Origin of the sequence: Paraburkholderia sp. RAU6.4a (genome assembly GCF_050435625.1) — a bacterium.
Taxonomy (GTDB): Bacteria; Pseudomonadota; Gammaproteobacteria; order Burkholderiales; family Burkholderiaceae; genus Paraburkholderia; species Paraburkholderia tuberum.
The window spans coordinates 3,670,255-3,726,864 of sequence record NZ_JBNDKQ010000002.1 but is presented as its reverse complement, the minus strand read 5'-3'; the positions used below and the strand labels follow the sequence as shown (position 1 = coordinate 3,726,864).

The following is a 56,610-nucleotide window of genomic DNA, read 5'->3' as shown; positions in this document are numbered from 1 at the left end:
AGGAACCCATGCACGGCCTGCGCCTGTGCCGCCGATGCGCTCTTGCCGGTGCCAATTGCCCACACCGGCTCATACGCGACGACGAGGCGAGCCGCTTCCTGAGCCGACAGCTTCGCGAGCACCTCGTCGAGCTGACCGCCGACGACCTGCTCGGTGCAATCCGCTTCGCGTTCTTCGAGCGTTTCGCCGACGCACACGATCGGCGTCAAACCCGCCTCGAGCACACGCTGCGCTTTCACCGCGACCAGTTCGGCGCTTTCGCGGTGATACGCGCGGCGCTCCGAGTGCCCGACGATCGCAAACGTGGCGCCGAAGTCCGTCACCATCGGCGCAGCCACTTCGCCGGTATAGGCGCCATGCGTGAACGCGGACACGTCCTGCACGCCCCACACGACCGGGCTGCCTTCGAGCAGCGACTGAGTCTGCCCGAGATAGAGGCTCGGCACGCACACACCGACGCGCACGTCGGCCGGCAATTCACTGGCGCCCTGTGCCACTGCCTGCAGCAACGCGGCGTTCGCGGCGAGCCGCCCATGCATCTTCCAGTTACCGACTACCAGTTTGGCTCGTTGTTGATTCGACATCGTCTCGTATTGTCCTGTCTTGCCAGTCCGGGCTGCTGCCGGCGGACTTCGCTCGCGCCTCGCTGCAGTTCGTTCCTGCGCTCGCGGCCCGCCCGTCGGATTGATCCGGCGCGCGCAAAACGCGCAATTTTACTGCGTGGGGTGGATCGGGTCAAACCGATGACGTCAAGCCTCCTGACCCCACGTCAACACGATCTTGCCGACGTGCGTGCCGCTTTCCATCAGCGCATGCGCGTCGGCAGCCTGGGCGGCCGGAAACACGCGATGCACGACCGGCTTGATGCGCCCAGCTTCGAGATGCGGCCACACGCGCTCCTTCAGTTGCGCGGCGATCTGCGCCTTGAACTCGATCGGCCGTGGTCGCAGCGTCGAACCGGTCACCGTCAGACGGCGACGCAACACTTCGTTCAGGTTCAGCTCCGCCTTCGCGCCGCCGAGCAGCGCAATTAGTACGATACGGCCACCGTCGGCGAGAGCCGACAATTCGCGCGGCACGTAGCTGCCTGCCACCATGTCGAGGATCACGTCGACGCCACGATCGTTGGTCAGCGACTTGATGACTTCGACGAAATCTTCAGTCCTGTAGTTGATCGCGCGTTCGGCGCCGAGCGCTTCGCACGCGCGGCACTTTTCGTCCGAGCCCGCGGTCGCGAACACACGGAAGCCGAGCGCGTGCGCAATCTGGATCGCCGTCACGCCGATGCCGCTCGAACCACCCTGCACGAGCAGCGTTTCATTCGCACCGCCCTCGCCCTGGCCGAGCTGCGCGCGATTGAAGACGTTGCTCCACACCGTGAAAAAAGTCTCGGGCAGCGAAGCCGCTTCGATATCCGACAACCCCGTCGGCACCGGCAGGCATTGCAGCAGCGGCGCGGCCGCAAATTCCGCGTAGCCGCCGCCCGCGAGCAGCGCGCACACGCGATCGCCGATCTTCAGACCAAACGGGTTGTTCTTCGCGTCGATCGTGCCGCCGACGATCTCGCCCGCCACCTCCAGCCCCGGCAGATCCGACGCTCCCGGCGGCGGCGCATAGCCGCCCTTGCGCTGAAACACGTCCGGACGATTGATTCCGGATGCCGCCACCTTGATCAGCACCTCGCCAGCCTTGAGCTGCGGCGTCGGACGCTCCGCCAGCTTGAGGACTTCCGGCGCACCGAATTCAGTGATTTCGATCGCTTTCATCTGCGTCAACTCCAAGATTGGATTGCGTTACCTACCCGTTGCCGCCGTCTGCCGTAGCGCACCGCTGCGATTCGAATGCGCAACGCAATCCATCCTGCATGAAAAACGGCCGGCGCGCATGACACGGCCGGCCGTTTGTCCGCTACCGCCTTACTGCGGCGTCGGCTCGCCTTGCGGCGCGTCGTTCAGCAATGCCTTCGCCGACAGACGCACACGACCCTTCTCGTCCGTCTGGATGACCTTGACCTTCACCTGCTGGCCATCCTTCAGATAGTCGTTGATGTCCTTGATGCGCTCGTTCGCGATCTCGGAGATATGCAGCAGACCATCCTTACCCGGCAGGATGTTCACGATCGCGCCGAAGTCGAGCAGCTTGAGCACGGTGCCTTCGTACACCTGGCCCACTTCGACTTCCATCGTGATCGCTTCGATACGACGCTTCGCTTCGGCCATGCCTTCGCTGTTCGTGCTCGCGATCGTGACGACGCCGTCATCCGAAATGTCGATCGTCGTGCCGGTTTCTTCGGTGAGCGCGCGGATCACCGAGCCGCCCTTGCCGATCACGTCGCGAATCTTTTCCGGGTTGATCTTGATCGTGATCATGCGCGGTGCGAACTCCGACAGTTGGGTGTTCGCGCCGGCCACGGCCGAGGTCATCTTGCCGAGGATGTGCATGCGGCCTTCCTTCGCCTGCGCGAGCGCGACCTGCATGATTTCCTTCGTGATGCCCTGAATCTTGATGTCCATCTGCAGCGCGGTCACGCCTTGTTCCGTACCCGCGACCTTGAAGTCCATGTCGCCGAGGTGATCTTCGTCGCCGAGAATGTCGGTCAGCACCGCGAAGCGATTACCTTCGAGGATCAGGCCCATCGCGATACCGGCGACGTGCGCCTTCATCGGCACGCCGGCGTCCATCAGCGCGAGGCAACCGCCGCACACCGAAGCCATCGACGACGATCCGTTCGACTCGGTGATTTCCGACACGACGCGGATCGAGTAGCCGAACTCGTCGGCGCTCGGCAGGCACGCGACGAGCGCGCGCTTGGCGAGACGGCCGTGACCGATTTCACGGCGCTTCGGCGAACCGACGCGGCCCGTTTCGCCCGTCGCGAACGGAGGCATGTTGTAGTGGAGCATGAAGCGTTCGCGGTACTCGCCTTCGAGCGCGTCGATGTTTTGCTCGTCGCCCTTCGTGCCGAGCGTCGCGACCACCATCGCCTGCGTCTCGCCGCGCGTGAACAGCGCCGAGCCGTGGGTACGCGGCAGCACGCCGGTGCGGATTTCGATCGGGCGCACGGTGCGCGTGTCGCGGCCGTCGATACGCGGCTCGCCGTTCAGGATCTGCGTACGGACGATCTTCGCTTCGATGTCGAACAGCACGTTGCCGACCGACGCCTTGTCGGCCGCCACGGTGCCCGCTGCCGCCGCTTCTTCCTCGAGCTTCGCCGAGGTCGCCGCGTAGACTTCCTTCAGCTTGGTCGAGCGAGCCTGCTTGTCGCGGATCTGGTACGCGGCGAGCAGTTCGGCTTGCGCAAATTCGGTCACGCGTGCGATCAGCGCTTCGTTCTTCGCGGCCGGCTGCCAGTCCCACTCGGGCTTGCCGCCTTCGCGGACGAGTTCGTGGATCGCGTCGATCGCGGTCTGCATCTGTTCATGACCGAACACGACGGCGCCGAGCATCACTTCTTCGCTCAATTGCTGCGCTTCCGATTCGACCATCAGCACCGCGCGTTCCGTGCCGGCGACGACGAGGTCGAGTGCCGATTCCTTCATCTGCGGACGCGTCGGGTTCAGCACGTATTCGTTGTTGATGTAGGCCACGCGCGCCGCGCCGACCGGGCCGTTGAACGGCAGACCGGACACCGCGAGCGCCGCCGAGGCGCCGATCAGCGCAGGGATGTCGGCGGGGATTTCCGGATTCAGCGACAGCACGTGAATCACGACCTGCACTTCGTTGTAGAAGCCTTCCGGGAAGAGCGGACGCAGCGGACGGTCGATCAGGCGCGAGATCAGCGTCTCGCCTTCCGACGGACGGCCTTCGCGACGAAAGAAGCCACCCGGGATCTTGCCGGCGGCGTAAGTCTTTTCGATGTAATCGACGGTGAGGGGGAAGAAGTCCTGGCCCGGCTTCGCGGTCTTCGCGCCGACCACGGTGGCGAGCACCACGGTATCTTCGACGTCGACGATCACCGCGCCGCCCGCCTGGCGAGCGATTTCACCGGTTTCGAGGCGAACGTTGTGCTGCCCCCACTTAAACTCTTTGACGATCTTATTGAACATAGTCATTGCTTTTCCTCATCGTAATGCCGCGCGGACCGGAGCGGCGCGGCAACGCCAAGCCGGCGCCGCATGGGAAGAGTCGTGCTATGCCATTCCAGAGAGCCACGTGCTGCGACTGCGCGCGAACCGCTGGAATGACACAAAACTCCGCCCTGAAGCCCGGCCTTGTTTCCTGTTACTGCTTCTTCTACTGCTGTTCTGCTACTGCTACTGCGCTTGCCCGTAGACGCCGCGCGAACCGGCATACGCCGCGGATCACAGGCGGTGCGCGTTACACGAAGCGCGCCGCGCAAAAACAAAATGCCTGTATCAGCGAAACTGACACAGGCATCTTGCTGAACGACTGGCCGATTACTTACGCAGACCCAGCTTCTCGATCAGGCTGCGGTAACGATCCGCGTCCTTACCCTTCAGGTAGTCGAGCAACTTGCGACGGCGGCTCACCATGCGCAGCAGACCGCGGCGGCTGTGGTGATCCTTCGTGTGCTCCTTGAAGTGGGAGGTCAGTTCGTTGATACGGGTCGTGAGCAGCGCGACCTGAACTTCGGGGGAGCCGGTGTCGTTGGCTGCGCGTGCGAATTGCGCGACGACTTCGGACTTCTTGCTTGCTTCAACTGCGGACATGTCAATTTCCTTGATAACTGGACAGGCGGTCACGGAAGAAAGGCCGTGCCGTGGGATACCCGTTTCACAATTTACTGAGTCCCGTTCGTGGCTGAATTAACTGAATCAGAACCCAGCCCAACAACGGGACGCGTATTGTAGCACAGCCGATTCCGGCCGCGAACCCCGGGCCAGCAAGGCGGATTGAGTGTCGCTCGCGGGCGCTCAGGGGCGCCGCATCCGGCAGACCGTCGGCAATAGGGTGCGTTCGGCTGGTATCGCCAGCACCGTGCGAAAGCCATAGCCCGACCCTTCGTTATCGAAATGCACGCCGGGTGTGCCGGCTTTGTCCATCTGCATCACGTAGAGGGGCTGGATCAGCTGATGGTCATCGGCGCGCATCCACGATGCGTGAATACCGTTGTCGAAGCGGATGCCCTCGAGCGCTTTCGCGACCGCCGTCGGAGCGGCGCTGCCGGCGCGGCTCATCGCGGCGGCGAGCGTTTCGATCATCAGTGGCATACGCAGCACCGGATAGTCGTCCCGGGCGGCCGGAAAGCGCGCGCGGAACGCCGCGTACCACGCGTCGGAGGCCGCGCCACCGACATTCGGATGCCACTCGGCCACCGCGATCACGTGACCCACGCCTGCGTCGCCAAGCGCGGCCGGCGCGCCGAGGCTGTTGCCGTAGAACGTGTAGAACTTCGTGTCGAGGCCCTGCTCGCGCGCCGCCTTCACGAGCAGCGTCAGGTCGTTGCCCCAGTTGCCGGTGATCACGGCGTCCGCGCCGCTCGCGCGGATCTTCGCGATGTACGGCGCGAAATCCTTCACGCGGCCGATCGGGTGAAATTCGTCGCCGACCACCGCGATGTCGGGACGCTTCGCCGCTAGCGTCGAACGCGCGAGGCTGCTCACGTCGTGTCCGAAGCTGTAATCCTGGTTCAGCAGGTACACCTTTTTCACCGCCTTGTCGCGCTCGATCACCTCGGCGAGCGCGGCCATCCGCATGCCGGCGTGCGCGTCGAAGCGGAAGTGCCAGAAGCTGCAGTCCGCGTTGGTGAGCGCGGGGTCGTCGGCGGAGTAGTTGAGGAACAGTTCGCGGTTGTCCGGCTCGCGGCTGTTCTGCTTCTCGATCGCGCCGATCAGCGCCGCGGCGACCGCCGAGCTATTGCCCTGCAGGATGTAGCCGATATGGCGATCCGCGGCCGCGCGCAATTGCGTCAGCGCTTCCTCCGTGCTGCCCTTGCTGTCGAGCACGACGAGTTCGAACGGATGCGCGCCGTCCGCGAGTTCCACGCCGCCGTGCGCGTTGACCTGCTCGACACCGAAACGCAGATTGCGCTCGACCGCCGCGCCCGCGTTCGCGAACGGGCCGGACATGCCTTCGATCAGCGCGAGCTGGATTGGCGTGCCGGTGAGTTTGCCGGCCGGCAGGCTGGCGGACTTGCTTGCGTGATTATCGGCCGGGCTTGCCGCCAGCGTGGCCGCGCGGCTCCCCGGCTTGCCGGCGGGCGGAACGGTCCCCTGCGCGGACGCCTGACTCGCGCCCGTCGAGGCCGGATTCGCCGCCTCAGCCACGCCAACTCCCGCCACTGCCATCGAAATCGCCGTCAGCGCAACCGCCGCCGCCCCTCGCCACATCGCCGTCATGGTCGTCCGCTCTGAATCTTCGAAGCGCGGATCATAGGATGACGCGCACGGAATAGGCAAGCCGGCGCATCCGTTACCGTTTGGTGGCGACGTACGTTCAAGCAACGCCGTTCTTTCGCCACAGCGCGTGTCAAAATGGTGCGTTTCGATGATAAGAACCGCTATTCAAACGCCATCGGAGGAATACATGCCGAACCGCCACCACCCCACGGCGGCTGCTATCACAGCCCCGGCCGGCGCCAGTCTGCGCCGCGCCGCGCTCGTTTGCCTGAGCGTGCTCGCGCTCGCCGGCTGCGCCCAGCCGTGGCAGCAGTATCAACAGGGAGCGGACGCATCGACGGTCATCGCGCGTCTCGGTCCGCCGCGCGAAACCTATGATCTGCCCGACGGCGGCAAGCGTCTGATGTGGCCGACCCAACCGATGGGCGAAACCACCACCGCCGCCGACATCAACGCAGCCGGCAAGATCATCAACATGCGCCAGGTGCTGCAACCCAACGAGTTCTACCGCGCCGAGATCGGCAAATGGACACGCGGCGACGTGCTGGTGAACTTCGGCCGCCCGGTCGAAACGTCGTACTTCCCGCTGATGAGGCGCGAAGTCTGGACCTATCGCTATCTCGAAGACAACGTCTGGTACATGATGTACAACTTCTACTTCGATGACCAGGGCATCTTGCGCCTCACGCAGAAGACCCCCGACCCGCTGCACGACCCCGACCGCCGCAACCTGTTCTGAGCACTGAGCACCCTCTTCGGAAGAAGCACCAAATCTCAAAAAAGCCGCCTTCGATAGGCGGCTTTTTTATTGTTTAAGCATAAAACAGAATTTTATCCTGTTTACGTCCACAATTTTGCGAAAGAAAGGTTATTGTAAACGCCGTTCGGGCACCGGCTCGCAATCACGTGCAGACGCGGTTTCGGTCCGGTGCCAGGTCAATTGCCTCTCATACGGAGTTGCTACGATGAACCGACCCAAACACCTGCTGGTCGCCAACGTCGCGTGGGCCCATGAAACCGCGACGCGTAATCCGGCATTTTTTCGCGACCTGATGCGCGGACAGAATCCACACATTCTTTGGATCGGCTGCGCGGACAGCCGCGTGCCCGCCGAAACGATCACGCATTGCGAGCCCGGCGATCTGTTCGTCCATCGCAACATCGCCAACCTGTTTCATCCCAGCGACGACAACGTCGCGAGCGTCCTTGAATACGCGGTGCGGGTGCTCAAGGTCGGTCATGTGATCGTCTGCGGCCACTATGGCTGCGGCGGCGTGCGCGCCGCGCTGCTGCCGCCGGACCCCGCGCTGCCCCATGTGAACCGCCGTATCGCGCCGCTCTGCGCGCTCGCCAAAACGCATCACTCGGAGCTGGACGGCGCGGCGACCGAGCCGGATCGCGTCAATCGCCTCGCCGAGCTGAACGTGCTCGAACAGGTGCGGCAGCTACGGGCGAGCCCGATCGTGCACGAGGCTGAGCCGGCGCCGCTCGTGCACGGCTGGATCTTTGCGCTCGACGACGGGCGCATCAAGGTTCTCACCTCCGGCTATACCGCCGACGACGCGATGACCTGCACGACCGCGGCGCACAGCGCGGCCTAGCGAAGTGCGTCGCCCGTCCCATTCGAACCGCGGACGGAGCCGACAGCGGAATCGTCATCGGGCCATACCTGTTCGTCGCCCATCGTCCCACCTCTCGCTCTTCGACACCATGGATAATCAAACCTCTTTCTCCGCGCTCCAGAGCGACGTGCTCGCCGGAACGGCCGTTTTTCTGGTGGCCCTGCCGCTTTGCCTCGGCATTGCTCACGCATCGGGCGTCGACCCGTTTGCCGGACTGGTGTCCGGCATCATTGGCGGGCTCGTGGTTGCCGCGCTGAGCGGCTCGCGTCTGAGCGTGAGCGGCCCGGCCGCGGGCCTCGTCGTGATCGTCGTCGACGGCATCGCACGGCTTGGCGGCTTTTCCGCTTTCCTGCTGGCCGTACTGCTGTCGGGCGTCATCCAGTTCGGCTTCGGCATGCTCAAGGCCGGCCGGTTCGCCGCCTACGTGCCGTCGCCGGTGATCAAGGGGATGCTCGCGGCCATCGGCGTGCTGTTGATCCTCAAGCAGCTCCCCGTTGCGCTGGGGCTGTCCGGCACCGCCGACTCCGTCCACTCGGCGGCGGCGGTCGCAACGCCGCTCGGCCCAATCTCACCGACCGCCGTGCTGATCACACTGCTGTCGCTCGCGATCCTCGCCGGCTGGGAAACGCGCGCGCTGCGCCGCTTCGCCGTCGTGCGCATCATGCCCGCGCCGCTCGCGGTGGTGCTGCTCGGCATCGGCGCGACGCTCGCCCTCAATCTCGTCGCGCCATCGTTGGCACCGCCCGCCGAAGGGCGGGTCGCGTTGCCGTCGCTGGAATCGTTCGCGGCACTGCAGGCCGTGCTCGCGTCGGCCGACTTCGGCCCACGGTTCGCCCAGCTCGTCAATCCCGACATATGGCGCGTTGCGATCACGATCGCCATCCTCGCAAGTCTCGAAACGCTACTGAGCCTCGAAGCGGTCGAACAGATCGATCCGGAGCGCCGCCGCGCGCCTCCCGATCGCGAGCTGAAGGCGCAGGGCGTGGGCAATCTGATCGCGGGTGCGATCGGCGGCCTGCCGATCACCGCGGTGATCGTGCGTAGCTCCGCGAACGTCCATGCCGGCGCAAAAAGCCGACTCTCGGCGATCGTTCACGGCGTGTTGCTTCTCGTCAGCGTGTTCGCGCTCACGAGCGTGATCAACCTGATCCCGCTCGCCTGCCTTGCCGCGATCCTGATCTTCACCGGGTTCAAACTCGCCAAGCCGTCGTTGTTCGCCGGGCTCGCGCGGCAGGGATTCGCGCCGTTCGCACCATTTATCGTCACAGTCGTCGGTGTGCTCGTCACCGATCTGCTGATCGGTATCGTGCTCGGCATCCTGTGCAGCATGCTGTTTGCGCTGTACGCAAACCTGCGCGGCCCGATCGTGCTCGCGCAGCATGGCGATCACTACCTGCTGTCGTTTCGCAAGGACGTGTCGTTTCTCGGTAAGGTGCCGCTCAAGCACTATCTGCAGCAGATTCCGGATGGCGCCACCGTTATCGTCGATGCGACACGCGCCGATTTCGTCGACCACGACGTGCGCGAACTGCTGGACGGGTTCGTCGCCGATGCGCCTCGCCGTGGGATTACCGTCGACGTCAGATTTCAAGTCCGCGAGCAGGCCCGCGCAACGCGCGGCTGGTCGCTGCGGCGCACGACGGCGGAGTAGTTTCGTCATATCGCGCCGCCGCAGCTGCGCGATGACGGCAGAAAAAAGCCCCGTGTGCCGAGCACCACGGGGCTTCTCCTCCGATCCACACAAGCGATCGCGCACTACCGGCGCGCCATGCTCGCGCTACTCCGAGCGCTGCGGATTCACCTTGTCCGCATTCGAATAGAGCTTGTTGAGCGCCGAAAAATATGCCTTCGCGGATGCCGCGACGATATCCGGATCAGTGCCCGTGCCGTTGACGATGCGCCCGCTCTTCGACAACCGCACGGTCACTTCGCCCTGCGCCTGCGTGCCGGTCGTGATCGCGTTGACCGAGTACAGCAGCAGTTCGGAGCCGCTGCCCACTTCCGTTTCGATCGCGTTGAGGGTGGCGTCGACCGGTCCGTTGCCGCGCGCTTCGCCGGTGATCTCTTTACCCTCTACCGAGAACACGACCTTCGCGTGCGGCTGCTCGCCGGTTTCGGAATGCTGCGACATCGACAGAAACTTGTAGTGCTCCTTCTCGTGCGCTTCCGCCGATTCCTCGTTGACGATGGCGATGATGTCTTCGTCGAAGATCTCCGCCTTGCGATCGGCGAGTTCCTTGAAGCGCGCGAACGCGGTGTTCAGTTCGGCTTCGCTGTCGAGCGCGATGCCAAGCTCCTGCAGACGCTGTTTGAACGCATTGCGGCCCGACAGCTTGCCGAGCACGATCTTGTTCGCGGCCCAACCCACGTCTTCCGCGCGCATGATTTCGTAGGTATCGCGCGCCTTCAGCACGCCATCCTGATGGATGCCCGACGCGTGCGCGAAAGCGTTCGCGCCGACCACGGCCTTGTTCGGCTGCACGACGAAGCCAGTGATCTGCGACACGAGCTTCGAGGCCGGCACGATCTGAGTCGTGTCGAGGCCGACGTCGAGTCCGAAGTAATCCTTGCGGGTCTTCACCGCCATTACGATTTCTTCGAGCGACGTATTGCCCGCACGCTCGCCGAGCCCGTTGATCGTGCATTCGACCTGGCGCGCGCCGCCAATCTGCACGCCGGCGAGCGAATTCGCGACCGCCATGCCGAGGTCATTGTGGCAATGCACGGAGAACACCGCCTTGTGCGAGTTGGGAATGCGCTCGCGCAGCGTCTTCACGAGTTGGCCATAGAGCTCCGGCACGCCGTAGCCGACGGTGTCCGCGATGTTGATCGTGGTCGCGCCTTCGGCGATCACCGCTTCCAGCACACGGCACAGGAAGTCCAAATCCGAGCGGCTGCCGTCTTCCGGCGAGAATTCGACGTCGTCGGTGAACTTGCGCGCGAAACGCACCGCAAGCTTGGCCTGCTCGAATACCTGCTCGGGCGTCATCCGCAGCTTCTTCTCCATGTGCAGTGGCGACGTTGCGATGAACGTGTGGATGCGGAAATGATCGGCCGGCTTCAGTGCGTCGGCGGCCTTCTGTATGTCCTTGTCGTTCGCGCGCGCAAGCGAGCAGATCGTGCTGTCCTTCACGAGGCCGGCGATCGTATGGATCGCGTCGAAGTCGCCGTTCGAGCTGGCCGCGAAGCCCGCTTCGATCACGTCGACTTTCATCCGTTCGAGTTGCCTGGCGATGCGGATCTTCTCTTCCTTCGTCATCGACGCGCCGGGCGATTGCTCGCCGTCACGCAGCGTGGTGTCGAAAATGATCAGTTTGTCGGACATGTCGGGCCTCCTCGGGAGTCGTTCAGATGTGAGACTTGGTTTTGGAATGGGACGATGAGCGCCGCCGCTGGCAAGGTAGGGCGATCACGATGATCGCGGCCGGTGCGGACGGAACGCAAAAACGCATAAGGGCGTGAACGAAGCATGATGGCGCGGCGCAGCGAACGGCCTCGCCGACCCGGCAAAATCGGCCACGCCCACGCACTGATCCGACGACTATAGCGGCATTCCAGCCACCGCGCAATGCGCGCCGGGGCGGCCTGCGGCGCTGTCCGAAGCGACCGCGTCACGGCACCAACCAACGAAAAACGGCAGCCTGCAGGCTGCCGTTTTTCGTACGCCGCTGCGATGCAGCGCGGTTCAAATCTTCAACGGTCGTGCGATATCGAACGCGCCGGATTGGCCCGGCCGCGCACCGCCTGATACGCCCAGAACACGTAGCCGGATAGACCGTACAGCACGAACAGACCGAACAGCATCAACGGCGGATCGGACGACACGAGCACGAAGGCGACCACCACCAGCAGGATCACGCCGAACGGCACGCGATGCCGTACGTCGAGCGCCTTGCCGCTATAGAACGGCGCGTTCGACACCATCGTCACGCCCGCGTAGATGGTCAGCACGAAGGCGACCCACGGCAGCCAGACGAGCTTCAGCGGCACGCGGTTGTCGGTGGCGAGCCACACGAAACCGGCGATCAGTGCCGCCGCGGCCGGGCTCGGCATGCCCTGGAAAAAACGCTTGTCGACCACGCCGATATTCGTGTTGAAACGCGCGAGCCGTAGCGCCGCGCCGGAACAATAGACGAACGCCGCGAGCCAGCCCCACCGGCCGAGGTCCTTCAGGATCCATTCGTACATCACGAGCGCGGGCGCAACACCGAACGACACCATGTCCGACAGGCTGTCGAACTGCTCGCCGAACGCGCTTTGCGTATGCGTCATGCGCGCGACGCGACCGTCCATGCCATCGAGCACCATCGCGACGAAGATCGCGATCGCCGCGATCTCGAAGCGCACGTTCATCGCCTGCACGACGGCGAAGAAGCCGCAGAACAGCGCGGCCGTGGTGAATGCGTTCGGCAGCAGGTAGATGCCGCGTTTTCTGAGGAACTGCTGACGCTGCGCGCGCCGGCTGTCGGTGACCGGCGACTCCGTGACCACCGGCGGCTTGTTGCGACGAAACGGCCGCGGCAGCGGTCCACTGCTGCGGGGTCGACGCGGTTTGAATGCGGCCATTCGGACAACCTCCTGTATGCCGCTTTACAGCTCGGCGAGGATCGTGGACGACGCCGACACCTTCTCGCCGATCGACACGCGCGGACGGCTGCCCACCGGCAAATACACGTCGACGCGCGAACCGAAGCGGATGAATCCGTAACGCTGGCCGCGGGTCAGCGGCTCGCCTGCACGGACGTAGCAAAGAATCCGCCGCGCGATCAGCCCGGCAATCTGCACCGACGTGACCGTCTGGCCGCCGGCCATTTCGATCACGACCGCGTTGCGCTCGTTTTCGAGCGAGGCTTTATCGACCGCCGCGTTCAGATAGGCGCCAGGAAAGTATTCGACTTTCGAGATCGCACCGTCGACGGGCGAGCGCTGCGAGTGCACGTTGAATACGTTCATGAACACGCTGATCTTCAGCGCTTCGCGATTCGCATAAGGATCATGCGCGGTTTCTACCGCGACGATACGACCGTCGGCAGGACACAGCACCGCGTTGGCCTGCGTCGGAATCGGACGCGCCGGGTCGCGGAAAAACTGCACGATGAAGATCAGGATCAGCCAGAAGAGCCACGCAAAGCCGAACCCCCCGAAGGCGTGAACCAGTAAAGCAACGACGGCCGCGATGGCGATGAACGGCCAGCCTTCTCGCGCGATGATCGGATGAGGGTAATTCATGGATGGCTTCTGTGTTTTTGTAAAACCGTAGGATAGCAAAAGCCGCCCAGGGTTCAGCACCCTTGGACGGCTTTTTGACTGGTCCGGCCGCCGCACCGAAGCGCCGCGCCGAACCTCGTTACGTCGAGACGCTTAGTTCTTCGACTGGTCGACGAGCTTGTTCTTCGCGATCCACGGCATCATCGCGCGCAGCTTCGAGCCAACCTGCTCGATCTGGTGCTCGGCCGTCAGACGGCGACGCGATTGCAGCGTCGGTGCGCCAGCCTTGTTCTCGATGATGAAGCTCTTCGCGTATTCGCCGGTCTGGATGTCGGTCAGCACGGCCTTCATCGCCTTCTTCGTTTCAGCGGTCACGATGCGCGGCCCCGTCACGTACTCGCCGTACTCGGCGTTGTTCGAGATCGAGTAGTTCATGTTCGCGATGCCGCCTTCGTAGATCAGGTCGACGATCAGCTTCAGTTCGTGCAGGCACTCGAAGTACGCCATTTCCGGCGCGTAACCCGCTTCGACCAGCGTTTCGAAGCCGGCCTTGATCAGGTCGACGGTACCGCCGCACAGCACAGCCTGCTCGCCGAACAGGTCGGTTTCGGTTTCTTCGCGGAAGTTCGTTTCGATGATGCCGGCCCGGCCGCCGCCGTTAGCCGCTGCGTACGACAGCGCGATGTCGCGCGCCGCGCCCGACTTGTCCTGCGCAACCGCGATCAGGTGCGGCACGCCGCCACCTTGGGAGTAGGTGCCGCGAACCGTGTGGCCCGGCGCCTTCGGCGCGATCATGATGACGTCGAGGTCGGCACGCGGGATCACCTGGCCGTAGTGAACGTTGAAGCCGTGCGCGAACGCGAGCGCTGCGCCCTGCTTGATGTTCGCGTGGACTTCCTTCGCGTACACGTCGGCGATCTGCTCGTCCGGCAGCAGCATCATGACGACGTCCGCGCCCTTCACCGCTTCCGCGACTTCCTTGACTTGCAGGCCGGCGTTTTCAGCCTTGCTCCACGATGCGCCGCCCTTGCGCAGACCGACCGTGATGTTCACGCCGCTTTCCTTCAGGTTCAGCGCGTGCGCATGGCCTTGCGAGCCATAGCCGATGATGGTGACCTGCTTGCCCTTGATGAGGGAGAGATCGGCGTCCTTGTCGTAGAAAACTTTCATGTCGGTTCCTTGGCTAGATTCGATGATTCAGAGAAATTCAGGTACTGCGAATGTTGTTATTGCCAGCCGGGCGATACCGCGTTGCCCGGCCTTGCGAAACGCGACGTCAGACCTTCAGAATGCGCTCGCCGCGACCGATGCCCGAGCTGCCCGTGCGGACCGTCTCGAGAATCGCCGTGGAATCGAGCCCCTCGATGAAGGCGTCGAGCTTGTCGCTCGCCCCCGTCAATTCGATCGTGTAGGTCTTTTCGGTGACGTCGATGATGCGGCCGCGGAAAATGTCCGCCATCCGCTTCATCTCCTCACGTTCCTTGCCGACCGCCCTCACCTTGATCAGCATCAGCTCGCGTTCGATGTGGGCGCCCTCGGTAAGGTCGACCACTTTCACCACCTCGATCAGGCGGTTCAGATGCTTCGTGATCTGTTCGATCACGTCGTCCGAGCCAACGGAGACGATGGTCATGCGCGACAGCGAACGGTCTTCGGTCGGAGCCACCGTCAAGGTTTCAATGTTGTAGCCGCGTGCGGAGAACAGACCCACCACGCGCGACAGCGCGCCTGGTTCGTTTTCCAGCAGGACGGAAATGATGTGTCTCATGTTTCGCTTCTTCCAGATGATGTGTCGATGTCTGCGAGCGGAGCGGCGCCGCTTCGTCTGCCCTCGCCTTTTTTGAAGGCGCGCATCACGAAGCCGGCGCTGGAGTTATCCAGACGCCCCGTCGTTAAAGATCTTCCGAACCCATGAGCATCTCGGTGATGCCCTTGCCGGCCTGAACCATCGGCCAGACGTTTTCGGTCGGATCGGTCTGGAAGTCGAGAAACACCGTGCGATCCTTCAGGCGCAGCGCTTCCTTCAGCGCCGGTTCCACATCGGCCGTGCGCTCGATGCGCATGCCCACGTGTCCGTACGCTTCGGCGAGCTTCACGAAGTCCGGCAGCGCATCCATGTACGAATGCGAATAGCGTTTGCTGTATTCGATCTGCTGCCACTGGCGCACCATGCCCAGATAGCGGTTATTCAGCGAAATAATCTTGATCGGCAGGTCGTACTGCTTGCAGGTCGACAGCTCCTGGATGCACATCTGGATCGAGCCTTCGCCCGTGATGCACAGCACGTCGTCGTCCGGATGGGCCATCTTCACGCCCATCGCGGCCGGTAAGCCGAAGCCCATCGTGCCGAGGCCACCGGAATTGATCCAGCGACGCGGCTTGTTGAACTTGTAGAACTGCGCGGCCCACATCTGGTGCTGGCCCACGTCGGAGCACACGAACGCGTTGCCGTCGGTCAGCTCCCACGCCTTTTCGACCACGTACTGCGGCTTGATGATGTCGCTCTTGCGGTCGAACTTCAGGCAATCTTTCGCGCGCCAGCCTTCGATGTCCTTCCACCAGTCGGCGAGCGCCGCTGCGTCGGGCCCATGCTCGGCCGTCTGCAACTGCTCGATCAGTTCCTTCAGCACTTCCTTCACGTCGCCGACGATCGGAATGTCGACCTTGACGCGCTTGGAAATGGAAGAGGGATCGATGTCGATATGGATGATCTTGCGCGGCCGCGACGCGAAGTGGCTCGGATCGCCGATCACGCGGTCGTCGAAGCGCGCGCCGATCGCGATCAGCACGTCGCAGTGCTGCATCGCCATATTGGCTTCGTACGTGCCGTGCATGCCGAGCATGCCGAGGAATTTCTTGTCGCTCGAGCGGTAGCCGCCCAGACCCATTAGCGTATTGGTGACCGGATAGCCGAGCAGATCGGCGAACTGGTTCAATTCACGCGACGCATCCGCGAGCACGATGCCGCCGCCGGTGTAGATATACGGACGCTTCGCCGACAGCAGCAGCGACACCGCCTTGCGGATCTGACCGGAGTGGCCCTTCGTGACCGGGTTGTATGAGCGCAGCGAAACGCTCTTGATCGGCTCGTATTGGCACGGCGTCTTCGACACGTCCTTCGGAATGTCGATCAGCACTGGGCCGGGACGGCCGGTACGGGCGATGTAGAAAGCTTTCTTGACCGTGGCGGCGAGATCGCGCACGTCCTTCACGAGGAAGTTGTGCTTTACGCAGGGACGCGTGATGCCGACCGTGTCGCATTCCTGGAATGCATCCTGACCGATCGCGGCAGTCGGCACCTGGCCGCTGATCACGACCAACGGGATCGAATCCATATAGGCGGTCGCGATGCCGGTCACTGCGTTGGTGACGCCGGGGCCGGAGGTCACGAGACACACGCCGACCTTGCCGGTGGAGCGCGCGTAGGCGTCCGCGGCATGCACGGCGGCCTGCTCGTGGCGCACGAGCACATGCTGGAACTTGTCCTGCTTGTACAGCTCGTCGTAAATGTAGAGTACCGAGCCGCCGGGATAGCCCCAGATGAACTCGACGTCTTCGTCGGCCAGTGCCTTCATGAGCACGGTGGCGCCGATAGAGTCTGCTTCGTGATGGGGGGTCGTATCCGACGTGGAGAATTCCGCGCTGGGCATATTCATTGATTCACCTTTCGAATTTTCGGCAAAAAATTGATCGGGTGCTCTCTGCCGGGCTTGTGGCTCGGGTTCAAGCGGCGCGTCCAGTTGACAGGAGGGCTTCTTGGGCCACACCTCAATTGAGACAACTCACTTATGTTGCGAACCAGCGACGATAGCTTCTGACGCGCTCGCGGTCAAGAAAATATTGCCATTTGGCTCGCGCGTAAGAGCGCGCGATCGGACGGAATGTCGACCGTCATGCAAATGCAAGCTTGAGCAGGTTTCACCCTATCGGAGCAAAAGTTTGTTAGCATCCGCGAGTTTTACGACATTTTTCGACCGATTACGCGCACGCTTGCTGCGCCGACCCCAACCGGATGGCATCAGACAAGGAACTCGCCGATTTTCTGGCGGGCGTCGAAAGGCGCGCATTCAAGCAGACGGTCTACGCCGTGCGGGACGACGACGCGTCCCTCGACATCGTGCAAGACGCGATGATCAAGCTCGCCGAGAAATACGGCGACCGTCCGGCGGCCGAGCTACCGCTGCTGTTTCAGCGTATTCTGCAGAATGCGACGCACGACTATTTCCGCCGTGCCAAAGTACGCAACACTTGGGTTAGTCTATTCTCGTCGCTCGGCAATGCCGACGACGACGAGTTCGATCCGCTGGAAACCCTCGAGGCCGAGGCGGGTTCGGCTGGCGCCGAGAGCAACGAACAGAAGCTCGAACGAGAGCAGGTCCTGCAGTCGATCGACAACGAGATCCAGAAATTACCGGCACGTCAACGGGAGGCGTTTCTCATGCGTTATTGGGAGGATATGGATGTCGCCGAGACTGCCGCCGCAATGGGCTGCTCCGAAGGCAGCGTGAAAACGCACTGCTCCCGGGCCACTCACACGCTGGCGCAAGCGCTCAAGGCGAAAGGAATCACGCTATGAGCTCCCTTGAAAACACAGAACTCGAGTTTGCGCGTCAACTGCGCCGCGCGCTTGACGAAAACACCGCCAGCCTCCCTCCCGCCACCGTCGACCGGCTCGCTGCCGCGCGTCGTGCCGCGTTGGCGCGCAAAAAGCCCGAAGCCGTCAGCGCGCCGGTGTTCGTGCCTGCGTTCGCCGGCATGCCGGCCGGGATAGCGGGGCTACCGCAGGGAGGCTTCGAGCCGCGCCGCCGCTGGCCGCTGCGCCGCTTCGCGCTCGCGTGGCCGCTGGCCGCGCTGGTCGTGAGCCTGATCGGCATCGCGTACTGGGAAGATCACCAGCGCACCGCCGAACTTGCCGACATCGATGCCGCCATGCTAAGCGACGACCTGCCGCTCAATGCCTATCTCGACCACGGCTTCAACGCGTATCTTTCACGCGCCCACTGAGCGGGAGATTCCTCGGGTGAGTTACAAGCGCGGCCTGGCCGTTGTTTTCGGATGCGCGATCGCGGCCCTGGTGTCGTTTGTCGCGACCTATCCGCGCTTTCACCCGAGCCCATCGTCGGCGGGCAATCCGTCGCCCGGCGTCAACGTCGCCGCGCCCGCGCCCGCCCCCGCACTTTCCGTCGAATTGCCCGGCCTGCCGGGCAGCAATAGCCCCCTCGCGTGGTCACGCCTGAGCGCCGCCGACCACGCCGCGCTGGCCCCATTCGCATCGCAATGGGATTCGTTTAGCGACGAACGCAAGCGAAAGTGGATCAAGATTGCGTCGCGATACGCAAAGATGTCGCCGGATGCGCAAAAGCGTCTGCATGAGCGCATGAGTGAATGGGTGCGCATGACGCCCGATCAGCGCCGCGTCGCGCGCGAAAACTACCAGGTTTCGAAGGAGTTACCGCGCGAAGCGCGCCAGAAGGCGTGGAAAGCGTACCAACAACTGCCCGAAGAAACGAAGGAGCGGCTCGCCGCGAGCGAACGCAAGCGTCGCCCCAGCGTCGTCAGCGCGCCGCCATCGGCTCGCAACGAGATCAAGGGCATCGACCGGTTCGTGAATGCGCGCGAGCACGGCGCCAGTGCTGCCGCGGCGGCGAGCGCCGCGCCGGCTGCCTCCGCGCCGGCCGCGGCCTCGCTGCCGGCAACGCCTGCGATTCCGGCGGCGGGCAGCTTCGTACCGGCGACGCCGGTGCCCGTGTCGCCTGCCGAAGCGCCGGCAATCTTCCACGGCTCCTGATTCCGACCCCGAACCCATTACGTGTCCCAGCCGCTCGCCACCCCCACCCTGCCTGCCGCCGCACCCGGCGGCACGGCGCCCACCGTCCGGCGACGGCTCGCGGCACTGCTCTACGAAGCGGTCATTCTGTTCGGCGTCGTGTTTGTCGCCGGCTATCTGTTCAGCACGCTGACGCAGCAGCGTAACGGGCTCGCGCATCACAACCTGCTCGCCGGCTGGATCGGCCTCGTGGTCGGCGTGTACTTCGTCTGGTTCTGGACGCACGGCGGCCAGACGCTGCCGATGAAAACCTGGCGATTACGGGTTGTCGGCGCTGATGGCGCGCCGGTTTCGGTTGGGCGGGCGATTGCGCGGTATGTGTTCGCCTGGTTGTGGTTTTTGCCGCCGCTGGCGTTGCATCCACTTCTTGGGTTGCGGGTGCCGCAGACGCTTGTTATTGCGGGCGTCTGGTTCGTGGTGTGGGCCGCGAGTGGGCGTTTTGATCCGCAGCGGCAGTTTTTGCATGATCGGCTCGCGGGGACGCGGGTGGTAGCGGTTGGGCGCTAGCGCGCGTGGGCGATGGGCCGAATGCGGTGTTGGCCTTTCCTTGCTTTGTTATCGGTGTATTGGCGTTGCCCCTTGCAGGGCGGGGCTTTTTCCGTTGTTCTGGCTTCGTTGGCCTTTCCTTGCTGACTTATCGGTCTATTAGCGTTGCCCCTGTGCGGGGGGGCACCTACTTTCTTTGCTGCTGCAAAGAAAGTAGGCAAAGAAGACAGCTCAAACCGCCAACTCTTAAGTGGGTCCCTCGGTCCGCGTGAGGTAGTGGTGCATCTGGAATCCGTGCTCCCGCACATTCCGCGCTAGTGACAAGGCAGTCATTCTTCCGGCGGCGCTACGCGCACCGAAACCCCGTTCAAAACCCACTGGTGGTTTCGGCGCATCGCCGAGGCGCAGCCGAGGGTCCCCGCTGCGCGGGCAAAACCATTGGTTTCCCAGGCAGACCCGTCCGCGACGCACGTAGTGCGGAGTGGGAGGGATGACGGCTTTGTCACGAACGGCGGAATGTGCGGGGGCCCGGATTCCAGATGCACCACTACCCCTTCCAAGCCAGGGGACCCGCTTAAAAGTTTGCGGTTTTAGCTGTCTTCTTTGCCTACTTTCTTTGCAGCAGCAAAGAAAGTAGGTGCCGCCCCGCACAGGGGCAACGCTAATAGACCGATAAGACAGCAAGGAAAGGCCAACCAAGCCAGAACAACGAAAAAACAGGCCCCGCCAAGGCCCCTCCGTAATAAGAACTTCTCATGACTGTCACGCCGCAGTCACGCGCACCCGGCCCAATACGGGCACCGCCACTCGACGCGTGAGCCATGGACCCCAATACGTCCGCGACTTCCCTGTTTCGTCAAACCGGACCGAGCGTCGACCCCGTCGCGTTCCGGCCCGCTCCGGGTTCTACTCAACACGGCCTGCCGCTGCCCGCGACGCCATCACTCGATGCCCGCGCCGATCATCCCGATGACGGCCACGACGATCCGCATCGCTATCGCACGATCTGGCTCTCGGATATCCATCTCGGCTCGAGCGGCTGCCAGGCGGGATATCTGCTCGACTTCCTACGCCACAACGAATCGGAGTACCTGTACCTCGTCGGCGACATCATCGACGGCTGGCAGTTGAAGAAAGGCTGGTACTGGCCGCAGGCGCACAACGACGTCGTGCAGAAAGTGCTGCGCAAAGCGCGCAAAGGCACCCAGGTCATCTACGTGCCCGGCAATCACGACGAAGCCGCGCGCCAGTTCTGCGACCTCGCGTTCGGCGACATCCACGTACGCGGCGAAGCGTTCCACACGACGCTCGCCGGCAAGCGGCTGTGGATCGTGCACGGCGATCTGTTCGACGGCGTGATCCAGCACGCGAAATGGCTCGCCTATCTCGGCGACACGCTGTACACGATGATCCTCGTGCTGAACCGCTGGTTCAACCGCATTCGCAGCAAGCTCGGATTTCCGTACTGGTCGCTGTCGCAATACCTGAAGCATCAGGTCAAGAACGCGGTCAACTTCATCTCGTCGTTCGAACGCGTAATGACCGACGAAGCGCGTCGCCGCGGCTGCGACGGCGTCGTCTGCGGCCACATCCACAAGGCCGAGATGCGCGAGATCGATGGCGTGCTCTATTGCAACGATGGCGATTGGGTCGAGAGTCTGTCCGCGCTCGTCGAGACTTATGAAGGCGAGCTCAAGGTGATCTTCTGGACTGCGCTGCGCGCGCCCCAGGCGGGCACGCAAAAAGCCCGCGCCACTGCCTGAGCACTTCCACTCTCCACTTCCACAGGGCCCGCAGCGATGAACAACGCGATGAAGATCATGATCGTCACCGACGCATGGGAGCCGCAGGTCAACGGTGTCGTACGCACGCTGAAAAACACCCGGCGCGAACTCACCGCGCTCGGCCATCAGGTCGATCTGCTGACGCCGCTCGAATTCCGCACCATCCCGTGCCCGACTTACCCGGAGATACGCCTGTCGTTGCTGCCGCGCCGCCGGCTGCGCGAGCGCATCGACCGTTTCGCGCCCGACGCGTTGCACATCGCGACCGAAGGTCCGCTGGGCATGGCCGCGCGCGCGTATGCGCTCGAACACAAGCTGCCGTTCACGACCGCGTATCACACGCGCTTTCCCGAGTACGTGCAGGCGCGCTTTCGCATCCCGCTCGCGGCGACCTACAGGTTTCTGCACTGGTTCCACAAGCCGTCGCTCGCGGTAATGGCGCCGACCCCCGTCGTCAAGCAGGACCTCGAGAAGTTCGGCTTCACGAACGTCGTGCTGTGGACGCGCGGCGTCGATCTCGAAATCTTCCGCCCGATGGACTCGAAGGTGCTCAACACCGCGCGGCCGATCTTCCTGTACGTGGGACGCGTGGCGGTCGAGAAGAACGTCGAGGCATTCCTGCAGCTCGACCTGCCCGGCTCGAAGTGGGTCGCGGGCGAAGGTCCGGCGCTCGCCGAACTGAAGTCGCGCTATCCGCAGGTCAACTATCTGGGCGTGCTGTCGCAGGCCGAACTCGCGAAGGTCTACGCGGCCGCCGACGTCTTCGTGTTTCCGAGCCGCACCGACACGTTCGGACTCGTGCTGCTCGAAGCGCTCGCATGCGGCACGCCGGTGGCCGCTTATCCGGTCACCGGCCCGATCGACGTGCTCGGCGACGGCGGCGCCGGTGCAATGCACGAGGATCTGCGCGAAGCGTGTCTGGAGGCACTGAAGATCGATCGGTCGCATGCGCGCGCATGGGCCGAGCGCTTCTCGTGGGCAGCGGCGTCCGCACAATTCGCCGCGCATCTGAAGCCGCTGCGCGACACGGCGTATCGTGAGGAAAGCGCCGCTGCGTGATGCGGCGCGCGGAGCCATCCATGCGAAGCAGTCGATCCAGCGCCGAAGGCGCATCGAACGGCGCACTGCGCGCCGTCGAGTCCACCCGCGACACCACCAGCATCGAACCGTTCGACGACGTACGCGAGCCGGGTATGACCGGGCATGCGGATACCGTGCATCGGGTGAACGGCGCGAGGACCACGACCGGCGGCGCCAGCGTCGCGGGTGGCGTGCAACCTGACGCCACCCAGGACACGACTCGCGACTCAAGCCACGACGCCCCCAACGAACCGCTCAGCCCCGACGACCCGCTCGCCCCGCTGCCCTTCAACCCCTACAAAGGCAACCGCGGCCTCACGCGCGCATGGCACGCGATGAAAAACTCGCTGGCCGGTTTTCGCGTTGCGATTCGCGAGGAAAGCGCGTTTCGTCAGGAACTCACGTTGGCCGCGATCCTGATTCCGTGCGGCCTCGTGGTGCCCGTCGATCCCGTGTCGCGCGTGTTGCTGCTCGGCTCGGTGCTGCTCGTGCTGATCGTCGAGCTGCTCAATTCGAGCGTCGAAGCGGCAATCGACCGGATCTCGCTCGAACGTCACGAGTTGTCGCGCCGCGCGAAGGATCTCGGCAGTGCGGCCGTGATGGTCGCGCTCGGCATGTGTGTGATGACGTGGGGAGTCATCGTCGGGCCGCTGGTCGTCGGCTGGGTTCGCGCGTGGCTTTGAGGTTCGATGCGGGTTGAAGCGCACGCTTCGCCACGCCCCACAGGATGAAAATCCGCGCAGGCGGTTGGGTATTAGAACGCTCGGTTTATAATCGTTTGACGGTCTCACAGGAAAGCGCTCGCGCAAACGGATCCGCGCCTCGCCTCATCCTGCCCTTTCGGGGGGCCCGCCGCGTGTCGGCGGGTTCGGGAGAGCTCAATATACCAACCGCATCCGGGTGGAACACGCAGCAGCGGCACGCCGCCACGCGCCCAGCCCGGCATAACCAGGGCCGGACGACATGGAAGCCAAACCTCCCCGCCGCACGCGCGAACGGATTCTCGAACTGTCGTTGAAGCTGTTCAACGAAATCGGCGAGCCGAACGTCACGACGACGACGATCGCCGAGGAAATGGAAATCAGCCCAGGCAACCTGTACTACCACTTCCGCAACAAAGACGACATCATCAACAGCATCTTCAGCCAGTTCGAGCAGGAGATCGAGAAGCGTCTGCGTTTCCCCGACGACCATCGCGCGACCATCGACGAGATGTGGTCGTATCTGCAGTACATGGTCGATTTCACGTGGCGCTACCGCTTCCTGTACCGCGACCTGAACGACCTCCTCGCGCGCAACCGCACGCTCGAGACGCACTTCAAGCAGATCATCAGCCATAAGGTGCGCTTCGCGAGCCAGTTCTGCGAACAGCTCGTCGCCGACGGCGAAATGGTCGCGACACCGCAGGAAATGCAGGTGATCGCGACCAACGTCGGCGTGATCGGCACGTACTGGCTGTCATATCAGTTCGTGATGAATCCGCGCAAATACAACGAGCAGGAAGCGATCCGCGAAGAGCTGCATCAGGTCAGCGTGCAGATCGTCTCGCTGATGGCGCCCTACCTGCGCGGCCGTTCGCGGCAGCTGTTCGACGATCTCGTATCGGGCAGGCTGCCCAAGCGCGAGTTCTACGACTACCTGCCGCCGCGTGAAGGCGCCGCGCCTCGCAACGAATCGAAGGACAGTTGAGCATGAAGTCGGTGTGTGTCTATTGCGGCTCCTCGATGGGAGCCAAACCGTTGTATGCGCAGGCGGCGCGCGTGTTCGGCCGTGCGCTGGTCGAGGCCGATCTCGCGCTCGTCTATGGCGGCGGCAAGGTGGGGCTGATGGGCGTGATCGCCGATACCGTGATGGCCGAAGGCGGCCGCGCGATCGGCGTGATTCCCGAGCTGCTCGTCAGCAAGGAAGTGGGGCATAACGGCCTGACCGAACTGCACGTGGTGCCCGACATGCATCATCGCAAGAAGATGATGGCCGAGCTGTCCGATGCGTTCGTCGCGATGCCCGGCGGCGCGGGCACGCTCGAGGAGCTGTTCGAGGTCTTCACGTGGGCGCAGCTCGGCTACCACGGCAAACCGGTTGCACTCCTGAACACCGACGGCTTCTACGCGCCGCTGATCGACCTGCTTCAGCACACGGTCGACGAAGGCTTCATGCGCAAGACCTATCTCGACATGCTGCAGATCGACGCCGATCCGCTCGCGTTGATCGGTAAGCTGCAACGCTACGCGCCGCCCGCGCGCGACAAATGGGCGGCGGTCCAAAGCGACGCGATCTGAATCCCGGGTCCACCGAACCCGAGCGAAGCGCGCCGCGCACGCACCACCCCAACGACGAGGTTGCGATGACGAAAGCTGTTCTGATCACCGGCGGCAGCCGCGGCATTGGCCGTGCCACCGCGCGTCTGCTTGGCGCGCGCGGCTGGTGCGTCGGCGTGAACTACGTGCGTGACCTCGCCGCCGCGCAGCAGACGGTCGCAGAGGTCGAACACGCGGGCGGCCGCGCGGTGCCGATCGCCGGCGATGTCGCGAACGAAGCCGACGTGACCGGCATGTTCGATACGCTGCAGCAATCCTTCGGCCGCATCGATGCGCTCGTCAACAACGCGGGCATCGTCGCGCCGTCGAGTCAGCTCGCCGATATGGACTTCGCGCGTCTGAAACGCATGTTCGACGTCAACGTGCTCGGCGCCTATCTGTGCGCACGGGAAGCGGCACGGCGCATGTCGACCCAGCGCGGCGGCGCGGGCGGCGCGATCGTCAATGTTTCGTCGGCGGCGGCGCGGCTCGGTTCGCCGAACGAATACGTCGACTATGCGGGGTCGAAAGGCGCAATCGACACGATGACGCTCGGCCTCGCGAAAGAACTCGGCCCGCAGGGCGTGCGCGTGAACGCGGTGCGTCCGGGCCTGATCGACACCGAGATCCATGCGAGCGGCGGCAAGCCCGAGCGCGCCGCGCAACTGGGCGCGACCACGCCGCTCGGCCGCCCCGGCCGCGCCGAAGAAGTCGCCGAGGCCATCGTGTGGCTGCTCAGCGACGCGTCGTCGTACGTGACGGGCGCGCTGTTCGACGTCGCCGGCGGCCGCTGAGCGAACGCCGCACGCAACGCGGCGCAAGCCTTAAACGCTTGGCACGGGCCACTACGGCCGCGCCTTTCCAGCCCGCTCCCCCTCTCCTCTTTCCCCACGAACCCTGGTCGATTTCTCATGAAACCGGCACAGCCGCGCATCGAATGCGCGCGTGTTCGTTCGCGTGTAATCTTCAGTAATAATGCGGCGCTACAATCGATCAGATCGTATGCATCCGCAGGCGACGTAAGCAAAGCATAAGTACGAGGCCAACGCCGCCGCGTACGCTGACCAGAGACTTCCATGCAACACAAGCAGTCCACGCGCTGGCGCGCGCACAGTGCCAACGCGACAGCCCCGACCTCGGCCGCTGCAGCAGGCGGCACGCACGAGGCTTCGCTTTCCGCCAGCACCGCGCACCCGTTTGCCGGCGCGCAGACCCAGCCGGCGGCCGGGGACCCCGCGGCTTCGGCCGCAGCGGTATACAGCGCCGACACCGCCCATCCATCGGGCTCCGCCGTTTCTGCCGACCGCGCAACGCGCGGCCTGCAGCGTTGGCGCGCGCTCGCGGCGATCCGCCCGCTGCTGTGGCTGGTCACGCTGGCGATCCTGTGCGCGTGGCTCGCCCCCGGCATTCTCGGCCACGAACCGTGGAAGCAGGACGAAACCTACACATTCGGCATCGTCCAGCACATGCTCGATACCGGCGACCTCGTCGTGCCGACCAATGCCGGCCAGCCCTTCGTCGAAAAGCCGCCGATCTACGATTGGGTCGCCACGGGCCTCGCGTGGATGTTCGGCCGCTATCTGCCGCTGCACGATGCGGCACGGCTCGCGAGTGCGCTGTTCGCGGGCCTGACGGTGTATTACACCGCGCGGGTCGCGCGTCGCGCGGTCGCTGCGTCGAGCTGGTTCGACCTGCGCGTGATCGGCACGCTCGCGCTGTTCGGCGGCACACTCGTCGTCGTCAAGCACGTGCACGACATGATGACCGACGTCGCGCTGATGGCCGGCGCCGCGCTCGGCTTTTGCGGACTGTTCGAACTCGTACTCGTGCATCTGCGTGACGACCCGCGCGCCGCGTCGTATTTACCGATGCACTCGCAAGCCGCCCGGCAGACCGAACCGCTCGATGCCCGCGAGCGGCGTCACGCGATCATCAGCGGCGCGACGATGTTCGGCGCGGGCGTCGGCGTGTCGCTGCTCGCCAAGGGGCTGTTCGTACCGCTCGTGTTCGGCGCCACCACCTGCGCGGCGCTGCTGCTCTATCCCGCATGCCGCAGCCGCGGCTTCGCCGGCGCGCTCGTCCTCGCCGCGCTCGTCTGCGCGCCGTTCGCGCTGATCTGGCCGATCTGCTTCTACCTGCGCTCAGCGGCACTCTTCAAGGTGTGGTTGTGGGATAACAACGTCGGGCGTTTCTTCGGTTTTTCGGTCGCCGAGCTCGGCTCCGAAAACGAGAGCCACCTGTTCGTACTGCGCACCGTGCTGAGCGTCGGCTTTCCGGTCGTACCGCTCGCGCTGGCCGCGCTCGCCGGTGGCGCATGGCGGCGCTGGCGCGATCCGCGCGTCGCGTTGCCGGTGCTGTTCGCGGGTATCGGTTTCGCGGTGCTGCAAAGCTCGGCGACGGTTCGCGAGCTATACATCCTGCCGTTCATCGCGCCGCTCGCGCTGGTCGCGATGCAGGGCGTCGAACGTTTGCCGGCGCGCCTGCATACCGGCTGGGATATGACTAGCCGAGTGCTGTTCGGCAGCACGGCCGCGCTCGTGTGGATCGTCTGGTCGATCATGACGACCCCCGCGAACACGCATGCGTCGCTGCATCTGCTCGGCCGCTGGCTGCCGCTCGACTGGGTGCTGCCGATTTCGCCCGCGCTGATCGTCGGCGCGCTGCTGCTGACGATCGGCTGGCTGTGGCTGCTGCCGTCGTTCAAGTACGCGGGCAAATGGCGCGGCGCGCTTAGCTGGTGCGCGGGCGCGATGCTCGTCTGGGGGCTCGTCAGCACGCTGTTGCTGCCCGTGGCTCGACTACGCGAAAAGCTACCGCTCGGTGTTCCGGGACCTCGGCGCGAAGATGGATATCGAATGGAACGACGGCGACTGCATGGCAAGCTCCGGACTCGGCGAATCCGAAGCGCCGATGCTCTTCTACTACACGGGCATCGTGCATCAGCCGAGCGAAGATCCGCGCACGACCGCCTGCACCTGGCTGATCGAGGAAAGCCGCCGCGACAACGCGCGGCCGCCGGCCGGCGAATGGCGGCTGTTCTGGTCCGGTGCGCGACCGGGCGATTCGGATGAGCTGTTGCGCGTCTTCGTGCGCACGCCGATGGCGGGCAAGCTGCACGGCGACGAGTAGAGCCGCGCAACGCGTCGCGCCGGCCGAGTGTCTCGCGCGCGCGTCTGCGTCGATTCAGAACGACGAACCGGGCTCGCGCAGGAACGCGATCTCCTCGTCGCTCGATTCACGTCCGAGCAACCCGTTGCGATGTGGAAAGCGGCCAAATCGTTCAATCGCTTTCGCGTGGCGCAGCGCGTACTGATAGTAGCCGTCACCGCCCGGCTCCGCCGCAAGCTGTTTGAACAGACGCAGCGACTCCTGCTGGCTCGCGAGCGTTTCATCGTGCTCGAACGGCAGATACGCGAACGCGCGATGCTGCACGTCCGGCAACAGCCGATCGGCGCCGCTCGCGATGATCCGTTGCGCGGTTTGCAGCGCCTTGCCGTCGGTCGAGAAGGCGCGCGGCGTATTGCGATGGCAGTTGCGCGAAAACTGGTCCAGCACGATGACGAGCGCCAACGCACCCAACGGCGTGCTCTGCCATGCGTCGAGCTGACCCGCGTTCGCTGCATCGATCAGGTTACCGAAACGTTCGCGCAGCGTCGTATCGACGGCGTCATCGCGCTTGAACCAGAGCTTGCGCTCCGTGCCGTGCTCCGGCGTGCCCGGCGCGCCGAACCAGCAGTCGAGAACCTCGCGCGCCCGCGGCGCGAGCGCCGCATAGTCGGCTTCGACCGAATACGGTGCCGAGGTGGCGTGCGGCGGCGTGTCAGCCATTGCGGTTGCGCATCCAGTCGGCGGTTTCGAAGAACGAGCCGAGCAGGCGCTCGCGCAGCGGTTCCGGCAAGCCGACATCCTCCATCGCCCATGCCATGCACCTCAACCACTGATCACGCTCGCTCGACGCGATCACGAACGGCAGATGCCGCGCGCGCAGACGGGGATGGCCAAAGCGGCCGATGTAATGATCGGGACCGCCGAGCCAGCCGCACAAAAACCAGAATAGCTTGTCGCGCGACCCCTCGAGCGACCCCGGATGCAGCGCGCGAATCCCGGCGAAATCCGCCTCGAGATCCATCAGGTCGTAAAACCGGTCGACCAGGTCGCGCACGCGCGACTCGCCGCCCACCAGTTCGAAGGCCGTCGGCTTGTCCGAGGACACTTCGTCGTTCAAATCGCTCATACCCTGCTCAACAGCAAAAAGACATCACCAGGAAAACTCACGCGTCGCGCAGCGACTGCAGCGCCGGCCGCGCCAACACATGCCGCAAACTCAGCCACCCGCCGACACCGGCACACGCGATGCCGGCCGCAATGCCCACCGGCAGCAGCCACGGATCGAAGTCCAGATAAAACTCGAACACGTGCGTGGCCAGCATCGAGCCGACGATCTGCGCGCCGAGCGCCGCCATCAGGCCGGCAAGCGCGCCGACCGCGACGAATTCGGACACCTGCACCGACCGCACCTGACGATGCGATGCGCCCAGCGCACGCAGCAGCGCGGATTCTCGCATACGCTCGTCGCGCGTGCCGGCGAGCGCCGCGTACAGCACCAGCACGCCGGCCGCGAGCGTGAACGCAAACAGGAATTGCACCGCGCCGATCACCTGCTGCAACACGCGCTGCACCTGCGCGAGGATCGGGCCTGTATCGATCGCGGTCAGATTCGGATACGCGGCGATCAGGCCATCGATCGTCGACTGTTTCTCCACCGGCAGATGGAAGCTCGTGATGAAAGTCGCCGGAAAATCCTGCAACGAAACCGGCGGCATCAGCACGAAGAAGTTGACCTTGAAAGAACCCCAGTCGAGCTTGCGCACGCTCGTCACCGGCGCCTCGACAGTCAGCCCCGTCACGTCGAAGCGCAGCACGTCGCCGGGCTTCACGTTGATCAGCTTCGCGAGACCCTGCTCGATCGAGATCTGCGGCTTCGTCGTCTCGCCGAACCAGGTTCCCGCGGCGATCCGGTTGTCGTCGGGCAGTTGCGTCGTGTAGGACAGGTTGAACTCGCGGTCGACCAGTCGCCGCGCATCCTCGCCCTTGAACGAATCCGGATCGACCGCCTTACCGTTGATCGCGACGAGCCGCCCGCGCACCATTGGCGACAGCGCCGCGCCGGCGATGCCGTGCGCGTCCAGATACTGCGTGACCGCGTCGCGCTGATCGGGCTGGATGTCGATGATGAACTCGTTGGGCGCATCGGGCGGGGTCGATTTGCGCCAGCCCTGCACGAGGTCGTCGCGCGTCATCGCGATCAGCAGCAGGCACATCAGGCCAATGCCGAGCGCGGTGATCTGTAGCGCGCTGGTACTGCTGCGCCGCTCGAGCGACGCCAGCGCATAGCGCCAGCCGATGCCCGCATTGACGCGCTCGCTGCGCACCACGCGCGCCGCGCCCCACAACGCGAGCCGCGCGATGCCGGCGAACACCAGCAGCCCGCCCGCGAATCCACCCGCGACGATGCCCCCGAGCTTCAATTCCCCCGCGGCGAGTATCAGCAGCCCCGCGAACAGCACGATGCCGAGCGCGTAGGCGGCCCACGCAGTGCGTCCCTCCTCGCCCCATTCACGCCGCAGCACGCGCACCGGCGGCACGCGCGTGAGCGGCAACAGCGGCGGCAGCGCGAAGCCGAGCAGCAGCACGAGGCCGGCCGCGATGCCTTCGAGCGCGGGCCACAGCGTCGGCTGCGGCAGCACCACGTCGATCAGGCCGCCGAGCCACGTCAGCAGCGCGAGATGCCCGAGATAACCGAGCGCCACGCCGAGCACGCCGCCGAGTACGCCCAGCCCGACGAATTCGAGCGTGAACAGCGCGCGCAGCGCGGCCTGGCTCACGCCGAGACAGCGCATCGCCGCGCAGCCGTCGAGATGCCGGCGCATATAGCGGTGCGCGGCCATCGCGATCGCGACGGCCGCGAGCAGCGCGGTCAACAGCGACACGAGCGTCAGGAAATGGCCCGCGCGATCGAGCGTCTGACGCACCTGCGGCTGGCCGTCCTGCAGCGACTCGAGCGCGACGCCGCGCAGCTTGCCGCCGTCGACGTGCTCATGCGCAAACTGCGCGAAGCGCGCGACCGCGTCGTCTGAACCGGCGACCAGCAGCCGGTACGTGACGCGGCTGCCATAGGTGATCAGGCCCGTCGACGGTACGTCAGCGGCATTCAGCATCAGGCGCGGTGAAAAGTTGACGAACGAAAAGCCGCGATCGAGCTCGCGCGTGATCAGCGCGCCGACCGTGAAGTTGCGATTGCCGAGCTTCACCGCATCGCCGATCTTCAGCTTCAGCGCGTCGAGCAACTGCTGGTCGACCCACACGGTGCCCGGCGCCGGAATCGACGTCGCCGGATGATCGGCCGCACCCGGCGCCGCCGCGATGCGCAACGCGCCGCGCAACGGATAGCCGGGCGACACCGCCTTGACGGCGGCGAGCCGCGACGCCGGCTGCGCGCCGGTCGAATTGATCATGCTGGGAAAGATCGCCGTGGTGGCGGCGCGCAGGCCCAGGGCGTGCGCCTCGGCGGCGAATTGCGGATCGACCGGATGATCGGCGCGCACGATGAAGTCGGCGGCGATCATGCGCCGCGCATCGCGCTCGAGCCCCTGATGCAGCCGATCGCCCAGAAACCCGACGCTCGACAACGCCGCGACCGCCAGCACGAGCGCGAGCAGCAACATCGTCAGTTCGCCCGCGCGCCAGTCGCGCGCTGTCATCCGCATGGCCTGGCGCAACAGATCGATGCCGCCAAGCGGCCGCGCCGGTCTCGTGTCGGCGCGCGTTCTTGAACCCGCCTTGGATCCTGGTAGTGCTTCGCTCAATCGTGCCTGCTCCTCGCAAATCGCGACACCATGTGCGTGGCCATGCCGCGAAAACCGCCCTGCACGCCACGCCACAATCGCGGCAATGCCCACGCCGCGAGCAGCAGGAAGCCTACCATCAAGACCAGAAACACGAGCGGCACGAACAGCGCAAGCAGTACGCCGCCGACCACGAGGCCGTCCTCGGCGGTCGACGTGACGAGGTTCGACACCGGCTCCGGCGACAGGTTGATCAGCGCGCGCGTGCCCGCCTTCGCGAGATGCGCGGTGCCGGCGAGCGTGCCGCCCGCGAGCGCGGCAACGCTCAGCAGCGTCGGATCGGCGTGGCCGAGCGCGCCGGCGGCCAGCACGGCGCCGGCCGGAATGCGGATGAAGGTGTGGATCGCATCCCACAGCGAATCGAACGCGGGGATCTTGTCGGCGAGGAATTCGGCCAGCGTCAGCACGGCCGCCGCACCGATCACCCATGGCGATGACAGCGCGGACAATGTGTTCGGCAAGTGAATCAGGCCAAGACGTTCGAACACGCCGGCCAGGAGGACCGTCAGATAGAGGCGCAGACCGCTGCCCCATGAAAGGCCCGCTGCAAGTGAAAGTGATTCAAGCATGGCCGCCTCCACGCGCTCAGTGCGTGCCAGGCGCCGCGGCGGGAACGAGCGGGCGTTCCGCGCCGAAGCCATCAGGCTCGCCAAGGTGGCCGCGCCAGCCAGGCCGCGGGCAATTTCAAGGTCGTTTCTGTCTCATTATAGCTACGATAATTCGCAGAACGCAGAGCGGCGAAGCCTTCGCTGTGGCTTGCAGGCAATGGCGGCCGCGCCCCGAGCGCAGGTGGCCGCCCGGTCAGTGCCCCGACGACAGCTTCAGGCCGACGAGGCCGATCACGATCAGCGACGCACTGGCGGCGCGCGCGACCGTCAACGCCTCGCCCATCATCACGACGCCGAAGATGAACGCGCCGACCGCGCCGATCCCTGTCCAAACGGCATAGGCTGTGCCGAGCGGCAACTGGCGCATCGCGAGCGCGAGCAGCACGAAGCTGCCGAGCGCGGTCACGACCGTGAAGATGGACGGCCACAAGCGGGTGAAACCTTCGGAAGTTTTGAGACCGGCCGCCCACGCGACTTCGAGCAGACCGGCAATCAGGAGAAGAAACCAGGACATCGACACAGCTCCATGAAAAATGGGGCCGTCCCCGATGACTGATGCAGGCGCAAGGTCGTCCTTACGTCGGGAGATTATAACGAAGCGGCATCGCGGACGAACTCACACCGCACCCACCAGCCGGTACCCGACGCCCGTCTCCGTGACGATATGCTCCGGCTGCGCCGGATCGCGCTCGAGCTTGCCGCGCAGATGCGCCATGTAGATGCGCAGATAGTGGTGACTCTCGACGTGCGACGGCCCCCACACGTCGCGCAGCAACTGCCGGTGCGTGAGCACGCGGCCCGCATGGCGCACGAGCGTCGCGAGCAGCCGGTATTCGATCGGCGTCAGATGAACCGCGGCGCCGTCGCGCGTAACCTGGCGCAGCGCGAGGTCGACGGTGACCGCACCGAAACGCACCTGCGGCGATTCGTTCGCGCCGCCGTGATTGCGCCGCCGCAGATGCGCGCGGATCCGCGCAAGCAACTCGGACACGCCGAACGGCTTGGTCAGGTAATCGTCGGCGCCGGCGTCGAGCGCGGCGACCTTTTCGCTTTCCTGGGTACGCGCCGACAGCACGATCACCGGCAGCTCGCTCCAGCCGCGCAGCTCGCGGATCACGTCGAGGCCGTCGGTGTCGGGCAGGCCCAGATCGACGATCACGAGATCGGGCTTGCGCGTCGCCGCTTCGACGAGCCCCTGCTTGCCGGTCTCGGCGTCGTACACGGCGATGCCCTCGCCTTCGAGCGCCGTGCGCACGAAGCGGCGAATCTGCTTCTCGTCTTCGATCAGAACGACGGTGATGCTCAGGTCACTCATGGGCGGGGCGGGTGAGCGGGTTGAGGTCGGCGGCGGTGTCGGTGTCGGTGGCTGCGCCTTCGTCTTCGAGCGTATCAAACGTCTCGGGTGTGTCGGGCGGCGTCTTGACCGGCAGCGTGAACCAGAAGCGCGCGCCCTCGACGTGGCCATCCGTGGCCAGCCGGTTGAGCGCGCCGATTGTACCGCCGTGTGCCTCGACGATCGCGCGGCAGATCGCGAGCCCAAGGCCGATGCCTGGTTTCGCCGACTCCTTCTCGCCGCGCGTGAACTTCTCGAACACGCGCGCTTCCATGCCGGCGGGCAGGCCGGGGCCGTTGTCGTCGATCGTGATGCGCACGAACGGCGTGCCGTCCGCGTCGATCTGCTGCGCGCCGATCGCGAGCGGCGTGCCGGACGCCGTGTATTTGGCCGCGTTCTCGAACAGGTTCGAGAACAAGCGCTCCATCAACACCGCGTCGAGATGCAGCAGCGGCAGATCGGCGGGCAGCGTAACCCGCACCGGATGATCCGCGAGCACACGCTTGCACGCACGCAGCGCGGCGCCGACGGTCTCCTCGAGCAGCGTCCATTGCTGGTTCAGTTGCAGGCTGCCGGCCTGCAAGCGCGCCATGTCGAGCAGATTCGTGACGATGCCGGTCATGCGCAGCGCTTCTTCGTGGATTGCGTCGACGAGTTCGTCGTCACGCCGCGCGGCGGATTGCGCGTCGGTCCGCAAAGAAGCATTCACCTCGCCTTCTGTCCGCCCCTGTCCCGCCTGCCGCCCCTGCGCGAGCATCGACGAAAACCCGACGATCGTCGTCAGCGGCGTGCGCAGATCGTGCGAAATCGCCGACAGCAGCGAATTGCGCAGCCGCTCCGACTCCATGTTGACGAGCGCATCGCGCGCGATATCGACGTAGTGCACCCGTTCGAGCGCGAGCGCGATCTGCGCGGCGAACGCATCGAGCATGCGGCGCTGTTCGGGCACGGTCAGCTCGCGCTCGTCACGCACGACCACCGCGAGCACGCCGCGCGTGCGCATCGGCGCCTTCAGCGGCAGATACAGCGCCGCGGCGGCCGGCAGCGTATCGGTGCCGTGGCCGGCCGGCTTCTGCTGATCGTAGACCCATTGGCCGACATCGAGATCGAGCGCGTCGCCTTCGAGCGTGATCGCCGCGTCGGGGTCCTCGATCTTCTGTTTGATCTGGTCGGCGCTGTCGGGCAGCAGGATCGCCACACGCGCGCCGAACACCTCGCTCACGTGCCGGGTGCCGATGCCGACGATCTGCTCGGTCGCGAGCGCCGCGGCGAGCTCGCGCGCCATCTCGTACATCGCGCCGGTGCGCTGCTCGCGGCGTCGCGCGACGCTCGCCTCGTGGCGCAGGCTCGAAGTCAGATGGCTGATCACGAGCGAGGTCAGCAGCATGCCGAAGAACGTCAGCAGGTATTGCGTGTCGGAGACCGACAGCGACATGCGCGGCGGCACGAAGAAGAAATCGAACGCGGCGACGCTCGCGAACGACAGCACGACGCCCGGCCCGCGCCCGAGCTTCACCGCGGTGAAGATCACGCCGAGCAGATACAGCATCACGAGGTTGGTCAGATCGATGCGGTCGATCAACTGGCTCGACAGCAACGTGATCGCCGCGCCGATCGCGAGCGCGAACGCGTACGCGCGCGGCGGCGAGCGACGCTCGCGGGCCGCGCTCAACGCCTCGCGCCAAGCGTTCGCGGTCGTGTTCAACAGCCGCCGCTGCGCGCCGCCGTCGCGCTCCGACGACACGCGAATCAGCGTGAGATCGAGATCGCCGCTCTTCTCGGCGATGCGCTCGCCCAGCGGCCGGCGCAGCCAGCGGCTCGCGCCCGTGCGCGACGATGCGCCCGCCACCAGCTTCGATACGTTGCGCGCCTGCGCGTAACCGATCAACGCGTCGAGCGCATCGGTGGCGGCGAGCGTCGCGGTTTCGGCGCCGAGTTCGGCGGCAAGCTTCAGCGCGTTCAACGTGCGTTCGCGGCGCGCGTCGGGCAGGCGCTGCAACGCGGGCGTTTCGACATAGACCGCGAGCCAGTCGGCCCTCAGGCTAGCGGCGAGGCGCGCCGCCGAGCGCACCAGCGCCGGCGCCTCCGGACCGGGACCGACGCACACCAGCAGCCGCTCGCGCGCCTGCCAGATACGCTGGATCGACCGATCGGCGCGGTACTCGCGCATCTGCGCGTCGACCCGATCGGCGGTGCGGCGCAGCGCGAGTTCGCGCAGCGCGATCAGGTTGCCCTTGCGAAAGAAGTTGCGCACCGCGCGCTCCGCCTGCTGCGCCATGTAGACCTTGCCGTCGCGCATGCGGTCGAGCAGTTCCTCGGCCGGCAGATCGACGAGCGTGACTTCGTCGGCATGATCGAACACGCGATCGGGCACGGTCTCCCACACCCGGATGCCGGTGATCTGGCCGACCACGTCGTTCAGGCTCTCCAGATGCTGCACGTTGACGGTCGTATAAACGTCGATGCCCGCGTCGAGCAGTTCGTAGACGTCCTGCCAGCGCTTCAGATGACGCGCGCCCTGCAGGTTCGAATGCGCGAGTTCGTCGACGAGGATCAGTTGCGGCTTGCGCGCGAGCGCGGCGTCGAGATCGAACTCGCCGAGCTTGCGGCCGCGATACTCGATCTGCGCGAGCGGCAGCACGTCGAGCCCCGCGAGCAACGCGGCGGTTTCGCTGCGTCCATGCGTTTCGGCGATGCCGACCAGCACGTCGACCCCTTCTTGCTGGCGGCGGCTCGCGGCCTGCAGCATCGCATAGGTCTTGCCGACGCCGGCCGACGCGCCGAAGAAAACCTTCAGCCGGCCGCGCTGGCGTTTTTCTTCGTCGCGCTGCAGCTTGTCGAGCAGTTGGTCAGGATCGGGGCGGTTCATGCGCAGTGGTTTTGATAGTCGTGCGAGCGGCGGTGTCTGCATGGTGGCACGGCCCGCGCCGGCCCGCAAATGGCGGCGCGGCGCCACGCGAAACGCCGCTGTTTCATCGATGAACCGCAATTGCGGCTGGTGCGTCGTCGATGCGTTCAGTGTCAGCCGCGCTTCATTTCATCGAGCGCGAGATTGAGCTTCAGCACATTCACGCGCGGCTCGCCGAGCACGCCGAACTGGCGCCCCGTCGTGTAGCGCTCGACGAGCGCCTGCACGTCGTTCGGCGCGAGGTGACGGGCCTGCGCGACCCGCTCGAGCTGATACGCGGCCGCGGCCGGACTGATCTCCGGATCGAGCCCGCTGCCCGACGACGTGACCAGATCGACCGGCACCGGCTTCGACATGTCGGTGCCCGCCGCCTTCAGCGCCGCGAGACGGCCCTTGATCTCGTCGAGCAGCGCGGGGTTGTTCGGCCCGAGGTTCGAGCCGCCCGAGCTTTGCGGGTTGTACGGCATCGGGCTCGTCGCCGACAGCCGGCCCCAGAAGTACTGGGGCGCGTCGAACTGCTGGCCGATCAGCTGTGAGCCGACCACCTTGCCGTTCTGCTCGATGAGGCTGCCGTTGGCCTGTTGGTGGAACGCCGCCTGGCCGAACGCGGTCATCACGGCGGGATAGGCGAGTCCTGTGATCGCGGTCAGCACCGCGAAGATCACGATCAGCGGACGGAACAGATTTTTCATGATGGGTCTCTTTCCCTTTTCATCACTTCTGGTTGTGGCGTAATGACGCGCTGCGCGCTCAAACCCAACCGAACGCGGCGAGCACCATATCGATCAGCTTGATGCCGATGAACGGCACGATGATCCCGCCAAGGCCATAGATCAGCAGATTGCGACGCAGCAGGATCGCAGCGCCTAGCGCGCGATAGCGCACGCCCTTCAGCGCCAGCGGAATCAGCAGCACGATGATCAGCGCGTTGAAGATCACCGCCGACATGATTGCCGAGGTCGGCGTCGCGAGATGCATCACGTTCAGCGCGTTCAACGCCGGATACGTCGACGCGAACGCGGCCGGAATGATCGCGAAGTACTTGGCGACGTCGTTGGCGATCGAGAATGTGGTCAACGACCCGCGCGTCATCAGCATCTGCTTGCCGATCTCGACGATCTCGATCAGCTTGGTCGGATTCGAATCGAGGTCGACCATATTGCCGGCCTCTTTTGCCGCCTGCGTGCCGGTGTTCATCGCGACCGCGACGTCGGCCTGCGCGAGCGCGGGCGCGTCGTTGGTGCCGTCGCCGGTCATCGCGACCAGACGCCCTTCGGCCTGATGCGCGCGAATCGTCGCGAGCTTCGTTTCGGGTGTCGCCTCGGCAAGGAAGTCGTCGACGCCCGCTTCGGCCGCGATCGCGGCGGCGGTCAGGCGGTTGTCGCCCGTCACCATCACGGTCTTGATGCCCATCTTGCGCAGCTCGGCGAAGCGCTCCTTGATACCGCCCTTCACGACGTCCTTCAACTCGATCACGCCGAGCACGCGCGCGCCCTGCTCGCCTTTCTCGGCAACCACCAGCGGTGTGCTGCCGCGTCGCGCGACATCGGCGACCGCGTTGCTGACTTCGTTCGGGAAACGGCCGCCGTTCGCTTCGACATAGTGCTTGACCGCATCGGCCGCGCCCTTGCGGATTTCACGGCCATGAGTCCCGTACGGAGTCCCTTGCGGAGACAGATCGACGCCACTCATGCGGGTCTGCGCCGTGAACGCGAGAAACACCGCATGCAGCGAGGCCATATCGCGCTGACGGATATTGAAGCGCTGCTTCGCGAGCACGACGATGCTGCGGCCTTCCGGCGTTTCGTCGGCAAGCGACGACAGCTGCGCGGCATCGGCAAGCACCTCTTCGGTCAGACCCGGCGCCGGCAGAAACTGCGACGCCTGGCGGTTGCCGAGCGTGATCGTGCCCGTCTTGTCGAGCAGCAGCACGTCGACGTCGCCGGCCGCTTCGACGGCACGGCCCGAGGTCGCGATCACGTTCGCCTGCATCATGCGGCTCATCCCGGCCACGCCGATCGCCGACAACAGGCCGCCGATCGTCGTCGGGATCAGACACACGAGCAGCGCGGCGAGCGCGGTGATCGTCACCACGTGGCCCGCTTTCGCGGCTTCGACGGAGAACATCGAGAACGGCAGCAGCGTCGCGGTGGCGAGCAGCATCACGATGGTCAGCGCGACGAGCAGGATGGTGAGCGCGATTTCGTTCGGCGTCTTCTGACGCTTCGCGCCTTCGACCATCGCGATCATGCGGTCGAGGAACGCCTCGCCCGGGTTGGCCGTGACGCGCACGACGATCCAGTCCGACAGCACCCGCGTGCCGCCCGTCACCGACGAAAAGTCGCCGCCCGACTCGCGGATCACCGGCGCCGATTCACCGGTGATCGCCGATTCGTCGACCGAAGCGACGCCCTCGATCACTTCGCCGTCGGCCGGGATCACGTCGCCGGTCTCGACCAGCACGACGTCGCCACGGCGCAGATCGGTCGCGGTCGTGATGCGGATCGGCGACTTCGGATGCGGCTCGTTGAGCTTCTTCGCCATCACGTCTCTCTTCGCGCTGCGCAGCGACGCGGCCTGCGCTTTCGAGCGGCCTTCGGCGAGCGCCTCCGCGAAGTTCGCGAACAGCACCGTGAACCACAGCCACAGCGTGACCGCGAGGATGAAGCCCGCGGGCGCCTCGGCCTGACCGCCAAGCGCGGCGATCCACAGAATGGTCGTCAGGATGCTGCCGACGTACACGCAGAACATCACCGGGTTGCGAAACTGCGTGCGCGGCGTGAGCTTTTTAAAGGAGTCCACGATCGCCGGGCGCAGCAGCGCCGGGTCGAACATGGACCGGGTAGCGTTATGTTCAGTCATTGAATCCTCGAATGTCCGTGGGCGCTTGCAGGCTTGCCGCGTGCGAGCGCCTGTTCGGTCGCTGGTTCGCGGCCGTGGGTCACTGCCGTGGGTCAGTGCGCGCCGATCATCATCAGTTGCTCGACGCCGGGACCGAGCGCGAGCGCCGGGACATAGGTCAGCGCGCCGACCAGCAGCACCGTGCCGAGCAGCAGCACGACGAACAGCGGTCCGTGCGTCGGCAGCGTGCCGCCGGTGACGGCGATGCGCTTCTTCGCGGCGAGCGAACCGGCGATCGCGAGCACCGGCACGATCGTGCCGAAGCGGCCGAACCACATCGCGATCGCGGTGAGCCAGTTGTAGAACGGCGTATTCACCGTGAGACCCGCGAACGCGCTACCGTTGTTGTTCGCTGCCGAGCTGAACGCATAGAGGATCTCGGAGAAGCCGTGTGCGCCGGGGTTTGCGATGCCGGCCTTGCCCGCCGCGCTGAGCACCGCGATCGAGGTACCCACCAGCACGAGCAGCGGCGTGAGCAGCACGACGATCGACACCATCTTCATCTCGTAGGCCTCGATCTTCTTGCCGACATATTCAGGAGTACGCCCGATCATCAGTCCCGCGACGAACACCGCGAGCAGCGCGAACACGAGCATCCCGTACATGCCGGAACCGACACCGCCGAAGATCACTTCGCCGAGCTGGATCAGCAGCATCGGATACAGGCCGCCGAGCGGCGTCAACGAATCGTGCATGTTGTCGACCGCGCCGCACGAAGCCGCCGTCGTCGCGACCGTGAAGATGCCCGACTGCGCGATGCCGAAGCGCGTTTCCTTGCCCTCCGCATTGCCGCCCGCCTGCAGCGCGTTCGCCGACTGGTCGATGTTGAGCGCCGTGAACGCGGGATTGCCGCTCTGCTCGGCGCTGATCTCGCCGAACACGCAAGCGCCGAACGCGATCGTCATCGCCGCGAGCACCGCGACGCCCTGCCGCCGGTCGCCGATCACGCGGCCGAACACGAGCGCGAGCGCCGCCGGGATGATCAGGATCGAGATGATCTGCACGAAGTTCGAGAACGGCGTCGGGTTTTCGTACGGATGCGCGGAGTTGCCGTTGAAGAAGCCGCCGCCGTTGGTGCCGAGCATCTTGATCGCTTCCTGCGACGCGACCGGGCCCATCGCGATGGTCTGCGTCTTCACGGGCGTGTCGAGCATCACCGGATCGCCCTTCGCGTCCTTCACCGGATTGCCTTGCGCGTCGAGCTTCGGCGCGGCGTAGGTGGTGGTCTGCAGCGTCGGCACCTCCTGATATGCCTTGAAGTTCTGGATCACGCCCTGACTCATCAGCAGTGCGGCGATGATCGCCGCCATCGGCAGCAGGACGTACATCGTCACGCGCGTGATGTCGACCCAGAAGTTGCCGATCGTCTGCGCGGTATGACGCGCGAAGCCGCGCATCAACGCGAACACGACGACGATGCCGGTCGCCGCCGACAGGAAGTTCTGCACGGTCAGGCCGAGCATCTGCGTCAGATAGCCGACGGTCTGCTCGGGCGTGTAGTCCTGCCAGTTGGTGTTGGTCACGAAGCTGACCGCGGTGTTGAAGGCGCTGTCGACCGACATCGCGCCGAACTGCTGCGGATTGCCGGGCAGCCACCCTTGCACGCGCAGCAGCACGTACAGGAACGCCGCGCCGAGCACGTTGAACGCGAGCGTGGCGACCGCGTAGTGCTTCCAGCCCATCTCCGCCGCTGGATCGACGCCCGCGATACGGTAAAGCAGCCGTTCGAGCGGCGCGCCGAAGCGCACCACGCGCGAACTGCCGTCCATCACGGCGCCGAGATAGCTCGCCATCGGCACCGCCGCGGCCAGTAGCACGACGATAAAAAGACTCGCCTGCAGGACATCGTTCGTGTTCATTCAATGTCCTCCGCGCGCAGCAGCGCATACACGAGATATACGAACAGCAGCGCGGTGGACGCGCCGGCCAGCCACAGCATCCAGGTCATCAGCGCGCTCCTTGTCCGCGGCGCAACTGCATCAGCTTCTCGCAGCCGCCAATCAGCCCAAAGGTCAGCAAGGCAAACAGCGCCAGGCCCCCGACATACAGCACATCCATTCTCGTTCTCCATTCACGGACTTTGGATGGATAGAACGGTATGCCGATCGGCCTAAAGGGCTGGTCAAAGATCGCGGGGTACGCGTAAAAATCGCGTAAACGGACAAGGCCGTTTCATCTCGCGATGAAACGGCCCTGATGGATGACGTGCAGCGCAGCCCGAGGCCGCGCTGCCACTTCTTTACGGCAGCAGGATCGTCGACCCCGTCGTGCGGCGCCCTTCGAGGTCCGCATGTGCCTGCCCGACGTCCGGCAGCGCATAGCGCTGATTGATGCTGGTCTTGACCTTGCCCGAGCTCAGCACGTCGAACAGCTCGGCGGACATCGTCTCGTAGTCGCTGCGTTTCGCCATATAGGTGAAGAGCGTCGGTCGTGTAAAGAACAGCGAGCCGCGTCCCGCGAATTCCGACGAATCGATCGGCGGCAGCGGACCCGACGCGTTGCCGAAGCTCACGAACAGGCCGAGCGGCGCGAGACAGTCGAGCGATTTTTCGAAGGTGTCCTTGCCGATCGAATCGTAGACGACCGGCACGCCCGCGCCGTTGGTGATCTCGCGTACGCGCTTCGTGAAGTTCTCGCGCGTATAGACGATCGCGTGATCGCAGCCGTGCGCTTTCGCGATCTCGGCTTTCTCGTCGGAACCGACCGTGCCGATCACCGTCGCGCCGAGCGCCTTCGCCCACTGGCACACGAGCAGGCCGACGCCGCCCGCTGCGGCCTGAATGAGGATCGTGTCACCGGCCTTCACGCGATACGTGCGGCGCAGCAGATATTGCGCAGTCAAGCCTTGCAGCATCACCGACGCGGCCTGCTCGTCGCTGATCGCATCGGGCAGCTTGACGACCAGCGCGGCCTGCAGCACGCGCTCCTGCGCATACGCGCCGGGCGGCCGCGCGACATACGCGACGCGATCGCCGACCTTCAGACCGGTCACGCCCGAGCCCACCGCGCTGACCTCGCCGGCCGCTTCCATGCCGAGCCCGCCCGGCAGCGGCAGCGGATACAGACCGGTGCGGAAATACACGTCGATGTAATTGAGGCCGACCGCCGTCTGGCGAATGCGGATCTCCCCCGCGCCGGGCTCGCCCACCTCGACGTCGACCCATTTCATGACTTCGGGGCCGCCGGTTTTGTCGAAACGGATTGCCTTGACCATCACGTCTCCTTCATCTGTCATCTGTATGGATGTGGGTGCGGCGACGCGCGCGCTCACGCCTCGCCGGACAGGCGCAGCGTCAGCACGTCGAGCACCATGCGGGCGGTCGAAATGTTCGTCGCGCACGGAATGTTGTGCACGTCGCACGCGCGCACTAGCGCGTTGATGTCCGGCTCGTGCGGCTGCGGCGTCATCGGGTCGCGCAGGAAAATCACCATGTCGACGCGCCCTTCGGCGAGTTGCGCGCCGATCTGCAGGTCGCCGCCGTGCGGGCCCGACAGCATGCGCTCGACCGTCAGGCCGTGCGCGTCGCTGATGCGTCCGCCGGTCGTGCCGGTTGCGACGATCTCGCAGCGCGCGAGCGTGTCGACGTATTCGCCGGCCAGTTTGACGATGTCGTCCTTCTTGTGATCGTGCGCGATCAGCGCTATGCGGGTGCTCATGACGTGAGACTCCTCAAACCCTTGTGACTATCGTTGTTGTGATGTTACGGTTGTCGTTCGCGCGCGGCGGCTCGGTACGTACCTGCTCAGTACGTACCAGCTCAGTACGTACCGGGATAGGCGCCGCCGTCGATCAACCAGTTCTGCCCGGTGATGTAACCCGCGTGCGTGCTGCACAGGAACGCGCAGGCGCGGCCGAATTCTTCGCGATTACCGAAGCGGCCGGCGGGGATCGTCTTCATGCGCTGCTTGCGCGCTTCGTCGATCGAAATGTTGTGCGTCTTCGCCTGCGCCTCGAACGTGACCGCGATACGGTCGGTGTCGAACAGGCCCGGCAGCAGGTTGTTGATCGTCACGCCGGTCGGCGCGACCTTGCGCGCGAGCCCCGCGACGAAACCGGTCAGGCCGGAGCGCGCGCCGTTCGACAGACCGAGCACGTCGATCGGCGCCTTCACCGCTGAGCTCGTGATGTTGACGATGCGCCCGAAGCCGCGCGCGCTCATCGTGTCGATGGTCTGACGGATCAGCTCGATCGGCGTCAGCATGTTGGCTTCGAGCGCGCGGATCCAGTCCTCGTGCGTGAAGTTGCGGAAATCGCCCGGCGGCGGACCGCCCGCGTTGTTGACGAGAATGTCCGGCTGCGGGCAGGCCGCGAGCGCGGCCGCGCGCCCTTCAGGCGTGGTGATGTCGCATGCGACGGTCTTCACCTCGACGCCGCTCTGCTTGCGGATCGCCTCGGCGGTCGCTTCGAGCGTTTCGGCGGTGCGCGCGACGATCGTCAGGTCGACGCCCTCGGCGGCGAGCGCTTCCGCGCAGCCGCGTCCCAGACCTTTGCTCGCCGCGCAAACCAGCGCGCGGCGTCCTGCGATTCCCATGTCCATGTGTATGCCCTCGTGGCGAAGTTTCCCCAGATTCTAGAAGAATCGGTGCCGGACTGTGCCGCGTCGCTACAATCTCAGGTATCGCCGGGCGGTACTCTTTCGGTAAACTCGCGCGGTGGCGCGCTTTTCCACCGTGCGTCCCGACCTTCGAGCGCGGACTGAGCCAACGGATGAGCGCGCCGAACCGATCCACCTTGCCGCCGCGCGCGAGCCCGCCATGACCCAGGACAGCCGTTTCCCCAATCTCTTCATCCTCGATCACCCGCTGATCCAGCACAAGCTGTCGCACATGCGCGACCGGGACACGTCGACCCGCACGTTCCGCGAACTGCTGCGCGAAATCACGCTGCTGATGGGCTACGAAATCACCCGCAACCTGCCAATGACCACGCGCCGCATCACCACGCCGCTCGTCGAGATCGACGCGCCGGTGATCGCCGGCAAGAAGCTCGCGATCGTGCCGGTGCTGCGCGCGGGCGTCGGCATGTCGGACGGCCTGCTCGAGCTGGTGCCGTCGGCGCGCGTCGGCCATATCGGCGTGTATCGCGCGGAGGATCATCGGCCGGTCGAATACCTGGTGCGGCTGCCGGACCTCGAAGACCGCGTGTTCATCCTCTGCGATCCGATGGTCGCGACCGGCTACTCGGCCGTGCACGCGGTCGATGTGCTCAAGCGCCGCAACGTGGCGGCCGAGAACATCATGTTCCTCGCGCTCGTCGCCGCGCCCGAGGGCGTGCAGGTGTTCCAGGACGCGCACCCGGACGTCAAGCTGTTCATCGCGTCGCTCGATTCGCATCTGAACGAGCATGCGTACATCGTGCCGGGCCTGGGCGACGCGGGCGACCGGTTGTTCGGTACGAAGAACTGACGCGCCGGGGGCCAGCGGGGGTGGCCTGGCGATGCCGCCGCCCCGGAACCGGCCCCGCTTTCGCCCGCATCCGGCCCTCCCGGCGACACATCCGCACCGCCTCCATTCATTTTCGCGTCGATTTCATGGCATTTGCGGCCGGTTTCGCGGCGCGGCCCCCTCTGCCGCACCCTCGCGGCATGATAAAATTCGAATCCGCTCGACGGAGCGCCTCGACCCGCACGATCACTCGCACCACCGCCTGCAATTTCGACTGGCGCCCCGCGCTTTCGCATCAGGTCATGCGGCGCCTGGCCGCGCAAGCTGCCCCGCTCCACCGCGCTGCCGCCCTGCGGCTGCGCCTGGCCGGCCGATCATGCACGAACCGGCACGAACGCCCACCGGCGGGCAAGCGCGGAACGACGCGCGGGAACGGCCAGGCTGAGATCGGCGGCACAGGTGGCCGCCTCGACGGGCCAACACGAGCGACAAGCACGAGCGGCCGGCAGCCTTTCACCTGACGGATTGACATCGAGGCGCAACACGCGAGGCGCCCGACATCGCAACGACAATTGCACTATGCGTGCGCCCCGCTGGCGCGCGCGACGGAGAAAAGTATGGCGGGTCATTCGAAATGGGCCAACATCAAGCATAAGAAAGCAGCGGCCGATGCCAAGCGCGGCAAGGTCTGGACGCGGCTCATCAAGGAAATCCAGGTTGCGGCCCGTCTGGGCGGCGGCGAAATCGACTCGAACCCGCGTCTGCGGCTCGCGGTCGACAAGGCGTACGACGCCAACATGCCGAAAGACAACATCAACCGCGCGATCCAGCGCGGTGTCGGCGGCGCGGACGGCGCGAACTACGAGGAAATCCGCTACGAAGGCTATGGCATCGGCGGCGCGGCGGTGATCGTCGACACGATGACCGACAACCGCACCCGCACGGTCGCGGAAGTGCGCCACGCGTTCTCGAAGAACGGCGGCAACATGGGCACCGACGGCTCGGTGTCGTTCATGTTCGATCACGTCGGCCAGTTCCTGTTCGCTCCCGGCACCGCCGAAGACGCGCTGATGGAAGCCGCGCTCGAAGCGGGCGCCGACGACGTCGTGACGAACGAGGACGGCAGTATCGAGGTGCTGTGCCCGCCGAACGATTTTTCGAAAGTGAAGGCTGCACTCGAAACGGCGGGCTTCAAGGCCGAACTGGCCGAAGTCACGATGAAGCCGCAGACCGAAGTCGAATTCACCGGCGACGATGCCGTGAAAATGCAGAAGCTGCTCGACGCGCTGGAAAATCTGGACGACGTGCAGGAAGTCTATACAAACGCGTCGATCGCCGGCGAGTGATGGCGCGCCGGGCTCTGGCATCGTTTGCCCTTGCTGTTGATGGTTTATTGCACGGCTGAGCACACCGCTCGGCCGTTTATGGTTTTCAAGTCTCGGGGATTCACATGAAGTTACTCGTCGTCGGTTCCGGCGGTCGCGAACATGCGCTGGCATGGAAGCTCGCGCAATCGCCGCGGGTCCAGCTCGTCTACGTCGCGCCGGGCAACGGCGGCACCGCTCAGGATGAGCGTCTGCTCAACCTCGACATCACCGAGCCGGCCGCGCTCGCTGATTTCGTCGAAAAAGAACAGATCGCGTTCACGCTGGTCGGGCCGGAAGCGCCGCTCGCGGCAGGCATCGTCAACCTGTTCCGCTCGCGCGGTCTGAAGATCTTCGGGCCGACCAAAGAGGCCGCCCAGCTCGAAAGCTCGAAAGATTTCGCCAAAGCGTTCATGAAGCGCCACGGCATCCCGACGGCCGAGTACGAAACCTTCGCCGACGTCGCCGCCGCGCACGCGTATCTGGACGCCAAGGGCGCGCCGATCGTGATCAAGGCCGACGGCCTCGCCGCCGGCAAAGGCGTGGTGGTCGCGCAAACGCTGCAAGAAGCGCACGCCGCGGTCGACATGATGCTGTCGGACAACAAGCTCGGCGACGCCGGCGCGCGCGTCGTAATCGAGGAGTTCCTCGCCGGCGAGGAAGCGAGCTTCATCGTGATGGTGGACGGCAAGCACGTGCTCGCGCTCGCGTCGAGCCAGGATCACAAGCGTCTGCTCGACGGCGACCAGGGCCCGAACACGGGCGGCATGGGCGCCTACTCGCCCGCGCCGATCGTCACGCCGCAACTGCATGCGCGCGTGATGCGCGAAATCATCCTGCCGACCGTGCGCGGCATGGAGAAGGAAGGTATCCGCTACACCGGCTTCCTGTACGCGGGCCTGATGATCGACGCGCAAGGCAACCCGAAGACGCTCGAATTCAACTGCCGGATGGGCGACCCCGAAACGCAGCCGATCATGGCGCGTCTGAAAGGCGACTATTCGAAGGTAGTGGAACACGCGATCGCCGGCACGCTCGACACCGTCGAGCTCGAATGGGACCGCCGCACCGCGCTCGGTGTCGTGCTCGCCGCGCACAACTACCCGGACACGCCGAGGAAGGGCGACCGCATCAACGGCATTCCCGCCGAAACCGCGGATTCGGTCACGTTCCACGCCGGCACCACGCTGACGGACGGCAAGCTGACCACCTCGGGCGGGCGCGTGCTGTGCGTCGTCGGGCTCGCGGATTCGGTGCGCACCGCGCAGGCGGCCGCGTACCACACGATCAACCAGATCGCGTTCGACGGCATGCAGTACCGCCGCGACATCGGCTATCGCGCGCTCAACCGCAAGCACGACGGCAAGTAAGCTTCGCTAGCGCTGGACGCCGTGCGGGCGGCGCACTGCCGGTGCCACAGGCGCCGCAGTGCGGGCACGTTACACGACGCGCGCTACACTGAATCTGTCCCGCTCGTCGCGGCAGACGGGCCCGGAGCCCGCGAATCGACTGAAGCGGCAAGCCGCCTCTGATGTTCGCCTCCGGCAACCAGGCAATCCGAACCAGCGGTCCAAGTTCGCAGACACCCGGCGCCAACGCGGCCATCGCTTTCTTTCGAAGAACCCGTGGCACGACGAGCGTGCCGCCCCAGCACCTGCATTCATGAGCAATTCGAGCTACGACGCACAAGCCGTGCGCAGCTGGCTGCAAAGCCTGCAATCGCATATCGCGGACACGCTCGGCGCCTTCGACGGCTCCGCGTTCGCTACCGACGCGTGGCAGCGCGCGCCCGGCGAGAAGCTGCGCGGCGGCGGCGTCACGCGGATTCTCGAAGGCGGCCAGTTCTTCGAGCGCGCGGGCATCGGCTTCTCGGACGTCGCGGGCGACGCGCTGCCGGGCTCGGCAAGCGCCGCGCGGCCGCAACTGGCCGGGCGCGGCTTCGAGGCGATGGGCGTGTCGCTCGTGCTGCATCCGCACAATCCGCACTGCCCGACCGTGCACATGAACGTGCGCCTGCTCGTCGCGACGAGGGAAGGCGAAGAACCGGTGTTCTGGTTCGGCGGCGGCATGGACCTGACGCCCTACTACGGCTACGAAGAGGACGCCCGGCAGTTCCATCAGGTCTGCCGCGACGCGCTCGCGCCGTATGGCGCGGATCTGTACCCGCGCTTCAAGCGCTGGTGCGACGAGTACTTCTTCCTGAAGCACCGCAACGAGCCGCGCGGCATCGGCGGGATTTTCTTCGACGATTTCTCGGCGCCGGGCTTCGAGCAATCGTTCGCGATGCTCAAAAGCGTCGGCGAAGGCTTTCTCGAGGCGTACCTGCCGATCATCGAGCGGCGCCGCGACACGCCGTACGGCGAAGCCGAGCGCGCGTTCCAGGCTTACCGGCGCGGCCGCTACGTCGAGTTCAATCTGGTCTTCGACCGTGGCACACTGTTTGGGCTGCAGAGCGGCGGACGCACCGAATCGATCCTGATGTCGATGCCGCCCGTGGCGAACTGGCGCTACGACTGGCACCCCGAGCCGGGCACGCCGGAAGCGCGTTTGTACAGCGATTTCCTCGTGCCGCGCGAGTGGGTATGACGCGCCACCTGTCTCGCTTACGGTCACGACAAAGGACCCTCACCTGAAGCCGAACGCTCACCCTGTCGCCCTGCCTCGCCGGATCGGTCTGCTGGGCGGCACATTCGATCCGATCCACGACGGCCACCTCGCGCTTGCGCGGCGGTTCGCCGACGTGCTGCGGCTGACCGAACTGGTGCTGCTGCCGGCCGGCCAGCCGTGGCAGAAAGCCGACGTGTCGCCCGCCGAACATCGGCTCGCGATGACGCGCGCGGCGGCCGCGTCGCTCGCGATCCCCGGCGTGACGGTACGCGTCGCGACCGACGAAATCGAGCACGATGGCGCGACCTACACGGTCGAGACGCTGCAATGCTGGCGCGAGCGCGAAGGCGACGACGCATCGATCACGCTGCTGATCGGCGCAGATCAACTGGTGCATCTCGACACATGGCGCGACTGGCGGCGCCTGTTCGAGCTCGCGCATATCGGCGCGGCCACGCGGCCCGGCTTCGACCTCGCGTCGGTCGCCCCTGCGGTCGCCAAGGAAATCGCCGCGCGCCGTGCGCGCGCCGACGTGCTGCAGGCCACACCCTGCGGCCATCTGCTGATCGACACGACGCTCGCGTTCAACGTATCGGCCACCGACATTCGCGCGCATCTGCGCGAGCAGGTCAACCAGCGGCTCGCCCACGCGGGTGCGGGCGGCACAAGCCAGGATCGGGCCGCGAGTCACGTCCCCGCCGCGGTGTGGGACTATATTCTTCAACATCATCTGTACCACCGGTAACTCCATGGATATTCGCAAACTGCAACGCGTAATCGTCGACGCTCTCGAAGACGTCAAGGCGCAAGACATCAAAGTGTTCAACACCAGCCACCTGACCTCGCTGTTCGATCGCGTGATCGTCGCGAGCGGCACGTCGAACCGGCAAACCAAGGCGCTCGCGTCGAGCGTGCGCGAAGGCGTGAAGGAAGCGGGCGGCGAGATCATCAGCACCGAGGGCGAGGATATCGGCGAATGGGTGCTGGTCGATTGCGGCGACGCGATCGTGCACATCCTGCAGCCGGCGCTGCGCCAGTACTACAACCTCGAGGAAATCTGGGGCGACAAGCCGGTGCGCATCAAGCTGTCGACGCCGAATCCGTTCGGCGGCGCGCGCGCAAGCGAGCCCGACGACGAGGAAGACGAGGAAGCGCCGGCCGCGAAGCCCGCGCGCAAGACCACGGCGCGCCGCAAGTAAGCGGGCCGTGTCGGGCACAGCGCTACTGTCCTCGCGATGAAACTGCATATCCTCGCCGTCGGCCACAAGATGCCGGACTGGATCGCGACCGGCTTCGACGAATACGCGAAACGCATGCCGCCGGAGTTGCGCATCGAACTGCGCGAGATCAAACCGGAGCAGCGCTCGTCGGGCCGTTCGGCCGAAAGCGTGATGGCCGCCGAACGGCAGAAGATCGAAGCCGCGTTGCCGAAGAACGCACGCATCGTCGCGCTCGACGAACGCGGCAAGGACTGGACCACGATGCAGCTCGCGGGCGCGTTGCCGGGCTGGCAGCAAGACGGCCGCGACGTGGCCTTTCTGATCGGCGGCGCGGACGGGCTCGATCCCGAGCTGAAGGCGCGCGCCGATATGATGCTGCGCGTGTCGAGCCTCACGCTGCCGCACGCGATGGTGCGCGTGCTGCTGGCCGAACAGCTTTATCGCGCGTGGACCATCACGCAAAATCATCCGTATCATCGCGCGTAGGTGCTGGAGCCTCGCGCGGCGACGCCTGGCAACGATTCGTTGCTGCTGACGCGTCGCGGGCGCTCAGCTCCATACGCTTGAGCGTATTGCGGCTGCTTCATGCGATGATGCGCCCGACGCGCCGTGCATCGATGCCGCTAGTGGATGCAGCGCATCGATCGGATCACCGGGTCAACCTCGCCCCGCTCACTCTTCCACGCCCACCCGCGTTCACCACCCCGCGCCATCCGTTGCCCGCTCCATCGAGACCCGTTCATGCCAAGGCCCTCCGCTTCGCTGCATCCGTTCGTCTACCTCGCCTCGCAAAGTCCGCGCCGCCAGGAGCTGCTGCAACAGCTCGGCGTGCGTTTCGAATTGCTGCTGCCGCGCCCCGATGAAGACGCCGAAGCGCTCGAAGCCGAACGGCCCGGCGAACACGCGCGCGACTACGTGCAGCGCGTGTGCATCGCGAAGGCGCAGGCGGCCCGCGCGCGGCTCCTCGACGGCGGTCACGAGGTGCGGCCGATACTCGTCGCCGACACCACCATCACGATCGACGACGCGATTCTCGGCAAGCCCATCGATGCCGACGATGCGGTCGCCATGCTCACACGTCTCGCGGGCCGCACGCACGAAGTGCTGACCGCGCTCGCCGTGATCGATGCCAACGGCGCGCTGCTGCCCGCGGCGTTGTCGGTCTCGAAGGTGCGTTTTGCTGCAGTGCACGCAGACGCGTTGCGTCGCTACGCGGCGAGCGGTGAGCCGCTCGGCAAGGCGGGGGCGTATGGCGTGCAGGGACGCGCGGCGGAGTTTATCGAGCATATAGACGGGTCCTATTCGGGTATTATGGGTTTGCCGCTTTTTGAAACCGCTGCCCTCCTGCGTGCAGCGCGCATCGACTTCTAGAACAACACCATGAATGAAGAAATCCTGATCAATGTCACGCCGCAGGAAACGCGCGTCGCGCTCGTTCAACAGGGCGCCGTCCAGGAACTTCATGTCGAACGAACGCTGTCGCGCGGCCGCGTCGGCAATGTCTATCTCGGCAAGGTCGTGCGCGTGCTGCCCGGCATGCAATCGGCGTTCATCGACATCGGCCTCGAACGCGCCGCGTTTCTTCATGTCGCCGACATCTGGCATCCGCGCATCGCCGGCGAAGCGCAACATCAAACACCGCATCAGCCGATCGAAAAGATCGTCTTCGAAGGTCAGACGCTGATGGTGCAGGTCGTCAAGGACCCGATCGGCACCAAGGGCGCGCGGCTGTCCACGCAAGTGAGCATCGCCGGGCGCACGCTCGTGTATCTGCCGCAGGAGCCGCACATCGGCATCTCGCAGAAAATCGAAAGCGAAGCCGAGCGCGAGGCCGTGCGTGCGCGTCTGACCGCCGTGCTGCCCGCCGACGAGAAAGGCGGCTACATCGTGCGCACGATCGCCGAGGATGCGACGAGCGAAGAGCTCGCAGCCGACGTCGCGTATCTGCGCAAGACGTGGGCGACGATTCTGTCGCAGGGGCAGCGCATGCCGCCCACCAGCCTGCTCTACCAGGATCTGAATCTCGCGCAGCGCGTGCTGCGTGATTTCGTCAACGATGAAACGTCGCGCATCCAGGTCGATTCGCGCGAGACGCATCAGATGCTCGCCGATTTCGCGGCCGAGTTCACACCGGCGGTATCGTCGAAGCTGCACCACTACACCGGCGAGCGGCCGCTGTTCGATCTGTACAACATCGAGGCCGAGATTCAGCGCGCGCTATCGCGTCGCGTGGATCTGAAGTCGGGCGGCTACCTCGTGATCGACCAGACCGAGGCGATGACGACGATCGATGTGAACACCGGCGGCTACGTCGGCGCGCGCAACTTCGACGACACGATCTTCAAGACCAACCTCGAAGCCGCGCATACCATCGCGCGGCAACTGCGGCTAAGGAATCTTGGCGGCGTGATCATCATCGATTTCATCGATATGGAAAACGTCGAGCATCGCGACCAGGTGCTAGGCGAATTGAAGAAGGCGTTGTCGCGCGATCGCACGCGGGTGACCGTCAATGGTTTCTCGCAACTCGGGCTCGTCGAGATGACGCGCAAGCGTACGCGTGAGTCGCTCGCGCATGTGCTGTGCGAGCCTTGCCCGATTTGCCAAGGCAAGGGGCAAGTGAAGACTGCGCGCACGGTGTGCTATGACGTGTTGCGGGAGATTTTGCGCGAGTCGCGGCAGTTCAATCCGCGCGAGTTTCGCGTGGTCGCTTCGCAGCAGGTGATCGATCTGTTTCTCGAGGAAGAGTCGCAGCATCTGGCGATGCTGATCGATTTCATCGGCAAGCCGGTGTCGTTGCAGGTGGAGTCGAATTTGAGTCAGGAGCAGTACGACATTGTGTTGATGTAAACCTTTCTAGCCTTATCCAGAAAGGCTTTCCGTCCATAAATCGCGTCAAAGAAGGAAGCTGCTACCCATCTAGGTACCCATTTGGGCCTTGGTAGCACGCCAAGTGACGCCTAATTACGTATCGGCCCGCCATGCTGCCGCCGCATCAACCCCGCGCTGAGGATGATCTCCGCCTTGCTTGTGGATATTCGGGCAGCGCTCCGGCACCTATGGTGAGCGCCATGCGCATTCACAACACGAACCGCATAGTCGCTGCGGTTTCGATGGCTGCTCATTCCCACTGCATTGTATTGTCTTTCTTGTGGGGATCGCCCATATCTGCATCTGCGTTTGATAAGCACACCTACTACAGGTGGCCGACCGATGGTGGCATCACGCCCGAGCAGGCGACGGCAATGCTATCCGTCATGCGAAGTGCGTTCGCGTCGTAGAAGTCATGCGCCGCTAGCAACGCGGCCGCCTCGACGGTCTCAGTTCGGCCAACAGCGGCCGATCGCTCAAGTGCACTAATGGCCATTCGAGTGTCGGCTCCAGCCAGCTTTCCGCCATCTAGTTCGAATCCCCAAGGCTTCCCTGGCAGGAAGTATCCGTCGGCAATTTGATTCGCCGCGTTGCCTTCCTGGCATCGTTGCCAGGCCGACGTGTCAGGATGGTGCTCGTAATGAGGTGAACGAGATGATCCGCTCGTGGCGCGAATGAGGGTTGGTCGACCGCCCAGCCGAGGGCCGTTATCAGGGCGAACAGGTCGTCCCCATTCATATCGGCGCGCGCCGTTCCCTCGCCCTGAGCACGGAGCAGTAGGCGCGCGCCTGCTGAGTGCACCGCTGCGCACGAAGCATAAAGCGCGGAATCCGGGTTCGTGTGGGCTGCCGCCATCATGGCGACAACGCCCCTGTAGCTTTGGGTGAATACCACCAATTCCCGAAACCAGATGAGAAGTGCTTCGTCAGCCGAAGTCGACGTTTCGAGCTCGGCTGCCTTCTGCGTCAGTGCATCCAGATGGGTACACAGCAACGCTTCGAATAGGGCTTCTCGTGTCGGGAAATGACGAAGCAGTGTGGCCAACCCGACGCCAGCCCGGCGAGCAATATCTCGCATCGATGCGTCGGCACCATGCTCGGTGATGACGTCACGCGCGACTGTGAGGATCTGGCGGCGATTTTTTTGAGCGTCGGCTCGCATAGGGATGTTGACAAGTGGATCAGTGACCCATATAGTGTTTATGTGGATCGGTGATCCATATCATACAGCGCTATATGGCATTTCTCCAGCTTCCACGCAACTCCAATGAAAGAGCACGTGAAATGAACAGACTGAATGGAAAGACCGCCGTGGTCACCGGCGGTGCTACCGGCATCGGCCTTGCCGCGGCAAAGCGCTTCATCGAGGAAGGCGCGTTCGTCTTCATCTTCGGCCGTCGGCAGGAAGCACTCGATGCGGCTTTGGCCGACCTCGGGCCTAATGCCCGCGCGGTGAAAGGCTCCGTCTCCAATCTGGCCGACCTCGACCGACTCTACGCGGCGGTGAAGGCCGAGCGCGGAACCCTCGACATCGTCTTCGCCAATGCCGGGGCGGGAAGCCAGCTTCCGCTCGGCAAGATCACATCCGAGCACATTGACGAAATCTTCGACACCAACGTAAAGGGTTCGATCTTCACGGTCCAGAAGGCGCTGCCGCTGATGGGTGCGGGCGGTTCGATCATCCTGACCGGATCGAGCGCCGGCGCCACGGGCGCCCCGGCATTCAGCGCCTACAGCGCGAGCAAGGCGGCAGTGCGCAACCTCGCGCGGACCTGGGCGGAGGATCTGAAGGGCACCGGCATCCGGGTAAATGTGCTGTCGCCCGGGCCGACGGCGACCGAACTCGCGAAGGAAGCGCTGGGCGAGGAAGGCGTGAAGGCCTTCGGCTCGATGACTCCGCTCCAGCGCATGGCCGATCCGGCGGAGATCGGGGCGGTGGCCGCCTTCCTCGCGTCGCAGGACAGCAGCTTCATGACCGCCAGCGAGGTCGCTGTTGACGGCGGTCTGGCGCAAATCTGACGGGCCACGCCCGGCCGGTCACTCCAGTGATCCGGTTATGCGCACACCCACTGAGGAAAATAAAATGGAACGATCCCTTAAAGGAAAAACCGCTCTCGTTACCGGGGCATCGCGGGGCATTGGCCGCGCCATCGCCGAACGTCTTGCAAAGGATGGCGCGACGGTCGCGCTGACCTACAACGCCAGCAAATCCGGCGCAGACGAAGCGGTCGCGGCCATCGAGAAAGCGGGAGGCACTGCGTTCGCGATCCACGCGGACCTCGTTGACCCGGCGACAGTCCCGGTCTTGTTTGAGAGACTCGATGACGAGTTCACCAAGCGGAAGGGAAGCAAAGCTCTCGATATTCTGGTTAACAACGCCGGCAATTCCGGCTGGGTTGGCTTCAAGGACGCGACGCCGGAGAGTTGGGACACCCTGATCGCGGTCTACGCCCGCGCGCCCTTCTTCATCGTCCAGGCCGCTCTGGATCGTCTCACAGATGGCGGACGCATCATCAACATCTCATCCGCTGCCGCCACGAAGCCCGTAACAGCCGCGCCAGTCTATTCGATGGCCAAAGCGGCCATCAACAACCTGACCCATGCGCTCGCGTCCGAGTTGGGGCCGCGCGGAATTACCGCGAACGCCGTAGCGCCGGGCTACACGCGAACGGACGTGAACGCCGCCATCCGGGAGAACCCCGAACTCGTAAAGGCGGTCGAGGCCGAAATCGCGCTGGGACGCTTTGGCGAGCCTTCGGAAATCGCCGCCGTCGTGGCGTTTCTGGCCTCCGATGACGGCCACTGGTTGACCGGTCAGACGATTGAAGCGAGCGGCGGCTACAAGCTCTGACCGCGCCGCAAAACCAAAGGAGAACATATGAGCTACGCAATCATCGGCTTCGGGAAGATCGGCTACGCGCTTGCCAAGGCGTTTGCCCGCAGCGGTATCGAAGTATCAGTTGCAACCACGCGGGACCCGGAAAGCTTTGCGTCCGATGCCGCTGCGATCGGACCCGGAATCATTCCCAAAACCCTGACTGAAGCCCTCAAGGCAGACACCATCTTTTTAGCTGTCCGTTTCGAGTCGCACCCGGAGGTCGCGAAAGCGCTGCCGAACTGGAAAGGAAAGACCATCATCGACGCGATGAACACGTCAGCCCCGCTTGAGGAACTGGACGGTCTCCCGTCCTCAGTTTTCGTCGCGAAGGCGTTCACCGGAGCCATGCTGGTGAAAGGCTTCAACCATTTGGTCGCTGCCGTCCTTGACCAGGACCCGGCCATACACGGTGGCAGGAGAGTCGTGTTCCTGGCGAGCGACGATGACGGCGCCGCAGCGGAGGTTGGTGCGCTTTCGGAAAAACTCGGTTTCGCGCCAATCAACCTCGGCGGGCTTTCGGAAGGTGGACTGCTTGTGCACGCGCGAGGATATAGCTGGGGTCAACTGATATTCAAGGATCTCGTCAAGTTCAAATAGTGGCGCGTCACGACAAAGTCACAGCGGCCACGCGCATCGCCAAACGCATGCAGGGATCTGATCGAGATTCAGTTAGTGATTCTGAGCGAATGCATCATAGCCGCTAACGACCCACCGACCCCGAGCGCCTGTATCGGCAGACGTGATGCGAACGAATGTCCGTTCGGAATTGAAAAGCGGTCGTTGCTAACATGGTGACCCGAATGACGGCTCGGGGTCGTTGAACGAAACCGCTCGCGCGGTAAGGGGCTCCGGCCCGTGGTAGTGGTAATGCTGAGGAAACCGACTCTGTTTTCATGTTGACGGGCGAGGCAATCCGCCTCGTCACTCAACGGGAGCAGAGTCATGACTCACGCCCTCCAGACTGCCAGTGCGCTGCGCCAGCGCATGATCGACGACATGCGCATGCGCCAACTCGCACCGAAGACCCA

54 protein-coding genes and 1 pseudogene (2 of these 55 cut by a window edge) are annotated in these 56,610 nt (G+C 64.9%); 27 read left to right on the top strand and 28 right to left on the bottom strand.

Going from position 1 to position 56,610, the window contains the following annotated elements; translation table 11 throughout:
• From tpiA to OKW40_RS21995, 5 genes are all read right to left on the bottom strand, one after another.
• On the bottom strand, window positions 1–584 hold the 5' portion of the coding sequence (gene tpiA / locus OKW40_RS22015) for a triose-phosphate isomerase (RefSeq protein ID WP_184059330.1). It extends 193 nt beyond the left edge of the window; only the first 584 of its 777 coding nucleotides appear in the window; it begins with the start codon at window positions 582–584; its stop codon lies off the left edge, out of view.
• 165 nt (window positions 585–749) lie between these two features.
• Window positions 750–1,766: an NAD(P)H-quinone oxidoreductase gene (locus tag OKW40_RS22010; RefSeq protein WP_184028504.1), complete on the bottom strand. Its 1,017-nt coding sequence runs from the start codon at window positions 1,764–1,766 to the stop codon at window positions 750–752.
• 150 nt (window positions 1,767–1,916) lie between these two features.
• Window positions 1,917–4,052, bottom strand: a complete 2,136-nt coding sequence (pnp, locus tag OKW40_RS22005) for a polyribonucleotide nucleotidyltransferase (protein WP_429356883.1) — start codon at window positions 4,050–4,052, stop codon at window positions 1,917–1,919.
• A gap of 345 nt (window positions 4,053–4,397) precedes the next feature.
• Entirely contained in the window at window positions 4,398–4,670 is a 273-nt protein-coding gene (rpsO, locus tag OKW40_RS22000; protein ID WP_008920609.1) for a 30S ribosomal protein S15, read from the bottom strand.
• Between the two features lie 204 nt (window positions 4,671–4,874).
• Entirely contained in the window at window positions 4,875–6,299 is a 1,425-nt protein-coding gene (locus OKW40_RS21995) for a branched-chain amino acid ABC transporter substrate-binding protein (RefSeq protein ID WP_429491488.1), read from the bottom strand.
• Window positions 6,300–6,486: 187 nt separating this feature from the next.
• Between OKW40_RS21995 and OKW40_RS21990 the strand changes: the two genes are divergently transcribed.
• From OKW40_RS21990 to OKW40_RS21980, 3 genes are all read left to right on the top strand, one after another.
• Window positions 6,487–7,038 carry a hypothetical protein gene (locus OKW40_RS21990; RefSeq protein ID WP_184059334.1) on the top strand — a complete coding sequence of 184 codons (552 nt, stop codon included), beginning with the start codon at window positions 6,487–6,489 and terminating at the stop codon, window positions 7,036–7,038.
• Between the two features lie 226 nt (window positions 7,039–7,264).
• Window positions 7,265–7,900, top strand: coding sequence for a carbonic anhydrase (locus tag OKW40_RS21985; protein WP_429491487.1), 636 nt, complete (start codon window positions 7,265–7,267; stop codon window positions 7,898–7,900).
• 109 nt (window positions 7,901–8,009) lie between these two features.
• Window positions 8,010–9,572, top strand: coding sequence for a SulP family inorganic anion transporter (locus OKW40_RS21980; protein ID WP_429491485.1), 1,563 nt, complete (start codon window positions 8,010–8,012; stop codon window positions 9,570–9,572).
• 126 nt (window positions 9,573–9,698) lie between these two features.
• Here the strand turns inward: OKW40_RS21980 and OKW40_RS21975 are convergent, their stop codons facing one another.
• From OKW40_RS21975 to OKW40_RS21950, 6 genes are all read right to left on the bottom strand, one after another.
• Window positions 9,699–11,246, bottom strand: coding sequence for a 2-isopropylmalate synthase (locus OKW40_RS21975; protein ID WP_184010172.1), 1,548 nt, complete (start codon window positions 11,244–11,246; stop codon window positions 9,699–9,701).
• A 368-nt stretch (window positions 11,247–11,614) separates the two neighbouring features.
• Window positions 11,615–12,487 (bottom strand): CDP-diacylglycerol--serine O-phosphatidyltransferase, encoded by an 873-nt coding sequence (pssA, locus tag OKW40_RS21970; protein WP_429491483.1) that lies wholly within the window; start codon window positions 12,485–12,487, stop codon window positions 11,615–11,617.
• A 24-nt stretch (window positions 12,488–12,511) separates the two neighbouring features.
• Window positions 12,512–13,150 (bottom strand): phosphatidylserine decarboxylase, encoded by a 639-nt coding sequence (locus OKW40_RS21965; protein ID WP_184059342.1) that lies wholly within the window; start codon window positions 13,148–13,150, stop codon window positions 12,512–12,514.
• A gap of 132 nt (window positions 13,151–13,282) precedes the next feature.
• Window positions 13,283–14,299, bottom strand: a complete 1,017-nt coding sequence (gene ilvC / locus OKW40_RS21960; protein WP_008920617.1) for a ketol-acid reductoisomerase — start codon at window positions 14,297–14,299, stop codon at window positions 13,283–13,285.
• A gap of 106 nt (window positions 14,300–14,405) precedes the next feature.
• Window positions 14,406–14,897, bottom strand: coding sequence for an acetolactate synthase small subunit (gene ilvN, locus OKW40_RS21955; RefSeq protein ID WP_018420000.1), 492 nt, complete (start codon window positions 14,895–14,897; stop codon window positions 14,406–14,408).
• Between the two features lie 124 nt (window positions 14,898–15,021).
• Window positions 15,022–16,785 carry an acetolactate synthase 3 catalytic subunit gene (locus OKW40_RS21950; RefSeq protein WP_184028488.1) on the bottom strand — a complete coding sequence of 588 codons (1,764 nt, stop codon included), beginning with the start codon at window positions 16,783–16,785 and terminating at the stop codon, window positions 15,022–15,024.
• A 356-nt stretch (window positions 16,786–17,141) separates the two neighbouring features.
• Here OKW40_RS21950 and OKW40_RS21945 point away from each other — a divergent pair, with 356 nt between their 5' ends.
• The 11 genes and pseudogenes from OKW40_RS21945 to OKW40_RS21895 all read left to right on the top strand — a co-directional run bounded on the left by OKW40_RS21945 (window position 17,142) and on the right by OKW40_RS21895 (window position 27,732).
• On the top strand, window positions 17,142–17,705 hold the full coding sequence (locus OKW40_RS21945) for an RNA polymerase sigma factor (RefSeq protein WP_184059344.1): 564 nt from the start codon (window positions 17,142–17,144) through the stop codon (window positions 17,703–17,705).
• Entirely contained in the window at window positions 17,702–18,133 is a 432-nt protein-coding gene (locus tag OKW40_RS21940; protein WP_429336031.1) for a DUF3619 family protein, read from the top strand. Before OKW40_RS21945 ends, OKW40_RS21940 begins: the two co-directional genes overlap by 4 nt.
• Window positions 18,134–18,149: 16 nt before the next feature.
• Window positions 18,150–18,917, top strand: coding sequence for a DUF3106 domain-containing protein (locus tag OKW40_RS21935; RefSeq protein ID WP_429491480.1), 768 nt, complete (start codon window positions 18,150–18,152; stop codon window positions 18,915–18,917).
• Between the two features lie 21 nt (window positions 18,918–18,938).
• Complete coding sequence (locus tag OKW40_RS21930; RefSeq protein WP_184059350.1) at window positions 18,939–19,463, top strand: RDD family protein; 525 nt, start codon at window positions 18,939–18,941, stop codon at window positions 19,461–19,463.
• A gap of 800 nt (window positions 19,464–20,263) precedes the next feature.
• Window positions 20,264–21,205, top strand: a complete 942-nt coding sequence (locus OKW40_RS21925; RefSeq protein ID WP_090803742.1) for a UDP-2,3-diacylglucosamine diphosphatase — start codon at window positions 20,264–20,266, stop codon at window positions 21,203–21,205.
• Between the two features lie 48 nt (window positions 21,206–21,253).
• Window positions 21,254–22,285, top strand: coding sequence for a glycosyltransferase family 4 protein (locus OKW40_RS21920; RefSeq protein WP_184059774.1), 1,032 nt, complete (start codon window positions 21,254–21,256; stop codon window positions 22,283–22,285).
• A 20-nt stretch (window positions 22,286–22,305) separates the two neighbouring features.
• The gene (locus OKW40_RS21915) at window positions 22,306–22,989 is read left to right on the top strand and encodes a diacylglycerol kinase (protein ID WP_184059352.1); all 684 of its coding nucleotides are present in this window, start codon (window positions 22,306–22,308) and stop codon (window positions 22,987–22,989) included.
• A 280-nt stretch (window positions 22,990–23,269) separates the two neighbouring features.
• Complete coding sequence (locus OKW40_RS21910; protein WP_090803741.1) at window positions 23,270–23,995, top strand: TetR/AcrR family transcriptional regulator; 726 nt, start codon at window positions 23,270–23,272, stop codon at window positions 23,993–23,995.
• Between the two features lie 2 nt (window positions 23,996–23,997).
• Complete coding sequence (locus tag OKW40_RS21905) at window positions 23,998–24,585, top strand: TIGR00730 family Rossman fold protein (RefSeq protein WP_429356875.1); 588 nt, start codon at window positions 23,998–24,000, stop codon at window positions 24,583–24,585.
• Window positions 24,586–24,650: 65 nt separating this feature from the next.
• Window positions 24,651–25,397, top strand: a complete 747-nt coding sequence (locus OKW40_RS21900) for an SDR family oxidoreductase (protein ID WP_187610980.1) — start codon at window positions 24,651–24,653, stop codon at window positions 25,395–25,397.
• A 282-nt stretch (window positions 25,398–25,679) separates the two neighbouring features.
• A pseudogene (locus tag OKW40_RS21895) lies at window positions 25,680–27,732 on the top strand (ArnT family glycosyltransferase).
• 54 nt (window positions 27,733–27,786) lie between these two features.
• On the opposite strand, the gene OKW40_RS21890 reads toward OKW40_RS21895, so the two are convergent.
• From OKW40_RS21890 to OKW40_RS21820, 15 genes are all read right to left on the bottom strand, one after another.
• Window positions 27,787–28,431 (bottom strand): DUF924 family protein, encoded by a 645-nt coding sequence (locus OKW40_RS21890; protein ID WP_429491478.1) that lies wholly within the window; start codon window positions 28,429–28,431, stop codon window positions 27,787–27,789.
• Window positions 28,424–28,837 (bottom strand): group II truncated hemoglobin, encoded by a 414-nt coding sequence (locus tag OKW40_RS21885; RefSeq protein WP_429491476.1) that lies wholly within the window; start codon window positions 28,835–28,837, stop codon window positions 28,424–28,426. The genes OKW40_RS21890 and OKW40_RS21885 overlap by 8 nt, the downstream gene beginning before the upstream one ends.
• Window positions 28,838–28,874: 37 nt before the next feature.
• The gene (locus OKW40_RS21880; protein WP_429492021.1) at window positions 28,875–31,364 is read right to left on the bottom strand and encodes an ABC transporter permease; all 2,490 of its coding nucleotides are present in this window, start codon (window positions 31,362–31,364) and stop codon (window positions 28,875–28,877) included.
• A 101-nt stretch (window positions 31,365–31,465) separates the two neighbouring features.
• A complete protein-coding gene (locus OKW40_RS21875) occupies window positions 31,466–32,077 on the bottom strand; it encodes a DUF4126 domain-containing protein (protein ID WP_187610983.1) in 612 nt (203 codons plus the stop codon).
• Window positions 32,078–32,309: 232 nt separating this feature from the next.
• The gene (sugE, locus tag OKW40_RS21870) at window positions 32,310–32,630 is read right to left on the bottom strand and encodes a quaternary ammonium compound efflux SMR transporter SugE (RefSeq protein ID WP_429356870.1); all 321 of its coding nucleotides are present in this window, start codon (window positions 32,628–32,630) and stop codon (window positions 32,310–32,312) included.
• 102 nt (window positions 32,631–32,732) lie between these two features.
• Window positions 32,733–33,431 (bottom strand): two-component system response regulator KdpE, encoded by a 699-nt coding sequence (gene kdpE, locus OKW40_RS21865; protein ID WP_176109149.1) that lies wholly within the window; start codon window positions 33,429–33,431, stop codon window positions 32,733–32,735.
• Entirely contained in the window at window positions 33,424–36,318 is a 2,895-nt protein-coding gene (locus OKW40_RS21860; RefSeq protein WP_429491473.1) for a DUF4118 domain-containing protein, read from the bottom strand. Before OKW40_RS21860 ends, kdpE begins: the two co-directional genes overlap by 8 nt.
• A 152-nt stretch (window positions 36,319–36,470) precedes the next feature.
• Window positions 36,471–37,049 (bottom strand): potassium-transporting ATPase subunit KdpC, encoded by a 579-nt coding sequence (gene kdpC / locus OKW40_RS21855; protein WP_429491471.1) that lies wholly within the window; start codon window positions 37,047–37,049, stop codon window positions 36,471–36,473.
• A gap of 58 nt (window positions 37,050–37,107) precedes the next feature.
• Window positions 37,108–39,219, bottom strand: a complete 2,112-nt coding sequence (gene kdpB / locus OKW40_RS21850) for a potassium-transporting ATPase subunit KdpB (protein ID WP_429491469.1) — start codon at window positions 39,217–39,219, stop codon at window positions 37,108–37,110.
• A 92-nt stretch (window positions 39,220–39,311) separates the two neighbouring features.
• A complete protein-coding gene (kdpA, locus tag OKW40_RS21845) occupies window positions 39,312–41,117 on the bottom strand; it encodes a potassium-transporting ATPase subunit KdpA (RefSeq protein ID WP_429491467.1) in 1,806 nt (601 codons plus the stop codon).
• Window positions 41,114–41,206: a K(+)-transporting ATPase subunit F gene (kdpF, locus tag OKW40_RS21840; RefSeq protein ID WP_013088901.1), complete on the bottom strand. Its 93-nt coding sequence runs from the start codon at window positions 41,204–41,206 to the stop codon at window positions 41,114–41,116. Before kdpF ends, kdpA begins: the two co-directional genes overlap by 4 nt.
• On the bottom strand, window positions 41,206–41,316 hold the full coding sequence (locus OKW40_RS21835) for a hypothetical protein (protein WP_018419977.1): 111 nt from the start codon (window positions 41,314–41,316) through the stop codon (window positions 41,206–41,208). The genes kdpF and OKW40_RS21835 overlap by 1 nt, the downstream gene beginning before the upstream one ends.
• 181 nt (window positions 41,317–41,497) lie before the next feature.
• Complete coding sequence (locus OKW40_RS21830; protein WP_429491465.1) at window positions 41,498–42,472, bottom strand: quinone oxidoreductase family protein; 975 nt, start codon at window positions 42,470–42,472, stop codon at window positions 41,498–41,500.
• 53 nt (window positions 42,473–42,525) lie between these two features.
• On the bottom strand, window positions 42,526–42,915 hold the full coding sequence (locus OKW40_RS21825) for a methylglyoxal synthase (RefSeq protein WP_013088898.1): 390 nt from the start codon (window positions 42,913–42,915) through the stop codon (window positions 42,526–42,528).
• 101 nt (window positions 42,916–43,016) lie between these two features.
• Entirely contained in the window at window positions 43,017–43,796 is a 780-nt protein-coding gene (locus OKW40_RS21820; RefSeq protein WP_090803723.1) for an SDR family oxidoreductase, read from the bottom strand.
• Between the two features lie 217 nt (window positions 43,797–44,013).
• Between OKW40_RS21820 and upp the strand changes: the two genes are divergently transcribed.
• The 9 genes from upp (at window position 44,014) to rng (ending at window position 52,684) form a co-directional block, all read left to right on the top strand.
• Window positions 44,014–44,664 carry a uracil phosphoribosyltransferase gene (upp, locus tag OKW40_RS21815; RefSeq protein WP_026225693.1) on the top strand — a complete coding sequence of 217 codons (651 nt, stop codon included), beginning with the start codon at window positions 44,014–44,016 and terminating at the stop codon, window positions 44,662–44,664.
• 596 nt (window positions 44,665–45,260) lie between these two features.
• Window positions 45,261–45,989: a YebC/PmpR family DNA-binding transcriptional regulator gene (locus OKW40_RS21810; RefSeq protein WP_018419973.1), complete on the top strand. Its 729-nt coding sequence runs from the start codon at window positions 45,261–45,263 to the stop codon at window positions 45,987–45,989.
• Window positions 45,990–46,093: 104 nt separating this feature from the next.
• Window positions 46,094–47,377, top strand: coding sequence for a phosphoribosylamine--glycine ligase (gene purD / locus OKW40_RS21805; RefSeq protein WP_184059377.1), 1,284 nt, complete (start codon window positions 46,094–46,096; stop codon window positions 47,375–47,377).
• 292 nt (window positions 47,378–47,669) lie between these two features.
• Window positions 47,670–48,593 (top strand): oxygen-dependent coproporphyrinogen oxidase, encoded by a 924-nt coding sequence (hemF, locus tag OKW40_RS21800; protein WP_429491463.1) that lies wholly within the window; start codon window positions 47,670–47,672, stop codon window positions 48,591–48,593.
• A gap of 43 nt (window positions 48,594–48,636) precedes the next feature.
• A complete protein-coding gene (locus OKW40_RS21795; RefSeq protein ID WP_221307877.1) occupies window positions 48,637–49,359 on the top strand; it encodes a nicotinate-nucleotide adenylyltransferase in 723 nt (240 codons plus the stop codon).
• 4 nt (window positions 49,360–49,363) lie between these two features.
• Window positions 49,364–49,813, top strand: coding sequence for a ribosome silencing factor (gene rsfS, locus OKW40_RS21790; RefSeq protein ID WP_018419969.1), 450 nt, complete (start codon window positions 49,364–49,366; stop codon window positions 49,811–49,813).
• A gap of 36 nt (window positions 49,814–49,849) precedes the next feature.
• Complete coding sequence (rlmH, locus tag OKW40_RS21785; RefSeq protein ID WP_008919684.1) at window positions 49,850–50,320, top strand: 23S rRNA (pseudouridine(1915)-N(3))-methyltransferase RlmH; 471 nt, start codon at window positions 49,850–49,852, stop codon at window positions 50,318–50,320.
• A 255-nt stretch (window positions 50,321–50,575) separates the two neighbouring features.
• A complete protein-coding gene (locus tag OKW40_RS21780; RefSeq protein WP_429491461.1) occupies window positions 50,576–51,205 on the top strand; it encodes a Maf family protein in 630 nt (209 codons plus the stop codon).
• A 9-nt stretch (window positions 51,206–51,214) separates the two neighbouring features.
• Window positions 51,215–52,684: a ribonuclease G gene (gene rng, locus OKW40_RS21775; RefSeq protein ID WP_184059381.1), complete on the top strand. Its 1,470-nt coding sequence runs from the start codon at window positions 51,215–51,217 to the stop codon at window positions 52,682–52,684.
• 346 nt (window positions 52,685–53,030) lie between these two features.
• Here rng and OKW40_RS21770 read toward each other — a convergent pair whose 3' ends face one another.
• Both OKW40_RS21770 and OKW40_RS21765 read right to left on the bottom strand, forming a co-directional pair.
• On the bottom strand, window positions 53,031–53,201 hold the full coding sequence (locus OKW40_RS21770) for a hypothetical protein (RefSeq protein ID WP_429491459.1): 171 nt from the start codon (window positions 53,199–53,201) through the stop codon (window positions 53,031–53,033).
• A gap of 32 nt (window positions 53,202–53,233) precedes the next feature.
• The gene (locus tag OKW40_RS21765; RefSeq protein ID WP_429491458.1) at window positions 53,234–53,866 is read right to left on the bottom strand and encodes a TetR/AcrR family transcriptional regulator; all 633 of its coding nucleotides are present in this window, start codon (window positions 53,864–53,866) and stop codon (window positions 53,234–53,236) included.
• Between the two features lie 122 nt (window positions 53,867–53,988).
• Here OKW40_RS21765 and OKW40_RS21760 point away from each other — a divergent pair, with 122 nt between their 5' ends.
• The 4 genes from OKW40_RS21760 to OKW40_RS21745 form a co-directional block, all read left to right on the top strand.
• A complete protein-coding gene (locus tag OKW40_RS21760) occupies window positions 53,989–54,723 on the top strand; it encodes an SDR family NAD(P)-dependent oxidoreductase (protein WP_429491456.1) in 735 nt (244 codons plus the stop codon).
• A gap of 64 nt (window positions 54,724–54,787) precedes the next feature.
• Window positions 54,788–55,555, top strand: a complete 768-nt coding sequence (locus tag OKW40_RS21755; protein ID WP_429491454.1) for an SDR family NAD(P)-dependent oxidoreductase — start codon at window positions 54,788–54,790, stop codon at window positions 55,553–55,555.
• Between the two features lie 27 nt (window positions 55,556–55,582).
• On the top strand, window positions 55,583–56,179 hold the full coding sequence (locus OKW40_RS21750) for an NADPH-dependent F420 reductase (protein WP_429491452.1): 597 nt from the start codon (window positions 55,583–55,585) through the stop codon (window positions 56,177–56,179).
• Window positions 56,180–56,524: 345 nt separating this feature from the next.
• On the top strand, window positions 56,525–56,610 hold the 5' end (the start) of the coding sequence (locus OKW40_RS21745; protein ID WP_429491450.1) for a tyrosine-type recombinase/integrase. The gene runs 799 nt beyond the window's last position; the window shows 86 of its 885 coding nt (coding positions 1–86); it begins with the start codon at window positions 56,525–56,527; its stop codon lies beyond the right edge, outside the window.

Bases quoted from the DNA above. Each gene is read 5' to 3' on its own strand.
- ilvN (WP_018420000.1), bottom strand. From the start codon at position 14,897: ATGAGACACATCATTTCCGTCCTGCTGGAAAACGAACCAGGCGCGCTG.
- rlmH (WP_008919684.1), top strand. From the start codon at position 49,850: ATGAAACTGCATATCCTCGCCGTCGGCCACAAGATGCCGGACTGGATC.
- kdpC (WP_429491471.1), bottom strand. From the start codon at position 37,049: ATGAAAAATCTGTTCCGTCCGCTGATCGTGATCTTCGCGGTGCTGACC.
- OKW40_RS21950 (WP_184028488.1), bottom strand. From the start codon at position 16,785: ATGAATATGCCCAGCGCGGAATTCTCCACGTCGGATACGACCCCCCAT.
- OKW40_RS21940 (WP_429336031.1), top strand. From the start codon at position 17,702: ATGAGCTCCCTTGAAAACACAGAACTCGAGTTTGCGCGTCAACTGCGC.
- OKW40_RS21750 (WP_429491452.1), top strand. From the start codon at position 55,583: ATGAGCTACGCAATCATCGGCTTCGGGAAGATCGGCTACGCGCTTGCC.
- OKW40_RS21860 (WP_429491473.1), bottom strand. From the start codon at position 36,318: ATGAACCGCCCCGATCCTGACCAACTGCTCGACAAGCTGCAGCGCGAC.
- kdpA (WP_429491467.1), bottom strand. From the start codon at position 41,117: ATGAACACGAACGATGTCCTGCAGGCGAGTCTTTTTATCGTCGTGCTA.
- pnp (WP_429356883.1), bottom strand. From the start codon at position 4,052: ATGACTATGTTCAATAAGATCGTCAAAGAGTTTAAGTGGGGGCAGCAC.
- OKW40_RS21925 (WP_090803742.1), top strand. From the start codon at position 20,264: ATGGACCCCAATACGTCCGCGACTTCCCTGTTTCGTCAAACCGGACCG.
- OKW40_RS21915 (WP_184059352.1), top strand. From the start codon at position 22,306: ATGCGAAGCAGTCGATCCAGCGCCGAAGGCGCATCGAACGGCGCACTG.
- OKW40_RS21975 (WP_184010172.1), bottom strand. From the start codon at position 11,246: ATGTCCGACAAACTGATCATTTTCGACACCACGCTGCGTGACGGCGAG.
- hemF (WP_429491463.1), top strand. From the start codon at position 47,670: ATGAGCAATTCGAGCTACGACGCACAAGCCGTGCGCAGCTGGCTGCAA.
- OKW40_RS21995 (WP_429491488.1), bottom strand. From the start codon at position 6,299: ATGACGGCGATGTGGCGAGGGGCGGCGGCGGTTGCGCTGACGGCGATT.
- OKW40_RS22010 (WP_184028504.1), bottom strand. From the start codon at position 1,766: ATGAAAGCGATCGAAATCACTGAATTCGGTGCGCCGGAAGTCCTCAAG.
- ilvC (WP_008920617.1), bottom strand. From the start codon at position 14,299: ATGAAAGTTTTCTACGACAAGGACGCCGATCTCTCCCTCATCAAGGGC.
- OKW40_RS21945 (WP_184059344.1), top strand. From the start codon at position 17,142: ATGGCATCAGACAAGGAACTCGCCGATTTTCTGGCGGGCGTCGAAAGG.
- OKW40_RS21810 (WP_018419973.1), top strand. From the start codon at position 45,261: ATGGCGGGTCATTCGAAATGGGCCAACATCAAGCATAAGAAAGCAGCG.
- OKW40_RS21875 (WP_187610983.1), bottom strand. From the start codon at position 32,077: ATGCTTGAATCACTTTCACTTGCAGCGGGCCTTTCATGGGGCAGCGGT.
- kdpF (WP_013088901.1), bottom strand. From the start codon at position 41,206: ATGACCTGGATGCTGTGGCTGGCCGGCGCGTCCACCGCGCTGCTGTTC.
- pssA (WP_429491483.1), bottom strand. From the start codon at position 12,487: ATGGCCGCATTCAAACCGCGTCGACCCCGCAGCAGTGGACCGCTGCCG.
- OKW40_RS21755 (WP_429491454.1), top strand. From the start codon at position 54,788: ATGGAACGATCCCTTAAAGGAAAAACCGCTCTCGTTACCGGGGCATCG.
- rng (WP_184059381.1), top strand. From the start codon at position 51,215: ATGAATGAAGAAATCCTGATCAATGTCACGCCGCAGGAAACGCGCGTC.
- OKW40_RS21920 (WP_184059774.1), top strand. From the start codon at position 21,254: ATGAAGATCATGATCGTCACCGACGCATGGGAGCCGCAGGTCAACGGT.
- OKW40_RS21890 (WP_429491478.1), bottom strand. From the start codon at position 28,431: ATGGCTGACACGCCGCCGCACGCCACCTCGGCACCGTATTCGGTCGAA.
- OKW40_RS21905 (WP_429356875.1), top strand. From the start codon at position 23,998: ATGAAGTCGGTGTGTGTCTATTGCGGCTCCTCGATGGGAGCCAAACCG.
- OKW40_RS21830 (WP_429491465.1), bottom strand. From the start codon at position 42,472: ATGGTCAAGGCAATCCGTTTCGACAAAACCGGCGGCCCCGAAGTCATG.
- OKW40_RS21825 (WP_013088898.1), bottom strand. From the start codon at position 42,915: ATGAGCACCCGCATAGCGCTGATCGCGCACGATCACAAGAAGGACGAC.
- OKW40_RS21985 (WP_429491487.1), top strand. From the start codon at position 7,265: ATGAACCGACCCAAACACCTGCTGGTCGCCAACGTCGCGTGGGCCCAT.
- OKW40_RS21780 (WP_429491461.1), top strand. From the start codon at position 50,576: ATGCCAAGGCCCTCCGCTTCGCTGCATCCGTTCGTCTACCTCGCCTCG.
- OKW40_RS21880 (WP_429492021.1), bottom strand. From the start codon at position 31,364: ATGACAGCGCGCGACTGGCGCGCGGGCGAACTGACGATGTTGCTGCTC.
- OKW40_RS21885 (WP_429491476.1), bottom strand. From the start codon at position 28,837: ATGAGCGATTTGAACGACGAAGTGTCCTCGGACAAGCCGACGGCCTTC.
- OKW40_RS21900 (WP_187610980.1), top strand. From the start codon at position 24,651: ATGACGAAAGCTGTTCTGATCACCGGCGGCAGCCGCGGCATTGGCCGT.
- OKW40_RS21980 (WP_429491485.1), top strand. From the start codon at position 8,010: ATGGATAATCAAACCTCTTTCTCCGCGCTCCAGAGCGACGTGCTCGCC.
- OKW40_RS21765 (WP_429491458.1), bottom strand. From the start codon at position 53,866: ATGCGAGCCGACGCTCAAAAAAATCGCCGCCAGATCCTCACAGTCGCG.
- rpsO (WP_008920609.1), bottom strand. From the start codon at position 4,670: ATGTCCGCAGTTGAAGCAAGCAAGAAGTCCGAAGTCGTCGCGCAATTC.
- purD (WP_184059377.1), top strand. From the start codon at position 46,094: ATGAAGTTACTCGTCGTCGGTTCCGGCGGTCGCGAACATGCGCTGGCA.
- kdpB (WP_429491469.1), bottom strand. From the start codon at position 39,219: ATGACTGAACATAACGCTACCCGGTCCATGTTCGACCCGGCGCTGCTG.
- OKW40_RS21835 (WP_018419977.1), bottom strand. From the start codon at position 41,316: ATGGATGTGCTGTATGTCGGGGGCCTGGCGCTGTTTGCCTTGCTGACC.
- OKW40_RS21990 (WP_184059334.1), top strand. From the start codon at position 6,487: ATGCCGAACCGCCACCACCCCACGGCGGCTGCTATCACAGCCCCGGCC.
- OKW40_RS21760 (WP_429491456.1), top strand. From the start codon at position 53,989: ATGAACAGACTGAATGGAAAGACCGCCGTGGTCACCGGCGGTGCTACC.
- sugE (WP_429356870.1), bottom strand. From the start codon at position 32,630: ATGTCCTGGTTTCTTCTCCTGATTGCCGGTCTGCTCGAAGTCGCGTGG.
- OKW40_RS21820 (WP_090803723.1), bottom strand. From the start codon at position 43,796: ATGGACATGGGAATCGCAGGACGCCGCGCGCTGGTTTGCGCGGCGAGC.
- kdpE (WP_176109149.1), bottom strand. From the start codon at position 33,431: ATGAGTGACCTGAGCATCACCGTCGTTCTGATCGAAGACGAGAAGCAG.
- rsfS (WP_018419969.1), top strand. From the start codon at position 49,364: ATGGATATTCGCAAACTGCAACGCGTAATCGTCGACGCTCTCGAAGAC.
- OKW40_RS21910 (WP_090803741.1), top strand. From the start codon at position 23,270: ATGGAAGCCAAACCTCCCCGCCGCACGCGCGAACGGATTCTCGAACTG.
- OKW40_RS21770 (WP_429491459.1), bottom strand. From the start codon at position 53,201: ATGGCCATTAGTGCACTTGAGCGATCGGCCGCTGTTGGCCGAACTGAG.
- upp (WP_026225693.1), top strand. From the start codon at position 44,014: ATGACCCAGGACAGCCGTTTCCCCAATCTCTTCATCCTCGATCACCCG.
- OKW40_RS21965 (WP_184059342.1), bottom strand. From the start codon at position 13,150: ATGAATTACCCTCATCCGATCATCGCGCGAGAAGGCTGGCCGTTCATC.